This is a genomic window from Reinekea sp. G2M2-21 (assembly GCF_015687175.1).
Lineage (GTDB): Bacteria > Pseudomonadota > Gammaproteobacteria > Pseudomonadales > Natronospirillaceae > Reinekea.
On sequence record NZ_JADPQG010000002.1, the window covers coordinates 634,387 to 692,057 of the forward strand.

Consider the following 57,671-nt stretch of genomic DNA (forward strand, 5'->3'; position numbering starts at 1 on the left):
ATGACCAGAGACACGCCCATTGCTTGCCAACGGGCACCGGCCAGTTCAGGGCGGTTGGCCGTCGCACTTGGTGGTAGCTGGTCGCCCATCACATGGGAGAAACCGACCCCCCCCTTTTCCAGTAGCGCCCCGTTTTCGATGATGCGGGAGCGACCACCGCCACCACCAGGTCGTTGCCAGCTTTCTTCCTTGAACGTTGCCTGACCGTCGGCGGTTTCCAGGCCGGTGCAGATGGCGTCTTGCAACCCCAATAAATACTGTTTGACGGGGTCTATATCGAATTGAAAGTCTGACATCGGAAGTCCTGTGGATAATTTATAAACGGAAGTGTTGGCCGGTGAGTAAATCGGTAATCTGACTGGCCTGTCCCGGTGTTTGTACACGCCCGCCGACAACGAAGTCGACTTCATCGGCCATTTGTTGCTGTACCTGCAGACGGTTATGCAAGGCAGGGCGACCTGATCGGTTGGCGCTGGTCGACACCAATGGAAAGGGCAATGCTGCACATAATGCAGCGGCGACAGGATGCGCAGTCACCCGTACCGCGATCGTCGGTCGTCCGCCAGTGACCCAGTCGGGCAGTGAGCCGTTATGCGGTATCACCCAGGTGTTTGGCCCAGGCCAGGAGGCTTCCAGTGTCTGCCACTGGCTATCCGACAGCGCTGCCAGATAGGGCCGGATCTGTGCGACATTGTGGGCAATAATGATTAAGCCTTTGTCGACCGGCCGTTTTTTGATCGCCAAAATGCGGCCAACCGCGTCGGCGTTAAAGGGGTCGCATCCCAACCCGAAGACGCCTTCGGTGGGATAGGCAATAACACCGCCGTCCATCACAATGGAGGCGGCAACACGAGAAGATTGAGAATACTTCATAAACGACATTATGGTTGTTGAATGTTGGCAAGGTTAGCGAGTGTGGCTCGTTCAGGCAATGTCGCAAAGTGTATAGCCACCTGGTTGCTGTTCAATCAAACCGCTTAGCTCCAGTTCCAAAATCGGTTCCAGCAGTTGATGCACAGCCAGATTGAGCTGATGAGCCAGACTGTCCAACGGCAATTGATCGCATTGCAGTACCTTCACTATCTGTTGCTGCACGGGTGTTAATTCCGGAGCGCTGTTGTTAGTTCGATTCGCGTGGGCATCTGCGCGCCAGTTCAGGTGCTGTAATAAGTCGTCAGCGCTGGTCAGGATGTAAGCGCCGTCGCGGATGAGCTGATGGCAGCCAGCGCAATTGGGATTGCCGATATCCCCGGGCATGGCAAAAATATCCTTGCCCTGGTCAAGCGCATGCGCGGCGGTTATCAACGAGCCGCTTTGTGTGGCCGCTTCGATGACCACGACAATATCCGATAGCGCGCTGATTAATCGGTTGCGTCGGGGGAAGTGTCCGGGTTTGGGTTGGGTGCCCAGCGGGTATTCAGACAGTAGTAGTCCTTGCTGACGAATATCGGAAAATAGAGTTCGGTTTATTTTCGGGTAGATCACATCCACACCGCAGCCTAAAACCGCGATTGTCGTTCCCTGCTGATCGACCGCGGCCTGATGGCAGGCCGCATCCACGCCTTTGGCACCGCCGCTGGTCAGGGTAACCCCTGCAAGTGCCAAGTCTCGGCTGATGGCTTTTGTATGTCGCAACGCGTTGTGGCTGGCATGTCGGCTGCCCACGATGCCCACCTGGGTATTGCTGAGCAGGGTCGGATCGCCAACGCCCCAAAGAATTAACGGCGCGTCTTCGATGTAGGTCAGCTTTTCCGGGTAGTGGTCATCCATCGGTAAGATCAGGTGATGTTGATCGGCTTCGGCCCAGCGGCACTGCTCCACGGCTCGTCGGTGGATAGGGTGTTGCTCGCCCAGCAGATTCATTTCCCGTATGGTTTGTTTGATCGAATCTGGCAGTGGCCAGCGATCCGGATGCAAAAACAGCGCCTGAGGAGAGTCGATAAGGTTCAATAGCTGATGGCTGCGCTTCAGGCCAAGATTGGGAATCAATACCCAACGTAACCAGGCGAGGAGGTCGGTCTGCATGTCATGTCCTTCATGTCACTAATGAGGTGACCTGATTCCTTCAGGTCGCGTTAGACTATACAAACTGCGAGGGAAAAACGTGAGCGTTTTGCTCGTACGTTGATTGATTTTGTGATCAGCACAACAAAAAAGGGAGCCGAAGCTCCCTTTCTATTGTGTTTCTCAGCCTTTAGAAGCCAGGGTTCACGACGGAATCACCGACTTTCATTGGCAGCTTTGCAGTCAGAACCAGTGCGTAGGACATTTTCTCGAACGTGCGGAACACAATCACCAGGCCGCCTTCTTCGCTGGGTAACTGCAGGCGTTGATTGGTGACCGGGTCGCGGACTTTATCGCCAGCGCGGTCAACACGGAAGATATTACCTGCTTCAACGCCTTCGCGATCACCGACATTCAGCAGCACCACATCGAATTGGCCGATAAACTGAACACCTCGGGCAACGTCGATGATGACGCCGTCAACACCGGCGGGTGGCTCACTTGGGTAGAATATGGCGGACAGCAAAGTCTCGTCGGACGGCAGAATCCGGTCTTCCACCGCGATCTGCTGCGTTGAACGTTCGATCATGAAGGTGGCGATATCACCCTGCAGCTCTTCGATACGGCTAGTGCCGAGTTCGATCGCTTCATAACCCAATCGTTCTTTGGTAAATGGATCGTGGTATTTCTTACCAATTCGATAAATCTGGTAAACCGGGGATTCCGATATGAATTCGCCACGAGCGTAGACCTTGTCGCCAGCACCTAACAATAAGCGACCTTCACTACCACTGACGATATACGGCGCAGATTTCAGTTCTTCTGTGGCTAATATGCGGTTGCCCGTTAAGAATCCTTCAACATATTCGCGGGGAATAGCAGGAATCGCTCCAAAAATGGGGGTGACACGAGCGGCTGGGCGCAGTTTCACCACACCGTTTTCATCGACTTGATCGGGCGTGATTTTCAGTGTGTTGGCGTTTTCGCCACGATCCAGAACCGTTAACCGTTGCTGCCCATCGACCATGATCAGCGCGATGATATCGCCCGGGTAGATCAAATGAGGGTTTTCGACTTGAGGGTTGTTGTACCAGATCTCTTGCCATTTCCACGGATCGTTGAGAAACATTTCAGCAATGTCCCACAGCGTGTCACCCTTGACGACGACATACCGGTCAGGCACGTTTTTATTGATGGTTAATTCGTCGGCCACGGCGAGTCCCATGGTCGCACAGCAGATAATAATAGCTGCGATGATTTTCCTCATGGCCAGATTCCCTATACAATTTGGCTTTGTAGGCACTAAGCTTAGTCAGTACTCTTGAAATAGATTGATCTGTTCAGCGCTGTTTTCAAAGCATGGCTGGCGTTACCGGGTTAAACCGAGGCAGAACGCAGTGGCATTTGAAACCCTGAATAGACAGATCCAAGTGACAAGAGTGAACACTTTTAGTTTAGCAGTCAATCGCTTAGCGCAACACCTTAAAGCCAAATCTAAATAGATAAATTCGGAAAATGTTAACTGTGTAACATTCCAATGAGCGTCGGTTAAGGTGTGTTTTTTTAATAAATGTTGGTGAATCAATAAGTTATGGCAATACTCGATATACTGGAATACCCCGACCCGCGTTTGCGCACCGTTGCCAAACCGGTCGAAAAAGTCGACGACGAAATTCGTAAATTGGCCGAAGACATGCTGGAAACCATGTATGAGGCGCCTGGAATCGGTCTGGCGGCCAGTCAGATCGACCGCCATATTCGTCTGATCGTGGTTGATGTGTCTGAAGATCAGAATGAGCCACATGTTTTGATCAACCCGGAATACGATGTTCTGGGTGAGGTCGTGGAGTATCAGGAAGGTTGCCTGTCAGTCCCAGGATTTTATGAAAAAGTCGATCGCTCCGACCGCATTCATGTTCGTGCGTTGAATAAAGACGGCGAGGCGATTGAATTTGAGGCAACGGATCTGTTTGCCATCTGTATTCAGCATGAGATCGACCACCTCGACGGAAAACTGTTTGTCGATTACCTGTCTGGCCTGAAGCGCACCCGAATCAAAAAGAAGTTGGAAAAGCAGCATAAAATGGCGGCGCGATAAACAATGTCATTGAACATCGTATTTGCCGGAACCCCGGACTTTGCCGCTGAACACCTGCGTTCATTGCTGGGTAGTGAGCACAAGGTGATTGCTGTTTACAGTCAACCGGATCGTCCAGCAGGCCGCGGCCGCAAACTGACGGCGTCGCCCGTAAAGGCACTGGCGCAGGCGCATGACATTCCGGTTTTTCAACCGCTGAACTTCAAATCTGACGAAGCTGTGGCGGAACTGCAGGCGTTAAACGCCGATTTGATGGTCGTTGTTGCGTATGGCCTGATTTTGCCGCAAGTGGTGCTTGATACGCCACGCCTCGGTTGCGTAAACGTGCATGCCTCCTTGTTGCCCCGTTGGCGTGGTGCAGCGCCTATTCATAGGGCCTTGTTGGCTGGCGACACGGAAACGGGCGTGACCATCATGCAAATGGATGCGGGTCTGGATACCGGTGACATGTTGGTGACGGCCACCTGTCCGATTCATCAGGACGATACTAGCGAAAAACTGCACGACCGACTCATCGAGGTGGGAGGCCCGGCTTTGTTGCAGGCTCTGGACCAGCTTGAGCAGGGCACCGCCCGGCCAGTTAAACAGGATGATAGCCTGGCAAACTACGCTCACAAGCTGGATAAGGCTGAAGGGTTAATTGACTGGCAGCTTTCAGCCCAAGAGATTGACCGTCAGGTCCGTGGCTTAACCCCCTGGCCAGGTGCCTATACGCAATGGCAAGGCGACAACGTGCGCGTGCATCACGCACAGGTGTCGGAAGCCAGCACGACTGCTGAGCCGGGTAGCATTGTCGGTATGAGTCAACAGGGGTTTGAAGTGGCCACCGCAGACGGTGTTTTGTTAGTGACTACATTACAATTGCCGGGTAAAAAAGCCATGGCCGTTGCCGATATTCTCAATGCTCGCCGCGATCAGTTTGAAGCCCACCCTACTTTTGGATAAACCATGAAAAATGTACGTCTGGCTGCGGCTGAAATTCTGCTGAATGTGGTCGATGAAGGCCGTTCTCTGAGTGACGAATTACCCCGGGCCTTAGCCGACATCGAGCCCGATCAGCAAGCTTTTCTGCAGCAGTTGGTTTACGGCAGCACCCGTTACTATTTCGCTCTGGACGAGTTGATTCAGGCCATGGTTGCCAAACCGATCAAGGCCAAAGAACGGCTTGTGCACATGTTACTGGCCGTAGGTTTGTATCAGTTGTGGCATTTGGACGTTGCGGAGCATGCGGCGATTAATGAAACCGTTGAAGCAACGTTGGCCGCCAAACGAACCTGGGCAAAGAATTTGGTGAATGCCAGTTTAAGGCGATTTCAGCGTGAGCGAGACGCCCTGCTGGCGGATCTGCGCCGCACGGAATCCTTCCCTGGGTGGCTCAATAAGCGACTGCGACAGGCGTGGCCTGAACACTATTCTGACATATGCCGCCAGTCGAATGTCCAGGGGCCGATGACATTGCGCGTGAACGCAAAGCACCTGAGCCGAGAGGCTTGGTTGGCGAAAGCTGACGCAGAAGGGATTGTTGCACAGGCAACAGCTCATTCGGCGGTTGGTGCCACCTTGGTTTCACCTGCCCCGGTTTTTGCGCTCCCTGGCTTTGAACAGGGGGACGTTTCCGTTCAGGATGAAGCGGCGCAAATGTGCGCTCGGTTGCTGAATGTGAAGGACGGCGAACGGGTGTTGGATGCCTGTGCCGCGCCGGGCGGGAAGACTGGCCACCTGCTTGAAAGCGCCAACATTGATATGACAGCGTTGGACGTCGATGAAAAACGCTTGAGCCGGGTTGCTGAAAACCTGACCCGGATTCAGCAATCGGCGAAACTGGTCGCCGCAGATGCTGCCGAACTGGACAGCTGGTGGGACGGTGAGCCATTCGACGCCATTTTGTTAGATGCACCCTGTTCCGGAACCGGTGTGATTCGCCGTCACCCGGATATTAAATTGTTACGCAAGTCCGCTGACATCAAGCAGCTCTCACAAGTGCAGAAAAAACTGTTATCGCAACTGTGGCAGACATTGAAACCCGGCGGTCGATTGCTCTACGCGACCTGTTCAATTCTGCCTGACGAAAACAGTGAACAGATCGAGAATTTTCTGGCACATCACAGTGACGTTATCGCATTGGAGGTTGACCTACCGCCCGATGTCGACACTGAGCATGGGATTCAATGGCTACCGCAGGAAGGCGGACACGATGGCTTCTATTACGCTATGTTACGCAAGCAGGCTATATAATTAACCAATGAGTGTAAATTGCGCGTCGATAGCCTGATCTCTGATAGGAATCAATCTCTGATAGGCGTCAGATTTATACCAGGCTAGCGCAGAGTCTCGCGACTCAAATGAGATAACGGTCCTCATGCCATATTGCGATGAACCGCTCAGCAATAGGGCTTCTCCCTTTACCACTAACTCAGCTTTGTGTTCTGCCAGTAATGGTGCCACAGCTGTGGCGTACTGTTGCATTTTTTCTGGATTTTTTAAGTTAAATGAAACAATCAGTAAGGCGCTCATAGTGGGTCTCCTCTTTAAGTTGCGTTCAGGTTATGTTGTTGTGTTAATCTGTACAATAAGCAAATATTGAACTTACTGTTTAGTAAATATGAAAAGTCCAAAAGAACTGTCTCGTTTGTTAATCTTTGCCAGAGTCGCAGATAAAGGCTCATTTACTTTGGCTGCGGAAGCATTAGGAATGACCAAATCCGCTGTCAGCCAACAAGTAGCGCTACTCGAAAGCCGTATAGGACAGCAGTTGCTGCATCGCACCACGAGAGGGTTGTCGCTGACTGCTTTGGGCGAGCGTCTGCACAAGCGCAGCCGAATGTTGCAGGATCAGGTTGCGTTGATTATCGATGACATACATACAGCGCAAACCGCGCCAAAAGGTCGTTTTAGCATCGGTTATCCGCATAGCATAGAACTGTCAGCGGTGCTGCCAGCAGTGACGCAATTGGGCGTTGAGTTCCCAGCATTGGAGCTTGTTTTGGAAGCCAATGATCGCAGTGTTGATCTGGTCGAACATCAGCTTGATGTAGCGATTCGTTTTGGAGAGCTAAAGGACAGCAGCTATCGGGCCCTACCGTTAGGACAAGTGAAAGAGATATTTGCTGCTTCTCCTCTGTACATTAGTAAACACGGGGCGATAAATGCACTGGCTGATCTGGAGCGTCATCGCTGGATAACCACCCCCTGGCAAAACAAAAAAGTTAATTTGACGACGTGCTTTGATGAACAGGTGTCCTTTTCGGTTTTGCCGAAACCCTATGTTCGATCGACAACGTTTCCAGCAGTGAAAGAATTGGTTTTGCGTGATATGGGTTTTGCTCTGTTACCGGATGTGATCGTTCAGCCCTATATAGAAGCCGGGGAGCTTGTGCACATTTTGCCCGAATTTGAAGGTCCAACCTGGCCTGTGTATTTGTTACATGCCTTTCAAAGCAATCGCCCAATGCATGTAATAAGGCTTCATCAGCTGTTACAGCAGTATTTAGCGTAAAAAGGTATGAAGATATCCGATTAGGCCGCAATGTTATTCGAAACCCCTTGAAACCGAGCACTATTCGTACTTGAATGTGCGCACACATCTCTCATCGCTGAATAGAGTAAGGTACGCTTTTTGAAAATCATTTTGCTTGGTGCTGGTCAGGTAGGTGGCACGCTAGCCGAGAACCTAGCGTCTGAAGAAAACGACATTACGGTTGTGGATACGGACAGCGCTCGTTTACGTGAGCTTCAGGACCGCATTGATATTCGGACCGTCGCGGGTCTGGCGTCGTTACCGGATGTGCTAGCGCGCGCCGGCGCCGAAGACGCGGACATGCTGATAGCGGTTACCAACAGCGATGAAGTCAACATGATCGCCTGCCAAGTGGCATTCTCATTGTTTCGAACCCCCACCAAGATTGCCCGGATTCGTGATCCTCAATACATCCGCGAAGGGGAAAAGCTGTTTTGCCAGGACGCTGTGCCGGTCGATGTTCTGATTTCTCCGGAGCGCTTGGTCACCAACTACATTCAGCGCCTGATTGAAACGCCGGGAGCCCTGCAGGTACTTGATTTTGCTGACGGTAAATTGCAGTTGGTCGCAGTTAAGGCCATTCACGGTGGTTTGTTGGTCGGTCAGGAGCTGCGATTCCTGAAGCACCATATGCCCTCTATCGATACTCGGGTTGCTGCCATTTTCCGCAAAGACCGTGCGATTATTCCTCAGGGCTCCACGGTTATTGAGGCCGATGATGAAATATTCTTCATCGCTGAAGCGAGCGATATCCGTGCGGTCATGAGTGAATTGCGCCGCAAAGAAAGCGCCTACAAACGCATCATTATTGCCGGTGGGGGTAACATCGGTTACCGGTTGGCGCGAGACATTGAAAACCGCTACTCGGTTAAAGTTATCGAGCACAACGAAGATCGTTGTAACTGGCTCAGCAATCATTTGAAGCACGCTATTGTGCTGCGCGGTGATGCTTCGGATCAGGAATTGCTGCTTGACGAAAACATTGAGGATTGCGATGTGTTTGCGGCACTGACCAACGATGACGAAGCTAACATTATGGCATCCATGCTGGCGAAGCGACTGGGCGCCCGCAAAGTGATGACGTTAATAAACAACACCGCTTACGTCGACCTGGTGCAGGGTGGCGATATCGATATTGCGATTTCACCATCTCAATCAACCATTGGCAGTTTGCTGACGCATGTTCGCCGCGGCGATATCGTGAACGTCTATTCATTGCGCCGTGGCGCAGCGGAAGCGATTGAAGCAGTTGCCCATGGGGATGCCAAATCATCTAAGGTGGTTGGTCGAGCAGTCGAAGATATTGATCTACCCGAAGGGTGTTCTATCGGTGCGATCGTCCGTAACGATGAGGTAATAATTGCGCACGATCACACCGTAATCGAATCCGATGACCACGTGATTTTATTTCTGGTCGATAAACGCAGAACCGCTGATGTCGAAAAATTGTTCCAGGTTGGCTTTTCGTTTTTCTAAACCAAGGATAGGTTCCGCACCATGCAGTTTCGCTTAACAATCAAAGTGCTCGGCATCTTGCTGATGGTTTTCAGCTTAACCATGCTGCCCTCAGTGTTCGTTTCTTTGGTGCACGATGACAGCGCGCATAATGCTTTTATTATTGGCTTCCTGATTGTTATTACCGCCGGATTTGCCATGTGGCTACCAGTACGAAACTGGCATCGGGATCTGCGAACGCGGGATGGTTTTATTATTACCGTCATGTTTTGGCTCGTACTGGGTGTTGCCGGTTCTATTCCCCTTTATTTGGCACCCTCCGTAACCTTAAGCTATACCGATGCATTCTTCGAGTCGCTCAGTGGCTTGACCACCACCGGCGCAACGGTTATCACCGGTATCGACGACCTCCCGCAAAGCGTACTGTTTTATCGCCAACAACTGCAATGGTTAGGGGGGATGGGGATTATCGTACTGGCGGTAGCGGTTTTGCCGATGTTGGGTATTGGTGGCATGCAGTTGTATCGCACCGAAACACCAGGACCGATGAAGGATTCCAAGTTAACGCCAAGAATTGCCGAAACGGCAAAGGCGCTTTGGTATATCTACCTGACCTTAACAATTGTCTGTGCTTTTGCCTACTGGTTGGCGGGGATGTCTTTGTTCGATGCGGTCGCGCACAGTTTCTCCACTATTGCGATCGGTGGTTTTTCAACGCACGACGCCTCTATTGGTTATTTCGACAGCGCAACAATAGAAATGATTGCGGTGGTTTTTATGTTGTTGTCTTCTGCGAATTTCGGACTGCATTATGTGGCGTGGAACTCGAAGTCGATACGGCAGTATCTGGCAGACCCGGAATACACCTTTTTCTTGATGATCGCCGTGTTTTTATGCTTGATCACGGTCTTTGTATTGTGGATCACACAAACTTACGAGCCGACGGCGGCGATTCGCTACGGCATTTTTGAAACCGTCAGTTTGTTAACCACCACGGGCTTTGGTACTGCGGATTTCTCGACTTGGCCCTTATTTGCGCCTTTTTTATTATTCATGGCGTCGTTTATTGGTGGGTGCGCGGGTTCGACCGCCGGAGGCATGAAAGTTATCCGCGTCATTATTATTCTGAAGCAGGGCATGCGTGAGGTAAAACGCCTGATTCACCCGAATGGTGTATTTGGAGTCAAGGTCGGTAATCGACGGGTAAGTGATAAGGTCGTCGAATCGGTCTGGGGTTTTTTCAGCGTTTATATCATGGCTTATGCCTTCATTTTCTTTGGCTTGCTGGCGACCGGTCTGGATTTTGAAACGACATGGTCCGCCGTCGGTTCTTCTTTGAATAACCTTGGTCCCGGTTTGGGTGATGTTGCCCAACACTATGGGGACATACCGGCAACGGCTAAATGGCTCCTGTGCTTCGCTATGCTGCTGGGTCGATTGGAAATCTTCACACTGTTGGTGCTGCTGACACCTCAATACTGGCGCTCCTGATTCATGCGCATGAGTGTTTGTCTCTGCTTTGTGTTAGTGGGAATCCATTTCCAACCTGTTTGGGCGAATGACGAGTTAACTGACTTGTTAACATCCTTTAGCCAAGCAGGCCCCGACGGTGAAACCTGCTTCCGTTTGCCGGGTTTGGTATTGGAAATGGGCTCAGACAAGCCATTGGATAATTTTCCGGTTTGCTTTGTGAAATCTAATGGCATTTTCTTGGGTGACTTCTACACCCGAATACCCCCCGCGCATCACTATCTCAATAATAGCCATAGCTTGGTTCAGGGCTCTACTATTTGTACTGGAGGTAGCATTGGTAGAAATTTTCACGTGAGAGGACCACTGAATGTTGGGCGAGAAAATAGTTTCTATGTGGCCATTCACACCAATTGTGATGCGCATGGCTGCGAATACGAGCTGGTTTACTATTCAGAAATAGACCAGAAAACCTGTACCGATCTCAGTAATAGGATGATCAATGAATGGCAATGGTGCAAAGAACTTAAATACATACTTTGGCTTCCTTAATTTGTACCGGTATTTAATATCCTTTTTCCATGAGGCGTTCAATCTACGTTTTTTCCTTCCTTGGATTATTCTTTTATCGAGCGCGATTTGGTGGCGGTATAAGTCGGGAGTCAATCTGGAGTTCTGGTGGGCTTCATATCCTCTGTTATTTCGCGCATCTTTTTATACCTTGCCTTTTGTGCTTACGTGTTTTTTGTATGCGTGGAGTACGAAGACAATAAGTCGACTTATGAGATGGGATTTTTTACTGCTATCGTGTTCGATTTGCTTCGTACTGTGGGCGAATCAATATTGGTTACTTTACAAAGGCTGGTGGGCTACTGCGCCCAAACCTGTCTTTGTTTGGTTAAGTAAAACCAGTTATAACGTGCATGTTTCGTTTTTCTTCTTCGCCATTCCTTTGATTTACTATTTAGTTAGTAGGAGTATAAGAACAAACGCGAAGGGTTTTTATGGACTATTGAGCAAGAGGTTTGATTTTCGACCCTATCTGGTACTTCTGATTATCAGTGTCCCTTTTATTTTCTGGGCATCTTTTAAACCTGAATTTCAAAAGCTGTATCCCCGCTATTTGCCGAGCACCGCAGAGTCCTACTGGAGCATATCTCCATGGATTACAGTTCTTGTTTATCAGCTATCATATGCTTTGCAGTTTCTGACGTTGGAACTATTTTATCGCGGTTTTATGGTTTTCAGCGTGGGCCGATATCTAAAACAAGGCGCCGTTTGGCCAATGGTTAGTGTTTATTGTTTTTTACACTTTACTAAACCTATGCCTGAGGCCCTAGGCGCTGTTTTTGGTGGCGTGTTATTGGGAATTATCGCCTATCATAGCCGTTCAATATGGGGTGGCGTTCTAGTGCATCTGGGCATAGCGATTCTTATGGAGATATTTGCCTATCTCGCCATATTCGTATGGTAGACCATCAAAGTTCAGAAATTGAACTGCTGCACCAGCTCTTTCAAGATTTTCTTCTCCTGTTCAACAATTCGCTCATCAAATTCGTAGGGATAGTGGGCCGCGCACGCCGCTGCGATATCGATGCAGAAATTGAGAATTTCTTCGGCCCGACTTCGTGAAAAAGTCAGATCGGAATGCCCCTTTAAGCGTTGCGCGCACAGCGCGTTGAGATCGTCCAGCATCTGCTGTGAGGGTTCGGCATGAATGAATCGATTCATGAAGTCATTCGTCGCTTCAACGCTGATGGGCAAAACACCTTCATTACGGCTCGATAAAACCGCCAGGTGGTTCATAGCAAACCGCTTCAGAATGTCGATCTCGGCTTCTTGATTGCTGCCATCCGCCCAGATCATCTTAATCAGCGGGATCAGTTCCAGAAGATAAACATGTTGATCCTGTAATTGATATTGGCGCAAAAACTGACTGACTTGATTCATCGCGGTGTCCTTTGAGTATGCTGGGCAAGCATATCATGAAATCGGCTATTCAGAGACCTGGTGCGCCTGAATGGTTTGTTCAATCAGATCGATCCATTGCGCTTGGTTGCGGGCTGGAATAAGGACCCGATCGCGCATCGTTTTTCCGGTGCCCGGGTCATACGGCACTCCTGATTTCTGATTGATAAGCGCGTTTACCCGCTCTGGGCAGGTTAGTATCAGCAAATCACCTTTCAGAAACATCGCAAACATCTTCTCTTTGCCCTTGATGCACATCTTGATACCTTGTGCGCCTTTGCCTTCGTTTATGGATACCCGTTTATCGTTGTGAAAGTGTGTTTTGAGGGGTTGATAGATATCCATCGCTGTACTCCCTATCCTGAGTTGACTTGCCGATATTGTTGACCAAACTGTAGCAGATATCAGTAGAGGGACTGAAAATGGCAAAGGCTGACAATAAAACGAAACCGACGGATCTGGATGTTGGGGAATTCATTGCCTCGATAGTTAACCCGCAACGCCAGTCGGACTGCAAGAAACTCATTGAAATGATGCGGATTGAGAGCGGTTGCGAGCCAGTAATGTGGGGCAGTATTGTGGGTTTTGGTGAGTACCATTACCGCTACGAAAGTGGTCGTGAAGGTGATTTTATGCGTACCGGTTTTGCTAACCGGAAATCCGCATTGACTGTGTACATCATGGCGGGTTTCGATACCTACCCGGATTTGATGGCCAAGCTCGGGAAGTTTAAAACCGGAAAATCCTGTTTGTATATCAAATCGTTGGACGATGTCGATACCGATGTCTTACGTCGCTTGGTCCGGGAATCACTGGATTTTATGGCGGCTACATACGGAGCAGAGAAGGCAGCGCGAGAAGCTGCCTTGGAGTAAATCTAGAACTTTAAGCCAATCGCAAGCCCCAGGTTGGTGATCGGAACTGGCGCGAACAAACCCGAGAGGTCGACGGAGTTACCCAAAGTATCTGAGTAGGTTGTTAGTTCGGCTTCGGTATATTCGTAGCGAACTTCCATATAAAACGTATTGTCGTTATCAGGAGATTTAGGTGTCGCCATCCAGCGCAGTGCCAGGTTATAACCAACATCACTTTGAAGCTTCTGAATACCGTGATTGTCATTCACGGTTTTTTTATAAAATGGGTTCAACGGATAAAATACACCGCCAACAACAGACAATTCCGGTGTTACTTCGACCATAAGGTTTGCATAGAGGGGGAAATACGTGAAAGTATCCCGATAACTGACTTGCCCTTCTACTTCTTCAATGACCCCATGCTGAACACCTCCGCGAAGTTGCGCTTTTACAGGACCTAAGATGCGTTGACTTTGACCTGCATATACACCTATACCCCCTCCAGCCATTAAGTCTTGCGTTGAGCCATCGTCGTATAAATATTGAAAAATGGGCTCATCGTCCATCCCGAAAGCGCCATAGATGTCGATTTCCAGCGCATTCGCGCTCGCCACTGCGCCAATTGCCATAACGCTGGCAATAATCTGTTTTGTAGTTGTTTTCACGGGTACTGCATTCCTGGTTAGTTCACGGATAGGGTTAAACGCTGACCTTAATGGATGCTCGTCAATTTGCCAAACAGTTTCTCTGGCCAAAAGCTGACGCTGAGCAAGGACTGAACCGATGCCCTTTTTCCGGTTCCTTCGCTGGCGCTTCCCAACCAAACCCGACCTTGCGGTTATTTCAGCCAGTCGCAAAAACCCCTCATGACCCACAGGGCGCAGCTGTGTATAATGCTCAGCCTTTTCGAATAGTAACTTGCAGGCATAGACCTGCTTACCGCAAACGGTTAAATGGAAGATTCTCGTGACCACGACAACACCGGACATCAAAACATTTCAGGGGTTGATTCTCACCCTGCAACAATATTGGGCCGATCAGGGCTGTGTCATTCTGCAACCACTGGACATGGAAGTGGGCGCCGGTACCTCACACCCAGCGACCTTCCTGCGCGCACTGGGGCCTGAAACCTGGAATGCCGCTTACGTCCAGCCTTCGCGTCGACCGACCGACGGCCGCTATGGTGAAAACCCCAACCGTTTGCAACATTACTACCAGTATCAGGTCGTGTTGAAGCCGAATCCGGATAATATTCAAGAGCTGTATCTCGGGTCTCTGGCGGCGATTGGTGTCGACCTCGAAACCAACGATATCCGTTTTGTCGAAGATAACTGGGAAAACCCAACATTGGGTGCCTGGGGTCTGGGTTGGGAAGTCTGGATGAATGGTATGGAAGTCACCCAGTTTACCTATTTCCAACAGGTTGGCGGACTTGAATGCTACCCAGTTACCGGTGAAATTACCTATGGCCTGGAACGACTGGCCATGTACATTCAAGGTGTCGACAGCGTCTATGACCTGATTTGGACCATCGGTCCGGATGGTACGCCGGTCACCTATGGCGATGTTTTTCATCAAAATGAGGTGGAACAATCGACTTATAACTTTGAGCACGCCAATGTACCAGAGCTGTTTCATCAGTTCGACTACCACGCAGCGGAAGCCCAAAAACTGATCGACGCCGAACTGCCGTTGCCTGCTTATGAACAGATTCTGAAATCTGCCCACACCTTTAACCTGCTGGACGCTCGTAAGGCCATTTCCGTCACTGAGCGTCAACGTTATATCCTGCAAATTCGCACGCTGTCGCGCCTGGTCGCCAAATCCTATTACGACTCGCGCTTGCGGCTCGGATTCCCGCAGGCATCGCAGGCATTGCGTGAAGAAGTGATCGCGAAAGAACAGGCAGCCGCCGCGAAGGGAGAGAAGAAATAATGTCACACGCCGATTTTATAGTTGAATTGGGCACGGAAGAATTGCCTCCAAAAGCGTTGCGCAATCTGCAGAATGCCTTTGCCGATGGCATTATCGAACGATTACACAAAGCCGGTTTGTCCTTTGCCAGCAGTGAACGCTTTGCCGCACCGCGTCGGTTGGCCTTAACGCTGTCACAATTACAATTGACTCAACCAGATGAGCAGATTGAACGTCGGGGTCCTTCAGCCAAGGCACCGGCAAAAGCGATTGAAGGCTTTGCTAACTCCTGCGGCGTCAGCGTCGATCAGTTGGAAGAAGTGGAAACCGATAAAGGCGCCTGGCTGTTTTATCGCGGTGTTGCACCGGGTAAAGCCACCAAGGATATTCTGCCAATGATTGTGCAGGAAACGTTGGACGCGCTGCCGATCGCTAAACGGATGCGTTGGGGCGCACGCCGTGATGAGTTTGTTCGGCCGGTAAAATGGTTATTGATGTTGCTTGGGGATGAGGTGGTTCCCGCGGAAGTCTATGGTGTTACCTCAGCGAATGTGACCCGTGGGCACCGCTTCCATGCACCCAAAGATATTGAGGTGCCGAATGCGGCCGCGTATCAGGAGCTGCTGCGCACCGAAGGTAAGGTGATGGCCTCGTACGATGAGCGCCGGGAACTGATCGAAACCAGTGCGAAACAGGCGGCTGCCGACAAGGGCGTGGTCGCAGTGATTGACGAAGACCTGCTCGACGAAGTCACCTCGCTGAACGAATGGCCGGTGGCCTTGGTGGGCCAATTTGAAGAACGCTTCCTGGCGGTTCCGGCCGAAGCGTTGATGTCGTCAATGGAAGAGCACCAGAAATATTTCCCGACGGTAGATGCCAACGGCGCGATTCAACCTTACTTCGTGTTTATTTCAAACATCGAATCCAAAGATCCTCAAGTGGTTATCGATGGTAACGAAAAAGTGATCCGTCCGCGTTTGTCGGATGCGGCTTTCTTCTGGGAAACCGATAAGAAAACGCCTCTGGCCGACCGTGTTGAAAAACTTAAAACGGTTAAGTTTCAGGAACAGCTGGGCAGCATTTACGACAAAGTTGAACGTATTCAGAAAGTGGCAGGTCACATTGCCGCTCAAATCGATGCGTCGGTGAGTGAAGCAGAGCGCGCCGCGTTTCTGGCCAAGGCAGATTTGGTCACTGACATGGTGTTTGAATTTACCGATCTGCAGGGTATTGCCGGGCGCTATTACGCGTTGGCCGATGGAGAACCAGAAGCTGTCGCGGAAGCCATCATGGAGCAATACAAGCCTGCCGGTGCCAGCGACACCTTACCGGAATCGCGTGAAGGTATGGCTGTCGCACTGGCAGATCGCTTGGACAACCTCTCGGGTCTGTTCGGAATCGGTCAACCGCCGACAGGAACAAAAGATCCGTTCGCGTTGCGTCGCGCGGCCTTGGGCGTTTTGCGGATCCTGGTTGAACGTGAGTTGGATGTCGACCTGGCCGATCTGGTGGCCTTTGCTGCGGCGCAGCATGCGGACTTACCAAAGCAGGATACGGTGGTTGCTGATGTCGTCAGTTACGCGCTGGACCGTTTCAGTGCCTGGTACGCGGACGCCGGTATTCGCACGGAAATTTTCCAGGCTGTACGCGCCCTGAACCCGACCAAGCCATATGACATTGACCGCCGTGTTAAAGCGGTTGCTCATTTCAGCAAGCTGGAACAGGCTGAAGCACTGGCGGCAGCGAACAAACGTGTTTCCAATATTCTGTCGAAAGTTGACGGTGAGATTAACGCAGATGTTGACAGCAATTTGTTCAGCGAAGCGGCAGAACGTGATTTGTTAGCAGCGCTTGACGCAGTGGCTAATACAGTGACGGATGCCGTTGCCAATGCCGATTACACCGCTGCTTTGACACAATTGTCGGGCTTACGGGAGGTCGTTGATACTTTCTTCGATAAGGTCATGGTTATGGCGGACGATGAGGCTGTCCGAGCTAACCGTCTGGCACTGCTGGCGAAATTGCGTGGCCTGTTTATGTTGGTCGCGGACATTTCTGTGCTGTAACGGACGGAACCTTGTCTGGAAATGGGGCCTGCCTTTGTTGCTTGTCCCTATAAAAAATGTCGCCAAGTGCGACATTTTTTTTGAGTATTTCTTAACGGAACAGCAGCAAGCCAAATGGAATTGGTTGAGCTACTCACGTTCGTTGAGTCTGATTTAAACGAACGTAGGTTCTATGCGTTACAGCTTAAATTCGATTGGGGCGAGGTCCTTTTCTTTCATCGGCTCGATGTCCTCGTCGGGCAACATGACATCCTGACTGTTACGCAGGAAGGGGTTTTCAACCGGATCCTTGGCCGTAAACAGCAGGCTACTGTCTGTTGGTGCTGTTGATTCTGTCGGAGTTCTAGGTTCTTGTGGTTGTTCCGGTACCGGTTGTGGTTTCGCCACGGACTTTTGTTGACGCTGCAGTTGCGTGATCATCTTCGCGCACTGTTCCGCTTGCCCGGCCATGGCCGGTATATCCTGCAGCGCTTGGTGCATAAGCTGGTAGGCCGGAATGAGATTGTCGTAATCCGGTGCCAACTTATGCAAACCGTTGATCAGTTGAATCGTCGACATGGCGTCGCCCGCGCGATGACAGGCATTGGCAATGGCAAAGCGCAGATGCGCGTGAGCGGGCATGTATCGGGGCAGTCGCTGTTTGATTTTCTTATAATCGCTGGCGATGCGATCGGTCTGCGCACTCTCCAGCAAGTGATGAAAATACGGGTCGGCAAAGGTTTGTAATTCTTTTCGGTTTTCGGTTCGATACAGAACATCGAAACAACGTAACCAAAGCGGTCTGGCCCGCTTATTGGCGGCAATGCCTTCGCGGAGCAATTCGGCAGCGCGTTGATAATGGCCTTGTTTAAGCTGAATATTTACGTGGGCCAGGATTACATCTTCCGGCTCAGCTTTCATTAACATCGCGTCATCATCGCCGGTGGAATACCCCAACTTCCCTTGATACTGAAACAGCATGTAGCCCATCAGATGAAACGCCACGACCGCGTAATAGTTAGCAATGGATGTTTCTAAAATGGTCGCTACTGCAGCCAGTTCTTGGTTGACCAAGCTTGAGAGTATGCCGACTGAGGTCATCATGATAAACAGGAAAATAAGCAACACAAAATAAGGTACGCCCACGGTAAACATGATACGCACATAGTTAAACGGATTGACTGACTCGATGATGCTGTTGGTGTGGGCAAAGGACATTAAAATAGCCGGTAAGCCTAAAAACAAAACGATGACACCGATTGTGGCGACAAAGGGCGGCACGTAACTGACCAGCGCGTTCAAGCCGATAAAGATGACGATAACCATTAGAAACAGCTTAAGCAGAATGCCCAAAGAGCCGGACCAGGCGTCCGCCAGCGGTGGCGCTTCCATTTCCCCTTCACTGGTTCGGGTCAGACATAAAAAGGCATAATTGACGGTAAGTCCGGCGATCAGCAGTTGTGGAATGAACGCCAACAACCCCTGTAACGGAAGCGCTGTGAGAATGGCAGAAGCAATGCTTAGCCCAAATACCATCATCAGTGCTTGGCTGTTCAGTGGGTATTTAAACGCTTTTTCGAGTCTGCGCCAGAACGGATCGACGTTATCAGTCGTGACCTGGTATTCGACATGACCGCCGCAAATGAAACAATGCGCTTCACCGCCCACCGAATGGTCGACACAACGATCACAGTAGCCGTCTTGACAGTGTCCACAACTGAACACTGATGGTGTGATCGGGTGAAATTTACATGACTCCATGGTGACCCTCCTGTGTCAATCGCTGTGCCAGTTCCTGATATTTCCGGGAGCGAGCGTGATCATGTTTCTGCGCAAAACGGGTCGCGAGTTTATTGGCCAGCAATAGTAACTGAGAAGGCTTGTGCTTCTGTTCGAACAAATGTTCCAGTATCTGTTCAGCACCCGATAAATTAACCAGGGTCGTAAACTGAAACGCCAGATTCAGTTGATCATCCTTGGTCAGCATTTTAAACGCGTGAACTTCTTCCAACCATTGTTCGTGGATTTGCTGTAATTCCTTCGGACTCAGATTTTTCAGCGTCATCAACTGCCGGAAAGCCAACATGAAGGGCTTGTCTTTGTGAATCTTTTTCAGGTTGTATTGCAACATCGCCAGTTGAAAATCCAGTCCTTCTTTTTCGATCAGGGCAGCCAACTGTTTGCTGGCAAAATCGAAACGAAGTGCTTCAATAGCCTGATAAATATCGGCCAAGGCTTTATCACGAGAAGAATAGGACTGGTCCTGTTCAATGTAGTCATCGTTCAGAATGTTTCGGTTCCACATCAGTGCAATCCCGATCAGCACACTGCCGCCGACAAAGCCACCGGCGTGCGCCATAAAGGCGACATTGGAATCTTCCATCGTGTAATAGGAATAAATTTCCTTACCGATATAAAAGGGCAGAATGAGCAGCGCAGGCGCCCGAAAATAACCAACAAAGAAAAAGGCCCAATAGAAAAATTCGATTTTTTTCAGTCGAAAGACCGCCAGGTACATCGCCATTACACCGGAAATAGCACCGGAAGCACCGACCAACGGCACGTCACTGCCCAGATTCATGACCACCTGCGCCATACCGGCACAGATGCCACCGATTAGATAAAAGACCAAAAAGCGCAGATGACCAATGGCGGCTTCCACGGCAAAGCCAAACACAATGAGGAAAATCATGTTGCCGAAGATATGACCCACACCACCGTGTAAGAATTGATGCGTCAGTAAGGTGGTGATGGAAACGTCTGTTGCTTTTAAGCCAAGAGCGTTAGCGCTCATGGAGTCGAACGTTGTCTGTATGTCTGTCCGCCGGGTTAGCCAGGCGTCGTATTCGTCGAAGCTGAATTCATTGCGTGCGTTACGTTTGACGTATTGGAAGTAGTCCGCGTCCATGAGCATATATTGCGCGACGGTCCAGTTGTCTTCTTCGTCGCGATAGTATTCAACGTCCGCCAGATCTTCCTGACGGTTCTCTTTGTGCAGGTAGGCTTGGTAAAGCGGCCATTCTTTGTCGATATAACCCAGTTCGATAAAGGGTTCCACGGCCGCGTAAGCTTTTTCACCATCTTTGGATTGGTAAAGCGCAAACACCAAAACATTGAGCAGGACGATAGCGATTAATACAACCGGCGCGTGCTGCCAGTCAAACCGCTTCTCGGTAGGCACTATTAACATCGATATTCCTTAACTGCGGTGTGCTCGCAACCTTGCGAACACGCGTAAATTCAAGACGGAGTCTTATACCCAGAAGAGCGGACAGTGTAACCAGCCTGTGCGGGATAACAAAGTGGAAATTGTGCAGAATTAAGGGAGGTGATTGCTCACCTCCCTTGTGCAGCCCGTAGGCTGCCCCGAGCATCCGTACTCAGGTTTTCGGTGTGTTTACCCGCGTGCTGTTTTCGAACGCACTTAGGCTCGGATAAACCAAAGTTGGTAACCAGTGTCGAAGAGGTTTCGGTTTGGTCTTTGCAAATAGTTATCAACAATCATGCCAACGGTGCATGACCCGTGAATCTCTGGCCTTATTGGTTTGGGTATTGGATGATGCGTAAAATAGTTCGACGATAGCATCGCAATCCGTCGGGAATGCCGTCGAAAAGCTTAACAGTCTAGTGCAAAACAATGTGCAGATTGAACGCCGATACACAAAGTAACCGGAGGCAGGTTTGAATTATCTGGAATTTTTAGCCGTACTCGATCAGTGGGCGCACGCAAACCCCGATATACGCGGTGTCGCTATTGTCGGCTCCTACGCGCGGCAAGCGCAACATGCCGATTCGGATGTTGATGTCACTCTGCTGACCGGGGCAGTCGAGCGCTATGCCGAAGATACGCAGTGGCTCAAAACTCTGTTTCCGGACGCAACAAACTTGCGTGTCGAGCATTGGGGGCCGGTTATCGCGTTGCGCTTCTGGCTACTAGATCTGGAGATTGAGTTTAACCTGACCCCTCTGCACTGGAGCAATGTTCCTGTGGATCCGGGGACGGCGAATGTGGTTAATGGTGGCCTGACGATTGTGAAAGACACCGATGGCGCCCTGCAACGGCTTGTCGACGCGGTAGCGGATGGCGATGTGGTGAATATCCGAACGCATCAGTCAGGCGATGAAAAGGCTATTGCCGAACTGTTTCATCGCGCTGTGCATGCGATCCCCGACTCAGTTTATAGTGCTGCGCAAAAACAGGCCTGGTCGGCGGAAATCGACGTTGAGCGATGGCGACAACGTATCGCACAAAGCCGACCCTTTGTTGCGGAGTATCAAGACAGGTTGGTTGGCTTCATCGAATTGGATACGACCGGTCATATTGACTGTTTTTATGTCGACCCTAAGGCTCAGCAACTGGGTATCGGCGGCCAGCTATACCAACAGGTGGTGAATGAAGCGCGAGGTTTCGGCCTGACTGAACTGACCGTAGATGCCAGTCTGGTCGCGCAACCCTTCTTTATACGGCGCGGCTTTCAGGTTATCCAGGAAAAGGCAGTGGATCTGAATGGGGTTACGCTGAACAACGTGTCCATGCGGCGTTTGCTGTAATTCACCGTCGTTGCCTTTCGCACGATGGACTGAGACCGGACGCTCAGGTCCGGTTGAGTAAGTCAGCATGTTACTCCGGGATGATGTCCATGCGCAGATGATGAACCGAGATGTCACCATTATTTTGCGCAATAACGGTTTTACTGTCTCTAACCCAACGCAATTGGAATGTTGCGCTTTCCGCGATGCGCGATGTCCTGACTTGGTTCGCATTTTCGTTTAACAGTGTGTGTAATGCAGTTTCAATTAACGCAATACCATCGTTTGGCTCGTTGGCAATTGCTACATGGACGTTACTGTCGGTCGCCATGTTGGTCTCCCGTGGCTCTGTGACCCACATATTGTTTCCCGATCGTAGCACGCGTTGACCTTGTACCCAGCGACTCATTCGTAAGTTTGCAATGGAAAGTGGCTGATCCGCAGACGAATAGAGTTGAACGTTGCTGAGGTCAATAGCCCAGGCAACACCGTTGTCGATGTCCAAAAAAGACCGATCGCCCGACTGAGACAACCTGATTTGGCTGCGAGGTTCTAAGGCGATGATGTTTGTATGTCCGTTCTCAACGGCGAATCGGATTGCCGAAAGCAGGGCCGGTTGTTCACGGTTGGAAACCGTCAGCAGGCTGTCTGTAACCGAAAGAAGTGTACCGGCTGCGCTTATGCCGCCGCGGGCTAACGCCTCTGATTCCGTTTGATTCCAGACAAGTTGCGTGGCGTCATTGATGGCCAGAGTATCAGTGAGTCCGCTGAACAGTGCAGCGGCGCGTCCCACAGAGAGAATGCGCAGTTGTTTTTGTTCTATCCGTTGCGCGATAGCCAACCATTCAAGTGTCGGTCGACGGCTACCAGGTTCCACTTCGGGCAGCCAGGTATTCAGCAAACGCATAACGTCACCGTTGTCGATGATCAGTACGTCTGCTTGGGCAATCGCCTTCAGATTTGCAGAGGCGTCATCGCATTGCTGTTCTGCCGTTCGCGTGCGGTTGGGATATTCTGCGAGATCAGATAATTGACCTCCTTCGCGAATAAACCAGCTGGCGTATTGATCACATTGATGTCGCAAACGGGCTTTGGCCAGTCCAGGGTCCACAGCAAGCCAATAGGCGTTAACTGACATAGCAGTGAACAGAGAATCGAGGTCGGTTGCCTGCGCAAAGCTCGACGGCGCACCACCGGTGACATACACAACCGAGCTGCCACCGGGTAAATATCTTTCCAGCGCGTTAATTGCGTCACGTTGCGCCGTGTTCTGCGGCTCAAACAGCCTGGTCTTACCGGGTGTGACAGCAGGTTGTAACAATTGGACCATGAGCTCTTGCGCTAACGCGTCGCCCAAATGCAGAAGCAGACCATGGCCGTTTGTGTAAGCTGGCTCAATGGGCAAAAACTGTTGCGCTGTTTCATCCCATTGACCGTAGACCTCACCAAACTGTTCAACAAAAGAATTCAACGATGGAAAAACGACGCGTTGCCCTGGCATACCCTGTAACCGACGAATAACCGCGAGTACAAGGTTGCGAACATTGGTTGCCAGATAGTCGTTTGGGTCTATACCCCAGTCGGCATCCTCTGCTTGATCAAGTATTGTTAGCGTGGCGTCTTCAATGACCCATTGATCATTGTCCTGCAGCATAGTGTTGAGCCAGTTTCGTGTCGTTGGCGTCAGCGTTTCGTGGTATAAACGCCAACCGTCCAGTGTGACCGCCGCAGACGTCATGTGCTTGCCTGCGAAGGCGTTGAGTAACTGCGACCAACTGTATTTTGTCGCGTCGTCTTCCTCGTACAAGGTCAGCAACAATTGTTGTAACGCCTGGTAGTCATCCGGCGCCAGGTTCTGAATAATGGGCGATGCGTTAATCCGGGACAGGGCATCAGTGTCGACGGCGAACAACGGCGTTTGCTGTCCGTAAACCAAGTCGCTGAGAACATCGAGCTGTGCGGCGGTCAGTCTCAACCACAGTTCAGAACCAACTTCCGACGTTTGTATTTCCGTGACGAAAGCAACCCAATCCGAAAAAACGAATTCCGGTCGGTCTTCAGGTATCAGGTTGGTCAAAAACGTAACCAGTTGCGAACGAATGGCGGGATTCGGCCAGCGATCTGAATAACGCTCATCCAACAGGGTGTTTTGAATCCGCGATGAACTCAGCACCACCGTACCGCGGGGGAAGCGAAGTATATCAGACTCCGGTAGCGTCCAGTTTGGCGCAGACTGACACGAATTTTCCGCGGTAGAACTGCAAAATTTTGGCCATTCACTGATAACCAACATTGTTTCTTGAGGCGGAACTGATTCTGGATCAGTCTCGTCACTTACCGGTTCTGAAGCACTGGTGTTTTGAAGTGGTTTTTCCTCATTCAGACTTGAGACATTACAGCCGGTCATCAGCGCAAACGCTAACAGGGTGGCTACTACACAAAATTCTCGGTTCATCGGGCGTTAACCCCCCATTTGCATGAGTGCGTATTCTTCAAGCATGACATCAAGTAACTGATGGGTTTGGCTGCCATCCGGTAACGTGAGCAACAAATCAACGTACTCGTTAACATTGTCATCGTTCAAATACGGCAAAATGGATTGCGCGACAACGGGTGAAACGTTCACACTGCCGGTTTGCAGGCTGTTTTGCAGTACGTCATCTATGTCAGGCTGATAACCGTCGATGGGTTGGTGACTGAGCAAAACCATCGCTGTTTCGGTAATTTTTGCGTCGTGCGACGTTTCAATCACGGTTAACAGCGGGTATATCATCTCGGGATGGGCGTCAATGTCCGCCAGAATGGACAATGCCATGGCCTGTACGTGACCATCCTGTGCCGCGAGTGCATCTAACGCGTATTGACGGCCATCGGCCCCGGATATCTGACCGTCCATTATTGCGCTATGCAATGCGCTCAAGGCAGCCCGATAGTGTTGACCGGCTTGTATATCTTCCATGCGCGGATCATCGTTGGAAAAGTGGCAGCCGGACGGCTGTTCATAACAGCGACGGGCATCTGCCAGAGCGTTTATGACATTTTGCTCGTTTGCGGCTAAGGTCTCAGGTGCTGGCTGTGTTACTTCGTTTGCCCCTTGTGTGGTGACGATTTCAGAGTCGTCAGTCATTTCGTGCAATGGAATCAAGTCGCGATCCGCAGTTGACTGTGGTGACGGCTGATGCAAAACCAACCAACCGACTGTACCGGTGGCCGCCAGGGCCACCAATACGCTGAGAGTTACCAATAGTGATTTCATCCTTTACCTCAGCTCAGTTAAAACGGTGCATCCAGATACCGCCGCGGTCGATTGCCCGCTCGAAAGCAGCTTTGCTGTAATGCACAGCTCTGCCTCCGGTACGGGTGGTGACGTAACCGCCTTTATAGCGTTCATTCCAGCGTCCATTTGGGTCGTGCACAATGTAGTTGGAGCCGTCGAAACCAATGACTTCAACGATGTGGCCAGCGCCGGTAAACCAGCCGTGCACGACCGTCGGTATACCGGCTTGTGCTCGAGCACGCAGTGCCGATACGGTGCCACCGTATGTAATGGAGTCGCGTAGTCCGCTGCCGACCCGTTTTGCTTCAGAGTCGAATATCCGTTTCAAACCTTCCATGGTGAATTGCAGATAGTATTTTTTATAGATGTAATCCGGTGTGCGTTTACCGAGTTTTTCTTTGCTGGTGATGCCATAAAAATCCAGCGCCATACTGATGGACGTGATGTTACAGGCACGCCATCCTTCGCTGGCGTTATAGTTCTGGTTGTAATACGGAAAACTCGAACTGACCGGCGGCTCCAGACTGGCATCGGCATCTACCCATGCATAAAACGCTGCACTCCAGCGTTGCAGGTAACACCCGTCCCCGCCTTGTTTAGCGACGCACTCTTTAACTAAAATTTCAGAGAACGGACCGTAAACATTGACGGGTTTATTGTCCTGGTACTCCACACATCGATTGCTCATGTGTTCAACCCGTCTCGTGCCGGTCGGGCAGCTGTTGGTTCCGCGTAAACCGCGAACGTAGTTGATTGACCAACGGGGAATGCTAACCGTGTGTCCGTTGACATCGACTGCGATCCCTTCAGTACAGGCGGGGCCTCCATCCGAGTTCACACAACCGTCGACCATTGCCTGTGGAAAGGGACCGTAACCGTGAGTTGCAGAGGCACAGAAGCCGAGCGTTTTATCCCAAGTGCTGCCCACTGGGCATAACGGGTAACCACTTTGTTGAGGAGGTTCTGGGTCGGTGGGCTCATCTGGCTGATCGGGTGTATTCAAGTCACTGGCGTTGATGACCGCAGAGTAAACGCTCGGTGCCCATCGATTCAGGTAGCAGGCATCGCCCATACCCATTTGCCAGCACGTTTCGACCATCGCACTGCTGAACGGTCCGAAAACATTTTGCGCGGTATTGTTGACTTCATCAACACAATGGAATCCATAACTGGCGGAAGGCGTCGCGCCAAACGGACAAACAGCTTGATAGTTGATCGTGTCCTGAGCCAACTTGCGATGGAAATTGCGATTCCAGCGTTGGATAAAATGAGTGACACCGTCAATGACGACTTCAAACTCATCGTCACATGAACGGGCTTCTTGCGAACTGGACATGGAGCTTTTGCAGCGTTCGGTTAATTGTGCCGGAAAGGGTCCGTACGTGTTCAGTTCATCGACACAGGCATTGACTGTCGCATCGTACCAGGCTCCGTTTGGACAAACCGCTGCTATTGTGGTGTTGTCTTGTGGTGCGCTGACGACAGAAGCCCAATTTTCAACAGTGCCATTTCCGAGCACGAAGCCACCGTAGATGTAACCATCGACTCCCTTGTACTCGACCTGGTAATAGAGTTTGTTTTCGCTGTCGAACACCAAAACGTCTTTGACTAACACGATGGCATCTTTCGGAATACGCGTCAGTACCTGACCGGTCTGTGGTGCTGTGCGCAGATTAACGCCGACATCATTGTTTATTTGTATCCATTGCCCATGCCGTCCTAACTCCAACGATGTGGCAGTGTCCGATGCGCTGGTGGTTAACCAGTCCTGAAAATCCCGATGATCACCGCCCCAGATAAAGCCAACCTGATTGTCGAATTGAACGCGGTAAAAGCGATTGAAATTTTCGGTATTGGTCACCGCAAAATCCAGAATCTGCAGCTGGCTGTCAGCGGGAATATCGAGGAGTTTTAAACCACCAGGTGTGGCTCTGAGTACATTATTTTTGGTAAGAGTGACCACATCCGTTACCGCAAACAAACCGTTCACTGTGGACTGACACACATCGTGCGAGCTGAGTACTTTGCGATCATACAGCCCGACATCGGCCGGCGTCCGCTGGATGACACTGCTGGCATCATAAGGTGCAATGCCAGCCAGACAAGTCGCGTGCTTGTCGGATTCGATACAGTACATGGTATCGTCTTTCAAAACGCAGGCTTCACCTGTGGTCAGCTTGATTAATGCATTATTGAGATCCTCTCCGCTATCGGATTCGCTGCAATTGTTCCCGCCGTTGATCAGGCAAGGGACATCCAAACTGGCGTTTCGATTCAGATCGGCGACATAGTCTTCCCAATCGCGGGCGTTCCATTTCTGTAAGAAACCAATATCGTTACGCGCCCAAGTGTCCTTTGGGTTGGTCCAACGGCATATTTTTGAAGGACCGCCGTTGTAGGCTGAATAGGCAGCGCGTGCCCGGCTTTTCCAATCACTCGCCGACGAGACACAGGCTTGCGATGGTGCTCGCTGCCAGGCGGCATAGTATTCATCGAGGGAGTAGGTAATATTTTCGACCAGATTCCAGCCCTTACCTTCCTGTAACGCTGGATAGTGCCAACGATCGTCAACCTGCATAAGCCCATGACCATGGCCGTAGTCGCCGCGCATCATTTTAAGCCGTCCATCGCTGGCTTTTCGGTAATGAGACCAATAGCTTTCCTGATGCGAAATTGCATAGGCGGCTTTGATCCAAGCATTGGTTTCCGCAGTTGATGCATTGGGTTTGCGTATTTTCAGATAGTAAACGGCGGTGTCGCGCACGAGCGGCAACATCTCTTGCATAAATCGTCGTTGTTCGGCCGTTTTCGATGAAACCTGATCGTTAAAAATAACGGGTTGATAGCGTTGCTGCGCCGCGGTTGCGTTGGCAAATGCCGAAACATCACAACCGTAAGGGGCGCGACCAAAGGTCCAACTGCCACTGACTGAGTTGTAACATTTCCAATTTGCAGCGGTATCGCGATAGGCTGCCTCAACGTTTACTGAAATGACTGCGGTCAGTGCGACGAGCAGGTACCAACGCCAACGTATCCTCTTCCAATTTAGCATAGTGAATTCCTTTATTTGTTTTGTTGAATCTCAATGAGGTCCCGCATTATTTTTTTGTGATTCCACAGCGAAGCCAGTGGGTTAGCTGCATGGGTGTGGACATCTATGGCGAAACCTTGACTCAGGCTTTGATCGCAGGTCATTGTGCGTTTCCGTAGGGGGCGGGCTAGGTTCAAAAAGGACAAGTGTGTGTTCGCTGGCGTCAGCGAATTGGTTTTCAGACGCGCATCACCTATTGGGAATTTGCGCTTTCAGGCTTCACGGAGAATTCGTTATACTGGCTTGGCAATGGAAATATGCCGTCCGCTAAACACGTGCCTAAGAATTTTTTTGCGTCCTTGAAATGAGTCAAGGAGAGAGTGTTCTCTCATGAACAGCGGAGTTTTCAGCCGGAGTATCGAGCGCATCGAGCAACCTGACGCTGTATGCAAGACAAAGGAATGGTCAAAATGAATCGTGATTTAACAAGTTTTTTAGCCCAACTGAATCATCACCACAAGTTGGCGCTACCTGAAATCCTTCTGCAAAAAAGTCAAAATCAAAAACATTGTCAATTTGATCTGGATAGCATCTATCATTTGATCGATACGATCATTGAACGCGCACCCTCGAATATAGGCTTAAAGTCCAGCGAACTGATTCAGCCAAATTCTTTTTACGGACTGGGGTACTTGTTCATGAGTGCCCGTAATCTATTGGATGCCTGTCAGAAAATTGCGCAGTTCCCTAATTTTTATCATCGCTTGGCGACGTTGAGCGTTTGTGTTGATGGTCGCCATGTGCACGTGCGGGTGTCGAATCGTGCCACCCAAGCCTTAACCAATGCGGTGATCAATGAGGCGATGCTGTCTATTCTGTATCGATACACGGACTGGTTGGGCATTGAAAACATGCAGCACACGCGCTTTGAATTTACCCACCAGAAATTGTGCCACCCGAGTGATTACCAGACTCATTTGCATCAGATTCCGGAGTTTTGTGCGCGACGCAACAGCATGATTGTGCCACTAAGTGCAGCGACCCGTGAATTTCACAGTTATGAACCGCAATACCATGAAGCCTTGCTTTATCGCCTGAAAGCCGAACATCAGATGTTGAACGATACGTTACCCATGCGTGTGCAGCGGATCATTCGCGAAGAACTGGCGGTTTCATCGGTTACTCGGGCAGAGGTTGCGCGGCAGTTGGGTATGAGCGAAAAAACGCTTGAACGGCGCTTGAGTGAGTCTGATCTGAGTTTCAGTGCTGTGTTGCAGCGTACCCGTGAGACGCTTGCTGATATGTATCTGAAAACGCCCGGTATGTCCATCGACGAGATTGCGCGGAAGCTTGGATACAGCGATCGCAGTGCCTTTACCAAAGCCTATAAACGTTGGACAGGCAACACACCCAGTGTTACGCACATCTCAACCTCTGTCGACACCGGTCATTTCGGACTCGCGTCGGTTTTCTAACCCAGATAGCCCGGAGTTGGCCTGTTGATATTTGAACCATGACCATTGACCATGGCGTTCTTTGCCGACCAAGGTAATACTGCGCACGGTTCAACATCAGCACAAGGATTTCGTATGACACGTTTTTTAGGCCACAGCCTGGTTTGGCTGCTGTGTGTAGCAGCATACGCAAATGCCGAAACCGGCACATGGATGGCGATTGACCAACCACTCTACCGGTTGATTTATCCGGCGGATATTCAGAGTGAAGCAGAACGGGTCGCTCGAAAGCTGGATCTGTACCTGGATCAGCATCAACAGGAAATGCCGCTTAAACAGCCGCTGCGTAAAATCCCCATCGTGTTGTACAGTCAATCGCACACGGCAAACGGCAACGTTGGTTTATTGCCGTATCGATCCCGTTGGTATAACAAGCCGGAACCCTTTGCGAGGCTGGAATGGTTCGATGCGCTGGCGGTGCACGAAGGCCGACACATTGTGCAGTTTAATCAGGCGTACGATAACGGTGTTGGTCAGGTGCTCAGTGTGCTGTTCGGCGAAGGTGGAACCGCTGGTTTCGCACTGCTGTTTGTCCCTACATGGTATCTCGAAGGCGACGCGGTGGTGGCTGAAACCACTATGACCGATGGCGGCCGGGGGCGTGTGGCGGCATTTGACCTGTGGTTCCGTACGTCGGTATTAAGTGATCAGGATCGCAGTTACGATCAAGCAATGCTCGGTACCGGTTTCGATGACGTTCCTTATTTAAGCCCTTACGTCTTGGGTTACTTTCTGACCTCGTATCTGCGTACTGAATACGATCCGCTGATTTTTGATCAGGTGGTGAATCAATTAACTGATCTCGACAGTTTCAACTTCGACGCCAGCATCAGGAAGCAAACCGGTAAAGATCTGAACCAACATTATCAGGACATGATTGCGCAGCTGAAGGCTCGTTGGCAGCAACAGCAAAATCAACTTAACCTGAGCGATGTTTCCCCATTGAGCTCGTTTTATGGCGACCATTGGCAAAGTCTGTACCCGGTGTTTGCGCGAGACAATGAAGTGATCGCCGTTCGTGTGGACGTGGAACAGGGCAACAAACTGGTGTCCATCCACGACGGGCATCCGCATGAAATCACCGATGTCCCCGCGACAGTGGCCAGCGCCTTTTACAGCGGCTCCAAAACACAGGGGCTCACCAGTGACGGACACAAAACCTGCTGGGTAGCCGATCTGGTACATCCCACCAAACCGTTTCAGGAAAGCGGCGACCTGTTTTGTTATACCGTTGATCAAGGTTTGCAACGGTTAACCTCGGCAGACAAACTCACAGAAGTTGAACTTCATGGCGATGGCTTTATTGCGCATCGTTTTAGCGCGCAGCGCGACAGTGAGCTCGTTTGGTTTGATAGCACAGGGTACGAGCAAAAATCGTTGCCCTTGCCCAAGCACAGCATCGCGTATGATATACGGATAGACCAATACGGTACTGTGTTTATGTTGAGTAACAGTGAGGCCGACGGCATCTACAAACTCAGTGCAGACGGTAACCATATCGTGCAACTGAGAACGCCAGATGACGAAACGCTGCGGTCACCATTACTGACGGAGCATTGGCTGCTGTACACCTCGGACAGAACCGGTATTGACCAGATCATGGCCATGTCGCTGAGCGATGGATTGGTCTACCAGATCAGCGCGCGACCGTATGGCAGTTATTATTTAAGTTGGGATGCGTCCGCTCAGGCATTGGTGTTTGCCGACTACACCGCACAGGGTCAGCAACTGGTCAGCTTGGGTTTTGAAGACCCGATTACACCGCCGCCATCTTGGCTGCCGCAGAATAGTGTGCCGCGCACAACGCCGGTGGCGACACCGTTAATTGGTCTCAGCTCGCCGCCTATTCTCGCGGCAACTACCTATAGCCCTGAACCTTACAAACCATTGCAGGCATTGTGGAACCCACATACTTGGGGTGCGCTATACGATGGCACGCAGTTAAGTGGTTACCTGTATTCCAATGATGTGATGGAAAAATTGTCGTTGTCGTTAAGTGCGGGGTACCACTTAGATGCTAACGATTGGTTTGGCTCAACCACTGCAAACTATCGATTGGACTCAGGTCCGTTTCTTAATGCAATGCTGGCACGTAGCATCACCGACGAGCTGAACAGTGACTTGGCCATGGGGTTAAGTGTGTCACAGCCGGTGGTGACGCAACGCGGCGCCTTTACCCAATTGCTGCTTGGCGAAACCGGCGTAAAGCGCGACCTGAACACGGACCCGGCCGCGTTTATACAACTCGATTATCAGCTCAGTAAAGACCGAGCCTTTCAAAGCATAAGCACACCGTTCGGTTTTCATCAGGGGTTAGAATTGAATTTGACTGCAGATCTGGATGTGAATGCCTTGCTGATCAGTGACCTGGCTGTCCAGGGTTTATCGAACCGCCAGGCATTGCTGTTTAACCACCAGTGGCAATGGTTGGACAACGGTGAAAGCCTCATGGAGGCATCACCGGTGCTACCGACGCTGACCAACACCGGGTTGACTTCGCGCACACGCGCCGACTATCGGGTGAACCTGGGGCCTATGGGGTGGTCTTTTGGGTCACCGCTGTATTGGCGAAACACGGAACTATCACTAACCGGAGAAACGCAACTCGCTGATGCACAGTGGCAGAGTGCGCTGGGTGTTACCGTACAGCCGTCGTTCAATGTTTTGCGTAACAGCAATCTGATCGTGAATCCGTCCTTATCTCTGTACTATTTGCCCGACACAGACACGACGACGATCAAGTTTGGGATACGTCTGGCCGACTTTTAATGGATTCCGAAAACCTTATGGAGAATGACCGGTGATCACCGTCAAGCAGGTCAAAAAGTCATTTGCACTGGCCAAAAAAGACGCTAAAAAAGCAAACGCAACACAGGTGTTGGCGGTGCAAGATGTGAGTTTCTCATGCCAACCGGGCGAGGTGCTGGCACTGCTGGGCAGTAATGGTGCCGGTAAAACCACGGCGCTGCGGCTATTGTCTACCGCGTTGGAACCCGACGCGGGGGAAATCTGGATTAACGACATTCCCGTGCATCAGTACCCGCGTCGTGCACGACAGTGTATTGGTTTTATTTCTAACGGTACGCCGCTGTACCGCCGGTTGACGGTGCGTGAAAATCTGGCGTTCTTTGGTGCCCTTTACCAGCTTGAAGGGGCTGCGTTAACGCAGCGAATTGAACAGCTGGCCGTGGAGTTAAAATTTGCCCACTATCTCGACCAAAAAGTGGATCAACTCTCAACCGGCATGACGCAAAAAGCCTCGATTGCCCGCAGCATTATGCACGATCCTGAATTGCTGATACTGGACGAGCCGACAACCGGCTTGGATGTGGAAGCCGCGCAACACATTTTAAATTTTATTGGTAAACAGAAAGCCGCAGGCAAAGCCGTCGTTTTTTCTACTCACCATATGAATGAAGTAGAGCTGCTGGCCGACCATCTTTGCCTCATCGATCAAGGCCGTAACTGCTTTAATGGTTCCGTAACCGACGCCAAACAACAGACCGGCCACAGCAACATGACGCAAACGTTCTTAGCGCTGATTGGCAAGGAGCTCCTGTGATCGGTACCCTATTTTTCAAAGAACTCCGCGAAATGCTGCGAGACCGAAAGCATCTGCTGGTGACCATATTGTTGCCGATTCTTGTAACCCCGTTGATGATGTTTGGTGTCGGAGCGCTGCAGGCCAGCGCCCAACAGGAGCGTGATCAGGAAGTCCTGCGTTACACACTGATCGAAAATATTACTTTGCCGGGTTTGCGCGACCAGCTTGCGGAAAATCCGCGATTGGACGAGGTGGCTCTGGAAACCATCGGCAACACGCAAGAGGCCATCACCCAGGGCGAATTGGATTTCGCGATTCAGATTTCTCGCGATAATGACCAATACCAGGTGGACGTTGATTACAAAGACACGGCCATCGGGCAATCGAAACTGGCACGCATTCGTGCCATTCTCGACACGCTGGCGGACGACATCATCGCTGACCGATTGAATCACATTGGCGTTGAACAGAACAAGGTAGACGCCTTCTTAGCGCCGATTGTGCTGCGGGATAACAACCTTGCTTCCCGACAGGAGAACATCGGACAGGCGCTGGGTAGCTTTCTGCCTTTTTTGATTGTGATCTGGATGATCAGCAGCGCTATCGCGATTTCGTCCGATCTGGTGGCCGGTGAAAAAGAACGCGGCACATTAGAAACCCTGATCATCAGCCCGGTTCCATTGATGGATATGGTGGTTGGAAAGTGGCTTGTGATTACGCTGGCCGCCTGGTTTGCGGGCATGCTGACGTTAGTCAGCTTATGGGGTGCAACTGCCGTCATCGGCCTGGTTATCAACAACAGTGACTTTAATGAACTGCTGTCTGTGTTTTCATTCCTGACAGTCATGGTGGCTGCCGTCGTCATGGCACCCACCGCCGGATTTGTATCCGCCGTGTTCTTTGTCAGTGCCAGTTTTGCTCAAAGCTTCAAAGAAGCACAAAGCTACGCCAGTGGTTTGATGCTGTTGTTTTTCATTCCTATGTTCGCCACGATCAGTGGTGCACTGGAGCTGAGTGGCCCAACATCACTGGTACCGATCATGAACACCAGCCTGGCGTTCACCGAGTTACTCAAAGGAACTTTGGCATTCGGCTACGTTATTCCCATCGTGGTATCAAACGCCTTGGTCATCTTTGCTGTGCTGGTGGGCGCCGTTGCCTTGTATCGTTCTGAGCGAGTGTTAGCCAGGCAGTGATTTTTGTGCAGGCTTAACCGGGTGGGTCGGCTGTTTCTTTTTTTAAACGATTGCCGCGCAAACCACCATTGGCCAATTTATTGAATGTGATATATAGGAGGCGTGAATGGCGCTCGACAACTCGGCATGGCTGGAGCTATCCAAAGAGCAGATCCAGGCACGAAAACAAGAATGGCAATGTATCAAAAAGTCACTAAAAGAAACGGAACTTTTGTTTCGTGGCAAGCCTTATTTAAGCGTACACAAGAAGCTCTTTATGACGGGAGCAATACCTGAAGGAATTGAACAACAAATCCAAAAAGGCAGGCCTGAAGGAGAGGAGAATTTTGGTCATGCCTTTGTCTTCTATTATCTTTGGTATCATCCATCAACAGACCCTAAAGTGTTAAACGATTTATTATTTGAAATACAATGGAGTGGAATTGGTGATGCTGTTGCTAAAAGCCCGTTAAACCAAAATATCGCAAACCCAGCCCGGTTGTGTCCGGATTACGGCTACCTTGGGCCAAAGGCCGAACTGCTAACCTATCTGTTCAATCGTGTTTTGTGGCCCAACAAGTTCATTCGCGGAGGGGTAGAGTATGAATTTAGGGCGCACCCCAAGGCGGTAATGCTGGCAGTGTCATTCCTGGGTAAACAAATTGGTTTTAAAAAGTATGCGGGCTACTCCTTTAGCAACTTTGCTGCCATGTTCTCGTGCCCGCGCTTTGTCAGTGAGGCTTATCTGTATCGGCTCGCCAATGCCGGAGACCCTGAAATTAACCGTGATGGTCATTTGAAAGCAGGATACACAGCAGCGCTCGAATTTTATAAAACAAGAAACGAATATACGAAGATCAAGGCTAATCGATTCATTCGCTATAGGATGCTCGAAGGGTGGTTGAATAAAACCTATGCACCAGAATTATTGGCGTTTATCGATAATATCGCCAGTGAAATCGGCTACGAACCGGCATGGGAGGCTTTGGCGGCTGAGTACGATGATCAGTTTGTTGTGCCAACATTTGATATCGATTAATTGACAGGTTTAAAGACGCGATTCAGTTGTTTAATGTTTATGGCAATAAAGCTTGCTTGGCCAATAAATTGTGTTGTCGAGAGATAGCCGAAATATCGACTGTCCCAAGATTGCCGTCTATTGTCACCCTCAACCCAAATTCCATGCATATCAACTCGTTGCACCCGTTTCACCGCGTTACCAGCAGGAGTGACGAATACCCAGATTTCTTGGGTATCGGGAAGTCGGCTATTTAAGTGCACTACGATTAAATCGCCTGGTATTAACGTGGGTGCCATTGAGTCGCTCGGAACAATGAATAAATCCACTTTTAGTAACGCTTGTCGAAAAGAATAGATTCCGCCAGCGACTGCAAAAGAAAAGATTAGGAATAAGCCAAACGTTGGTAGGGGCATTTTGTCGGGCAGGCCTAAAGTGTTGCGGCAAAAGTAAATAGTACTGGTACCAATAGCCGACATGAAAAGCCACCAGGCTAACCAATATGTCGATTCAAAAAAGTACGGTGTTCTGGAAAAGCAGATAAACAACAGTGTGGCTGCGACCGAATAAATAATTGCGATTTTCAATTTTCCTAAAGCGGCGAAACCTGCACCAGGAATAAGGAGTTGCAATATTAATATGACTGCTATATTCATTGAAATAAGGTATCTCTATTAACCACTCTATAATGGGAGACAGTGTAATGGAAAAATCCAAGCACGGCGTTATTGAAAGCGCACAATCCATGTTGAATGCACTGGAAAATATTGAAAACATAGGGTTTGCTAACTTTCTAAAGGACTTCATGCACAAAGGTGACCTTAAAGCGATGGGGTGTATTGACGCGGTGGTTGAAAAGAACTTCATGGATGAGTTTGACGTGCTTGTGACTGCGCTGAAAAAAATCACTTTGGAAGATATTCAAGAATATAGACGAGATGGTGTGTATGGCATCCGTTTGGGTGAATTTTCCCGACTTGAATTTTGGTACAGTAAGAAAGAATGTAAATTTCGTTTCCGTGGTTTGATGAGTAATTTTCTATCATCATACGTACATTATTATCTGGGGTAGTCAGAAATAACGTGCAGCAATAACTCCTTTGTCACACCTTCGTCGTAAGTCAACTGAACGAATTATTGTTTTCTTTTCTTATTGCAGGAACTCGAACCAGTTTGGGTTGTGTGGCTTTGCCGCCACTTGTCTCATTTTAGTCTTTCTGACTGAACGTTTTGATAAATACGGGAAAGCACTTTGAGGGTTGCTAAAGGAATATAGACGAGATGATCCAATGGAAGTGTCAGATGGTGCTGTTAATACAGTCAACGAGAGCGACTTTATAGGTAAAATTGAAATAGAAATTTTAGGAGAATCTGATGATGGGCTATAGGATTTTTGTTCTGAGCTTGTTGTATTGTACTGCAGTGGCTAGTGACTTCGGTCCTATTCAAACAAATTGGACATTGAATGAGAAAACAAACGTTGCTTATGTTTCAGGAAGTAGAATAAATCCATTCGATTATGATTTTAGTGCCCGAGGAATTCAGGTGTTGGATTTTCTGAATAAGGAAATTAGATCGATTGCGGGACCATTTGAAAATGCAGCTTATACGGATCTGAATTTAAATATCAGAAACGAATTATTGGCGCTCCGAATAGCTGATTTAGATTATAATGATATGGCAGCACTTTATGCAGTCAACACAGAAACAGAGGAATTCATTGAAATATACCTTTCAAATCGTGAATTCGTTGCAAACTATGTCTGGAGTCCGGATGGGAATAACATAGCTTTTATTATTGCAGAAGGCTTTGATGCAATTGATGATAAAAGTAGGTATGAAGCACCGTATCGAGCTAAAGGCGTGGGTATCTACTCGGTTGGCAATAGTGATGTGAAAATATTTGATGTACCAGCGTATTCTTTGTATTGGGCAGCTCATGATAACAACCTCTATATTGATAGAAAGCCTTTTCGTGAAAATGACATAGTTACTCTTGATATTGGTAGTGGGGATGTAAATCCAACAATCTATAAAGACCTTTTTATTTCTCCATCGGGAGATTACTATTTTCTGACAGTAGAAGAGGGGACTGACACTGTTATCTACTCCAAGGATAACGTATATCAAGCAACACTTATGCGTAAGGACGGATACTCTTTCCGGAATGCGAGATGGCTTGATGGTGATTTATTAAGTTTCGGTGGATTATCTAGTACCTATTCTCTATACGATGTTAGAGCTAAAGCTGTCGTTTATCATGATGATGACCGCACAATAACAAGTAATGGAGGTAAAAGGATGATTGAATTGCCCGGTTATCGGCCAATTGCTTTTGGTAAGAGGAATTTAGTTATAGTATCCGAAATTGGTTTTTTACTGGTAGACAGCGAAAGTCTTGAAGTTAAAGAAAACTTAGAGAATACATTATTTAAGCATGAAGGTTTCTGTGCTAGTTTTACCAAGATTTCTTGTACTGTAAAAAAGTGGGCTCAAAGAAACGAGCGGAACTAAAATGGACAGGCAGTGCAACGAGTTCAATCGTCAGAAGACCGGAGGTGAAGAACTTCGGACTTAAATTGCCAGGCACCTTAAGAGTTCCTTATGAGTCACGCGCGCTCAAGCCATTTGCAGGCAATTCCAGGTTATACATGCTCCAGGGTTGCCCCTTTAAGCTCGAAGACTATCTGGCATTGCGCGTTTGGACCGGGGGTATTGTAAGAGACGACAACCGTAAATCAATTGGACGGGCTTTCTAAGAGGTTTCTTCATATGTGGAATAGTCTGCTCGATGTTTTCTTGGGCTTCAGCGAATTACCCTGCATCGACAAAGACCGTTCCACAACTGTCAACGAGTTCGCCATTCACTGGGTACGCTGAAACAGCCTGTGCAGTCAGTTTCGACTATATTTCCCTTTTTCCTTTATCAACGGTGTTTTTGGCCAGGTGGAGGTATTCGTTTTGGGATAAGTGTGTTACTGATCAACCCCTATAAGATTACCGGTCTAATTGAGGTATTTATCTGCCACATCAAATCCAATTAATTCAGAAACATCATCCAACAATCCCAAATAGTCTGGATGCGTAATTTTTAACTCAAAAGGAATTTTTATAAACTTAGGCGGTTTCAAATTTGAAGTGCAACTCAATAGCCGGATCTGAGAGTGAGTTAGGGTAACCTCGCCGCTTTTCGTTCCGGCCAGAACGAGAAGCATGAATAGTAGCTACACTCAACTCACAGAAATCGAACGTTATCATATGTGGATTGGACTTTTACTGGGAAATACCCAGACCGAGTTCGCCCAATGCTTGGAAGTCCATAAATCGACGATTAGTCGAGAGATTAAACGAAACAGTGGGAAACCTAAGCAGGCACACAAACTGACTATAGAACGTCGACAAACGAACAATGCCGCTAAACTGGATTATGACCTTTGGAAAGCCGTGGAACCCTTGATACGAAAGCATTTACCTCAATGTGTATAAAGATCAGCGCACGGAAAGATACCTTGTCAAACACTTGCGGTGTCAGAAGCAGCGGAAAAAGCGATATGGCAAGATTGATCGTCGGGGCCAGCTAAAAGATCAACGTTCCATAGAGGAGCGCCCATCCATTGTCGATGGTCGAGTTCGTATTGGTAACAGGGAAGTCGATACTGTGACCGGCCATCAAACAGGTGCTTGACTTTAGTCGCAAACCGAAAGAAAAAGTCGATATACATTGATCGTTCTGGCGAAGTATAAAAGCTCTGAGAGCGTTACGACGACCATCCTAAAGATGTTGAAGGGTCACCATGAGAAAAAGCAAACTATCACCTATGACAACGGAAAAAAATTTGCTGGTCATAAGGAGATAAAGGAACAGACTGGATCAACAGCGTATTTTGCTCATCCCTATCATTCTTGGGAGCGTGGCCTTAATGAAAATACCAACGGACTGATACACAATACTTCCCAAAAGGGAGTGACTTTAATAAGCGAGCATCACGCTCAAATTAGAGCAGTGAAAAAAGCTCAACCAACGCTCAGGAAGATGCTTGGATTATGAGACACCAGAAAGCATCTACAAAGGGTTTTAACTAACCTTTTGAGCTTGGAAATTGAAAGTGCGTGACGACGAACTATGACAGTTTTTGGCCTTTTAAGTAGGAAGGCGTTACTTAACTGGACAGAAATTTTAACAATTAGAAACGATGCTAGCCAGGCAATAGTGTGTTCCGTTGGTCCTACTCTTTCTACTCCATTTTTGCCTGATAAGCTGACCTGAATAAAGATGACAAGACGCTTATAGAAACGTTCTGCAAAAAAAGACGGCAAACGCCGTCTTTCCATGTCAAACCGACAATGCTTACTTTTTCTCTGGCAGCAGTTCCAAATCCGCCATCTTTAACCAGCCGTGGAAATCAGCCACGTTGGCGGGCAGTACCACGCGAGTGTGTGCGTCCGCCAAAGAACCCACTTTGTTAAACAGCTTTTCAGCCAACTGTAGGCGGATTGATTCTTCACCGCCCTGTTCGTGAATTGCAGCGCCAATTTTGGTGATCGACTCAGCCGTGGCTTTGGCGATGGTCAAAATTTCCTGCGCTTTACCTTCAGCTTCGTTAATCAGCTGTTGCTTGTCACCTTCGGAGACGTTGATGGTCTCGGTCATTTCACCTTCGGAAACATTAATGCGCGATTGTTTATCGCCCAAGCTCTTGGCCAGAATGGCTCGACGGTCTCGTTCTGCAGTGACCTGACGTTCCATCGCTTCATTCACTGAGACAGGCGGCAGAATGTTTTTAATTTCAAAGCGCAGTACGCGAATACCCCAAGCCTGACCGGCTGCATTCAGCACCTCAACGACTTTCGCGCTGACCAGGTCGCGCTCTTCGAACGTTCGTTCCAGTTCCAGTGTGCCGATGACCGAACGTGTGGTGGTTCGCGCCAATTGAACGGCGGCATCAACATAGTCGACAATACCGTAAGACGCCTTGCTCGGATCGATAACCGCCATGTAGATCACGCCATCTACCTGCAGGTTGATTTCGTCCATGGAGAAACAATATTGCGGTGGTACATCAATAGTCATTTCTTTCAGGTTGACGCGGTCCGCCACTTTATCGATGAAGGGAACAATGGCGTGAAAGCCGGGCTCCATGGTTTTCAGATACTTACCAAAACGCTCAACGATGAACGCACTTTTTGTCGGTACAAAATACAACGAACGAAACAGTGCCACGATGAACAGCAGAAAAATAATGCTCCACACCACAAGCACAAAGACATCACCAAAATCATTAATTCCAAACATAAATTGTGCTCCTTAATTCTTAAATGTCTTGGACACCTGATCGACACCTTCAAAGATGCCTTTCACGCGAGCCATTTCACTGGGCAGAACAGAAATATCAGAGCCATCGAGAATTTTACCTAGCTCGTCGACGAACTGATCGACCAAACGCATTTTGATGGCCTTGTTGCCACCCGGTTTGTTGATGGCTTCTGCGACCATGGCGATACCCTGTGCCTGTGCTTCTGCAAGCAGGGAAATTTCCTGTGCTTTACCTTCAGCGATGTTGATTCGGCGTTGACGTTCACCCACGGAATGGTTGATCGCTTCCTGACGTTCACCTTCGGACATGTTGATTTTGGCTTCTTTCTGCGCGGTGGCCAAGGTGATGTCTGCGCGACGGTCACGTTCAGCGACCATCTGTTTTTCCAGCGTGGTCACAACGTGCGCGGACGGCGCGATATTGGCAACCTCATACCGGTACATCTTAATACCCCAGCTTTCAGAGGCGCGATCGATCTCGCGAACGATGGTTTCGTTTAGAGTTTCACGTTCAGAGAATATCTGCCCGAGTGACAACTTACCCACTTCCGAACGCATGGTTGTTTGCGCCAGATTGATCGCCGCATTGCGATAGTCGCCAATACCATAGCTGGCCAGTTTCGGGTCCATGACTTTCAGGTATACCAGCCCGTCGATCTCCACCTGAATATTGTCTTTGGTAATACAGTGTTGCGCCGGAATGTCATAAACCTGTTCGCGAATTTCGTGCCGGTAGGCAATGCGGTCGAAAAACGGAATGATGATATGCAGACCCGGATCGAAGACCGCGCGGAATTTGCCAAGTCGTTCGACAACGTAAGATTCCCGCATCGGTACGACCACGAAAAAAACTTTAAACAGAAACAGTGCAATGAGCACCAATATTGTAAAGAGCACCATAGTGTCGTCCTTTAGTTCAGTGATTTTACGATCCAGCAGTTGCCGTCTCGGCCGCTGATAACAGCCTGATGACCTGCCTCAATTTCGATATCAGCCTGTGCTTCCCAGCTGACGTCCAAATACTTTATGCGTCCACGCCGGTAGGGCGTGATCGGTTCGATAACGTCGACAATACGACCGATGGCATCTTTCGTTTCGTCGGTATTTTCCACTAACGATTGTGATGGAAACAGTTTCATCAAACCGGTCCTTAGTACCAGAATAAAAAAGATTGATGACACAAAAAACGTCATCATGATATCGACCGGACCGGATAGGTGACCCAGATAAATCAGGATGCCGGTTAAAATAGCTGCGCCACCAATAAAGCCGAGCACGGCACCGGGTATTACCAGTTCCAGCAGAACTAACGCAACACCGAGCCCAATCCAAATAAGGGGTAAAGTTTCCATAGTCTCTCCTTAAACATCATCGCGGTAGGCTGTTGCTACCTGTTCTTCGATAAAGCGAAATGCGCTCATCGGCAATTCAATATGTTCCGCAACCTGATGAATGTAGTCGCGCGCTTTGTAGTGCACCTTGCCATCGCTGCGTGATACCAGATGCAACGTCCAGACGAGAAAGTGTTTGTAGGCATTGCGTGGCAAGCTTTTCGCCATAGATTTGCCAAAAAACGGTTTCTGAAAGGCACGGGCGATACTTTTTTTGTCGGATTCCGACAGTTCCACCTGAGCTTGTGCAATCAGTGTGTCGCGCAGTTTTATTTCGCTGTCCCGGATTTCTCCGTCACTGCTGATCAACGAATTAATGTAGCGATACAGGTCCAGAACGAAATGTTGCTGTTGAGTTTCGGTGAGATTGGCCAGCAGCAATTCCATGAGCGGTTTCTTACCGAGCTGACCAACACCAATCTCGGCAACAATAACCGGGTCTTGAGCGATGAAATTGGCCAGCGGGTGAATGCCGCTGTCGATAATACCCAGGGCCGCTAAACTGCTGACAGCCTTCTGAGGTTGTTCGGTTCCGGTGGTGGTTGCTGCCGAGTCGTTTTGAATCAACGCGTCCAGTGGCGCGTGATAGCAGTCCATCAATTGCACGGCGAGCACAAATGGCAGTTTTAGCCGGCCTTTTTCAATGTCGTACAGTGTATTGGTGCGCAAAGCCAACTGTGTCTCGACTTGCTTTTGTGACAACCCAGCGCGCTTGCGTAAGCGGACGAGGTTATCTAATACCTGGCGTTCCAACGTTTCCATGATGTCTCCAGTGTGCCGGTTCATTGCTGTCAAAGACGCAGTAATAGAATTAATGCGTACATGGCCAATACCAAGCTACTACCGATAATGAGCTGTTTGGTCGGGTTCGTCATTGCCATAACTCACACTCCCTATACCCTTGGTTAATGTTTGAGCATGACGAGACCTTACTCCCAATATTCAACGTATACAACTATTTTTTTGCAGCTAATTTGAAATTAATTTTGTGAATAGGTCGATAGTCATGAAACACAGGAGGAATTGTCAGTTTAAAAGGTGGCACGAAAGAGCTGTGAGTGTGAAGTTGCTAGATTGGAAGAGTCGTTGTCTTCAGCCCTCATCGCAATGCGAACTTGGACTCAGAAAACGTAATGTTTGCAAACGGGCAATTCTGCCCGTTTCATTCATCTCAGCGATTGATTAACTGCGCCCGTTCCGGTCCAACGGACACATAGCGAATAGGTGTGCCGATCAGCTCTTCAATGCTGAGTACGTAGTTTTTGGCTGCCTGAGGTAGGTGCGCAAACTCACGCACTGTGCTGATGTCTTCGGTCCAGCCGGGTAAATCGCGGTAAACCGGAGTGACGTGCAAAAGATCCTCGGTCATGGGGTATTTACTCAAGGTGACACCATCTAATTCATAGTGCGTGCAGATTTTCAATGTGTCGATCCCCGACAGGCAGTCCAGTTTTGTCAGCGCTACTTCATCCGCTTTCTGCAAGGCAACGCCATAGCGGGTCGCTACCGCATCGAAATGGCCAATGTCTCGTGCTCGTCCGGTCGTTGCGCCGTATTCCAACGCACTTTCACGCAAAGCGGTCATATCGGTCATTGCTGTGGGGAAGGGGCCTTGACCCACAGAAGAGGAAAAACTTTTCACCACCGCGGTGACCGTCGGGGTCGTGCGCCAAAACAGCCCACTGCCCACTTCGGCCGCTGCGGCTAATACCGAGGACGAGGTGGTGTAGGGATAATTACCGAAGTGAAGATCGCGCAGGCTGCCCAGTTGAGCTTCCAGCAAGAGGTTTTTCCCTGCGATGGATAAATGGGACACATTGCCGATCAGCGGCGCGACTTGTTCGGCCTGTGCCGATAGCAAAGTCAGTAACTGATGAAAATCCGGGTGCTCAAAGTCGCCATACAAACCTTTCATCATCGGAATTTTCCAATCGTACCAACGCTGCAGATGATTGCGCAGAGTATCAGGGTTGGTCAGCATGCCGACCTGTAGGGCTTTTTTAGCGTAACGATCAGCATAGGCGTAAGCGATACCGTTCTTTGTCGACCCAAAGGCTGCGTTGCCCAGCCGCTGTTCTTCAAGTTCATCTTCCAGTTTGTGTATAGGCAGGACCAAGGTTGCCCGGTCCGACACCATGACCTGTGGGAAAATTTGCTGTGTCTGCAGCGATTGTAGCTCGTCGAGTAAGCCGGCCAGATTAATAACCATCCCCGGGCCAAGAATATTCAACGCAGCAGGGTTAAATACCCCACTGGGCAGCAGGTGCAGTTTGAATTCTCCAAGTTCGTTAATGACGGTATGCCCGGCGTTATTTCCGCCCTGATAACGAACGACGATATCCGCCTGCTGTGCAAAATAATCGACCATTCGGCCTTTTCCTTCGTCGCCCCAATTGGCTCCAACGACAATACGGATTTGTGGGTTCTGTGGCATAAAAAAACGCTCTTCGGTTGTGTTATCCGGTCATACACTATGCTCAAATAGAAAATTAGAGAATTTTATTGTTTTTATTATTTTCATAAGAGATTTTAATAATGGATTTAGGCTTGTTACAAACATTCGTGACCGTTGCAGCGACCCGGAATATCAGTCGAGCGGCAGAGCAAGTGCATTTGTCGCAACCGGCAGTGAGCCTGCAAATCAAGCAGCTGGAAGCGACTGTGGGTACTGCGCTGTTTGCCCGGCATCCACTACGGTTGACCGATGCTGGTGAGCATCTGTTGGTCAACGCGCAGCAGATACTGGCGCAATGGCAGCAAACGCTCGAATTCGTCCAGGCAGAGCAGTCACTGGTAGCTGGCAAACTGACCATTGCCTGCAGTGATACCTTGATGCGGTTCACGTTGCTCGACAAGATTGCATTGTTCAACCAGCAATTTCCGCAAGTCCACATGTCTATTCTGAACCGCACCACCCACGGCGCACAGCAAGCCGTGCTGATGGGCGAGGCCGACTTGGCTATTGCCCTGTACGAACAGGATCATGCCAAGCTGATTCATCGGCCATTGCTGGAGTATCAGGAAGTCGCCGCCGTAAATCCGCAACATGCTCTGGCAGCTCAAAATACTGTTACGGCACATCGGCTGGTACAGGAAAACCTGTTGTTGCTGGAAGAGCGTACTTTGTCACGTAAGCTGATCATGGATTGGTTTGCCAGTAAGCAGTTGAGGCCGGAAAAAACCATGTCACTCGGCAGTGTCGATGCTCAGGTCGTGTTGGCCAGGTTGCAGCTGGGTGTTGCGATTATTCCGGAGTTCGCCCTGCCGGAAGACCTTGTCAGAGTTGGTATCCGCGGCTTGCGTAAGCGTAAGATGGTCATCTTCTATCAGCGGCTAAAACCGGCAGCTCAGGCTTGGTTCCGGTTGATCGAGCCTCGGGGTTGATTCATTTCTTGGGTTCGATAGAACCGACGTAGCAGGGTTTCGCTAATGAAAGGGGGAGCAAGTAATACGCCGGGGAATAGAACTTGCTGAAACCTAAGTCGGTTTGTAACAAAGGCATTTGCGTCATTTAGTGACATGGTTTCATTGGTAGATTTTCGCCGTCAAGGGTCGCACCGGTCCGACAAATCCGGCTCGCCGTTTAACAATTCCAGCCGTCGCTACAAACGACTATCCACTCTCCGAAACAGCAAATTCTATTCAACCCGATCAGGTGTAAATAACCCTTCCGTCGTATCTGCTTTGGCTGGCTTAATTGACACGTCGCAACGGATTCAAGGGCATGGATGCTCAAGCGACCATTCGAAGTAAGAGACAATTAAGGAAGAACACCAAAGCGGGCGACAAAAGGGGGTTCAAGGGGATCTCCCCTTGAAAAGTAAAAAACTCCGAGAGCTTTATTCTTCAAGAACCGAAACTGAATCGTCAGATCACGTTGAAAGCTAACAACAGTTAAAAGCCAATGTGAGCCTTAAACGAGTGCTCCTTGTATTTACAGTCAGTCACTAAAAAACAGAAATACATGCCAATAACAGACATCGAATTATTCAAACATGTCACGGTAAGCCTTTTCGATTCGCTCCCGGGCCCATTCGTAGTCTGGATTCAAATAGCTGTAAACATACAACTGAAGGCTTTGTTCGGGGCAGACATAAATCTGTTCCAGAATGGCTGGATCAACCCCTGCCAGTTGCTCGGGTATCCAAAACGACACGTCGGCACGTTTGGTGATGACCATTTTCAGCGCATTCTCAATACCTGGGCTTACTTCTACACGACTAAATTGTGGGTACAGCACTTGCTCGAACGTCAGTACCCCGATGACACCGGCAATGGATTGGGATGCACGATCTGTTTTCGGCGTTTGGCATAATTCTTTTCGGTTGGTGGCCACCAGCATGTTTGCCTTGAATGATCCCACAGCCGGTTGTAACTGAATCAGTTGTTGCAAGGCGGGCTCGGCGGTTTCAATGCGTAACATATCCAGCGCCGCATCGCCGGATGCGACCATCTGCAGTCCTCTGCGTGCCGGTAAAACCATAATGTCGGGCGTGAAACCGCTGTTAATCAGTGCGCTGGTAACCCGAATCCGTTCTTCCGTCAAAACATCTGCGGCCACCGTCGAAATGGTAACCCGCAGTGGTTCGGCCTGTACTATTGTCGCCATGTTGGTTGAAAACAGAACGACACAGGCGCCCACCAGAATAGCTGACCATCGATTTTGAGACATGAGCGCAACACAAAAAGTGAGTTCAGAAAAAAGTGTAGTTTAAGACTGGAAATTTAACCCCATTTAAGGGGCAACACCGAAACGGGCGCACGGACTGTGGAACCCGTCTTATCGAAGCGCAACACGAAGGAAGCCATCCATGATGACAACACTGACCGTGCTCAGCAGTTGGCCACGGCTGATTGTTCAGGTATTACAGCAGGAAGGAGAGGATGTCGACGCTCTGTTGAGCAACGCCGGGATCGACCGGACCACGCTGGATGATCCCAATTCTCAGGTATCCACCCTGGAGGTGATCCGGCTCTGGCAAGCAGGTGTTGACCGATTGGGGCATGACCTGCCGTTGCGGGTTGCACGCAACGTACACGCGGGTACTTTTCACGCCCTGGGTTTTGCCATGGCTACCAGCCAGACTGGATTCGATGCGCTGAAACGGCTCGAGCAGTACTACCCGATGATTACGTCATCCATTTCTCTGCGACTGTTGGAGGACGGCGACGAAGTCACTATCCGTCTGGAATCGTCGGAGCTGATCAATACCCTGCGCAAACAGTTTTCCGTGGAAGCTCTGGCTCTAAGTGTGGCGCAGTTACGTGAATCCGGCGCGCTGGCATTACTGAGTTTGTGCCGCAGTTTCTTTGGAGTGCAGTTCACCGCTGAACGGATCTATTTGAATCGTAAACTGGGGCATCTGTTCGATGCCTATCAAGCGCATGTGCAATGTGAGTTGATCGATGACGCCGATTTCGTTCAGGTTTGCTTTCGTAAAGAGCAGTTGCTGAAACCTTTACCGTCGGCGAATCCGACACTGGCTGAATTACACGACCGTATCGTGCAGTCTTATCTGAATGTTTTAAAAGACGATGTCAGTGCCTTGGTGGTGTCTGCCATTATCCGCCAACTGCCGCGGGGAAACACTACCCAAGAGTCCGTTGCCAGGGCGTTGAATATGTCGTCACGCACGCTGCAACGGAAACTGGCAGACAACGGCAAAAGCTTCCGGCAGTTGTTGGTGAATACCCGTAAAGAATTGGCTTTGCAATATTTACGGCAGGCGTCTATTCCGGTACTCGAAGTCGGTTACCAACTTGGCTTTACCGAACCGGCAAACTTTACCCGTGCGTTTAAGCAATGGACGGGGCAGCCGCCTGCGCTTTACCGACAACAAGCACTCGCAGCAAAAGACCCAGACTCAACCAAATAAACGCGTTACGCCACCCAACGGTATAGTCAGGCGTGTGGTGCATAAAGGCGACATCAATCATCGCGTTTATGCCCCAGGTTGATGGGATCCAGGGTGCCAGTGTTTGCACCCAGGGCGCCATCGCAAAGCTCGGCCAACTGGCCCCGGCCATCAGCAAGAAGGGGACTGCCAGAGGCAGCAGCCAGATAATGGCCGACTCCTGCTCGCGAAAACCAATACTGAGCACCATGCCGAAACCGATCACAGCCAGTAAGAAGGGCGTCACGACCGACAGCATTTGCAGGCCACTGCCTTCAATAAAAACACCTTGCCATGGGAGAATCATCCGGTAAAAAAAGACGATCAGCGCAAGACCACTGAGCAGGTAAATGCTGACGTGAGCCAACCACACCATAACCGGTTGCCCCAGCGGTCGCTGCATTTCAAAGCGATAACCCCAATGCATTCCGAGTGCAATCATAATGACCTGTTGCACAATCACCAGAAAGACCGCCGGTACCAAATACTGCATGTAACTGGCGTTGTCGTTAAACAGTTGCGTGATGTCCAGTTTGATCGGGTCCGCCAGTTGTGCAGCGGTAATGCCATTACCTTCTAATGTCAGAAAGGCCTGTTCTGAATAGCTTTCGTTTAAGGCTTGCAGTGTTTGTGCGATGGCGCGCATCGCCGTGCTGTAAACCAAAAAATTGTCTGCCTTGCCGCCATAAGCCATCACGACCTGTTGTTGATGAGCAATGCGCGTGTCAGCGAGATTGGGGATGTGTAGAAAAGCTTGCGCGTCCGTCTGCTGTTGCCAGACGGCTTGATCAGGCTCTCCGGGATAGACCGCAATCACCTGCAATTTCGGGTGAGCGTCGAACTGCGCTATCCAGTCACGGCTGGTCGCCGATTGTTGATCATCCCAAACGATCAGTGGAATGTTATCCACCACGGCGTGCTGGTACGGTAGCGGGTAAAAGAATGCGTACAGAATCGGCGCACCGAGCAGAATCAACAATGCGCCACGATGTCGGTTTAGCCAGGAAATTTCTTGGATTAACGTGTTCATAGTTCGTGCCCTGTTAATGCTGATGCCAGAGTTCTTGTCGGGAAACTTTACTGCGCAGCAACATCATGCCGAGCACGCCAAAGCAAAGTGCAAAAACCGCTACAATAGACAGCTGCGGCCACACATCAAACAGATTTTGCTGCCAATGCAGGATGGCGTTCTGGCAACGCACCAAAATTCCGATGGGTAAAAACGCCAGCCACAATTGAGAAACCCAATTCATATTGAACGTGGGAAAGGTGACGCCGATAAACGCGAAAGCCGGGGTGGTGTAAAACGCAGCCAAACTCAATGCCTGCCGGTAATTGGCCGTGAGCGCCACCACCAACAATCCTGCCGTATGGTAGCAAAACTGTGTTAGCCAACTGGCGACGAGCAGGCTCGGCAGTGAAGCATAACCACCGGCGTTATTCTCCGCGAAAATGGCGACGTCAATCAGACCAATCCATAACGCCAATACCACCGCTGGTATCAACAGCTTTGATGTCAAGGCGAGCGACAAGTGATTGCCACTAGCGCGGTACCACTGTTCAATGGTGCCATCTTTGAATTCTTTGCCGAGTGCGATCACGGTTACCACCATTACCAGAACGTGCCACAGGTGTGGCAGCATGGTGGCCAGCAAAAAAGTTCGATAATTCAAATAGCTGTTGCCCAAAACACTGCGCGCGCTTTTGATCGGCAACACATTCGCCAGGGCCTGTTCTTTCATTTGGCCACCGACCATCAGCGCGCTGGCGCTGTCGCGTAGACTGCTTTCAATCACCTGACGCAGTACCTGGCTGCTGATGGTGTTACCCAACATGAAATTCTGTTGGTTCACGAAAACGTTAATACTCACCTGTTCACCGGCGATCAGCTGTCGCTGGTAGTCTGCTGGGATAATCAGGTACCCGAATGTGGTTTTATCCTGAGCTCGTTGCAAAGCGCGGTGCGCATCCGGTAATTGGTCTGCAATACTGATCGATGAGCTGGCGTCCAAGCGAAATTGCAAATCGCGTGAAGCCGCGGAACGATCCAGGTCGACAATATCGAGCGCCACATTGTTCACTGACGGAGTCGATATCACGCCATTGACGGTAACAAACGCAAGCAAAGGCAGCAAAAAAAGGGACGCCCAATAGGTCGGTTGCGTCAGAATACGCCTCCATTCCCGTTGGACGCCCAGCCAAAAAACGCTCATGAATGTGACTCAGCCAGATTAATGACTGCGGACATTCCTGCGCGCCAGTTCTGCAAGGGAATCTGTGGTCTTGCGTGAACTTCAAACGTTTTTAAATCGTATTCGCCGGGTTTGGTAGCCCGCCAGTTTGCGTAGTCACCCATGGCCGAGACAAAGTCCACGGTGAAGCGTTCAGTAACATCTAACGCAGGCAGGTAGGCGTTAAATGAGGCACCTTTGTTGAAGTCAGATAGTTGATCTTCACTGACATGGAAACGGATATAGGCATCGTCCAGATTCACCAGCGTCACCACAGGAAACCCTGCCGGTGAGATTTCGCCTTCGTGAATCAGAACAGATGTCACTTCCCCCGACTTGTTACTGCTGATACGGGTTTCCGCCATCGCGGCATCCACTTCGGCCAGCACGCCTTCGGCGGCGCGTAGGTCACTTTCAGCGGCGCTGATCAGCTCTTGATCGGTTCCGTTGGTCGCCATCTGGTAGCGCTGTGTTGCCGCCTGCATGGCAAAGTTTGCCGCGTTAGCCTGTGCCTTGGCTTCGTCTAATTTTTGCTCTGGTACCAGTCCGTCGTTGAATAAATTGGATAAACGGGTCAGAGACTTCTGTGCCAACTCTGACGCCGTCTGCGCTTGCAGCATATTGTCTTTAGCCATCGCCACTTCTTCATCTCGAGCACCGCGAACCGCGCGGTCTTTTAACGCACTTTTGGCTTCAATCAGTGCCAGTGCCTGTTCACGCTTGGCGATCAGTTCCGGGCTTTCCAGTGTGAAAATCAAATCGCCGGGTGCGACAGTTTGGCCTTCGCGAACTGAAATGGATTCAACGCGGCCGGGTATTTTAGCGCTGATGCGAATTTCAGGCGCTTCAACGGTCGCTTGTAATAGATGATCGGCACTGTTGCTCTGCAAAAAATAGCCATAACCGATAAAGGCGACCAACGCTGCTATGTACAGTGCCGTTATGATACTGGTGGTACGTTTCATGTGACTCTCTCGTTAATGCAAGAATTAAAACAGCTGAAAAAAGGAACTTTGCTGGGCGGTCAGCGCCGTGAGTTCAGCCAGCGCGGTGTAATAGTCATACAGCGCCTTTTGACTTTCCAACTGCAAACCGGTCAGCAACAACTGGGCGTCAATTTCATCGAGCGACGTGGCGATACCCTGGGCAAAGGCGGACTGCCGAAGACGCAGATTTTCCTCGGCCAGGGTGATGCTGGACTGCAGTGCCAGATAACTTTCTTCGGCGTACGCAATGGTCGTCTGTTTCTGTTCGATGAGAATGCGGATGTCTCTGGCCGCCTGCGACCGTTTCAGATCCGCGGCGTCTATGGACGCTTTATAGCGCGCACTGGATTTGAAGCGATTGCCTTGACCAAAGAGCTTCCATTGCACATGAATGCCCGCAGCCCACTCCGGATCCAATTGCGTAAGGTCATCCGTGGCTAATTCCACATTGGCAAACAATGCCACGGTGGGTAAGAATTCGGCGCGACTGGCCTGCAAGCCGGCTTGTGCCTTAGCCTGTTGTGCGTTGATTTGGGCGACACCCGGATGATTGCGAACAGCCCGCAGGGCCAGCGCATTGTCGTTTAAGTGCTGGTAAGAGCGGAAACTGAGAGACTGCTCCGGTAATGCGACCTGCGATGTGAACAACGCACGATACGCGCTGACCGCCAGCTCATGTTCGGCGTAGGCGTTGCGCCATTCTCTCCGTGCTTTGTCGCGCTCCACTTCTGCTTGCAAGCGTTCGGTGTAGGCAATAGATCCTTCTTCTTGCATGCGGATGGCGCGCTGCAGATGCTGCTCGAGGTTCTCGAAGGCCAGGCGGCGAATGTGTTCGTTTTCTGCGGTCAGATTCACGCTTAAGAAACGTCGAACAAATTGGGTAAACAATTCGTTCTGCGCCTGTTGTTTAGCCGCGCGCTGATGGGCAACGTCGGCTTCGCTGGCCGCGATGCCAGCGCTGATTTTACCGCCGGTATAGAGTGGCAAAGTCGTGGTGATTTGCGTATCCCAGAAAGTTTCGTCCTGAATTGGAAAATACACCGGTTGACCTTGCGGCATCAGGACACTGGTGTCGATCCACAGGCCCAGTTCATCATTGAGCATATTCCACTGGCTGCTGAACTCCACGCCGGGCAAGCGTTTGGCTTTTGCGTCTCCCACCTGCGCCTGAGCGGCATCGATGAGGAAGTTTTCGGCGGCCAGACCGGCGTGTTCATTGAGTAGTTGTTGCCAGGCTTCGTGAATGGAGACATCGGCCATGCTGGTACCCGCGCTCAGTAACAGCACGGAAAAGAATAAAGTTTTGGGGTGTTTCATGTTGCAAGTCAGTTCTAACCAGTGGACGGCACAGTCTACGGAGCGAACCGTAATCACCCTTATCCTGACGCGCCAAACGCTTATCATTTGCAACAAGTGACTTCTGGCGCGTTCTTGCAGGTGCCTAACGCTGTAAATGCTAGCGATGTTGGTTACTATGCCGGTTTGGATGAGATGCAAGCAGAGGCGACTATGATCGGGTTACCACGTGGAACAGTTCAGTTGCGGCCATACCGCCCTCATTGGGCCAATGACTATGACTCTGAGTGCCAACGGTTAACACAAGCCGGTGGCCGCGTAGATTTACGCATTGCCCACGTCGGCAGCACTGCGGTTCCAGGGTTGGCCGCCAAGCCGATTATCGACATCGCGATCGAAGTGGCCACGCTGGCTGACATTCAAGCCCTGGTAGCGCCCTTTACCGAGCTGGGCTACCAATACTTTGGCGAACGCCACATTAAAGGTGATTATTTTTTTGCCAAAGGTGCAGAGCACTGCCGGACGCATTATGTGCACGTTTCTTTACCGGACAGTCATCGCTTTGAGCATTACCTGATATTCTGTGATGCGCTTCGCAGTGACGTTGCTTTGAGAGAGAAGTATCAGCAGCGGAAGGAAATGTTGGCAGAACTGCATGCGGACGATCGCCGGACTTACACCGAGCAAAAAGGAGAATTAATTGAACGGGTACTTGCGCAATTCACGAACAGCACGAACCAATAAAAAACGACATTCGTGTTGGTGTTGATACTGGCGACACTGGGCTATCTGCTGCTGAATGCCGTTTTTATTCATTGGCCGTTCATACCGGGTCTGGTTACCCTGGTGTTTTGGGCCGGCGTTGGTCCGGCGCTGGCGAGCATAAGCGTTTGGGTCTTTACCAAACGTGCTTTTACGCAGCCCCGCTCGTGGATTGTTGTTTCAGGGGCGATGACTGTTTTGTTCATAACCGCAGGACGGATGTCTTTATATGTGATCGCCCAATTATGGGCGTCGGTGTGAGTCACAAACAGTACTGATTCGCTCGGTCCTGTTATCTCGCCGTTAAATTTTAAACTGACTCACCTGGCTGGCCAGATCACCGGCCAACCGCGCCAATTCGTCACTGGCGGTGGCGATCTGTGTGGCACTTTCGCCGGTTTCCGTGGACAGTTGGCTGATTTCATTGGCGCGGTCACTGATTTCATTGGAGACCGAACTCTGTTCTTCGGTGGCGGTGGCAATCTGCAGGCTCATGTCTGAAATCTGGTTGACCGCCACTTGAGATTGGTTAAGGACATCGGCCAGGTTTTTTATCTTGGAAACAATGATATCTGTCTGCTTAGCACCGTTGGTCATGGCGCTGACCGAGCTGTGCGCACCTGCTTGTAACTTGGTAATCATCTGCTCGATTTCACCGGCTGAATTCTGTGTACTCTGTGCCAGTGAGCGTACTTCATCAGCAACGACGGCAAAGCCTCGACCCTGATCTCCGGCGCGCGCCGCTTCAATAGCGGCGTTTAGCGCCAGCAGATTGGTTTGATCAGCGATGCCCTTAATAACGTCAAGAATACCGCCAATATCGCTGGCACCCTTTTCCAGTTGCTGAATCAGGTCGACGGCGTTTTTAATCTGCCGTTCCAGTTCCTGTACTTCCGTCACCGTGTCCCGCACGACGGTTGCACTGCTGTCCATCTGGTCGCTGGTGGTTTTCGCTGCGTTGGAGGCTTCCACCGTGTTCTGTGTCACCTCGGCAATGCTTGCGCTCATTTCGGTAATGGCGGAGGCCACTTGATCGGTGGCGAGTTGCTGTCGATTGACGGTTGCGGTGGTTTGTTCGGTAATGGCCGCCAGCTCTTCGGCAGCAGAGGCTTGCTGGTCTGCTGATGTGGCAATGTGATTCACCATGGTGTGTAATTTGGATACCATGCTCTTCATGGATTTTTGTAGTGTGCCGACTTCATCATGCTGCGTAATCGCAACATCAACGGTTAAGTCGCCGTCAGCGATGTCACTGGCGGATTGGGACACGGCCATGATCGGTAAACTAATGCTGCGGGCGATGACCATACCGATCAGAACGACGATAACAATGGTCACCGCAAACAAGCCAATCGCAATTTGCCACAGCGTTGTGATAGCAGCGAACGCTTCGGCTTCATCCATTTCCGCAATCAGCGCCCAGGTAAAGTCACCGATTTCGATTGGCGTAAAGGCTGACAGAACGGCCGTACCAACGGGATTGGAAATATGCGCAATTCCAGAATTGCCAGAAAACACCTGCCGGGTTGCTTCTGTCGCCACACCATTGTCTGACACGGAGCCGGTGAAGGAGGCAGCGACCGAGCGCGCTTTGGGGTCCAGAAAGGAGTCGGAACGCATACGATTGTCTGGGCCGACCAAGTAAGTCTCTCCAGACTCACCCATGCCATCGCGACGATGCATGATGGCGTTTATTTCTGTCAGTGGCAGTTGCATAGCCAGATAGCCCATCCGTTTACGGGTCAATGCATCCACCAGCGGTGTCATCATGAAAGCAGCGGGTTCATTATTAGACGGCGTGTAAGGTAGAAAATCGGCTATCGATACAACATCATCTGGTGCCGTCTGGGCTTTTTCGAAAACCTTGTAGAAGGACGTGTTTTTCAAGGTTTCACTGGTCAGTGATTGGCCTAAATCGGACTCGCGTGCCGCCGAAAAAACAACGTACCCATCCGTGTTAACCAGGAACAGATCGTACCAATGTGTTCTGTCGACAATAGACGTAAAACGCGGTTGGTAGATACTTTCCAATAGTTCCCACTGTCCATCCTTAATGCTGTTTCCGGCGGTTTTGAACGCTTTGTTTATTTTTGACATGGCCTGAACCGTTGCTGGGTCTTCTTTAATTACGTTCAGGGTGGTTAGTGTGTTTTCGATAAAGTCGTCGATCTGTTTGTGCTTAATTTCGCGGACGGCTTCTAATTGATTGAGGGACTGGATTTCCAGCGCGTCGCTGGCTTTGTTGAGGGTAATCCAAACCAAAATGATCATAGGGAGAATGGACAAAGACAAAAAAGCAACCAATAACTTTTGGAACAGCTTTTTGAAGTGGAACATAAGCGACCTCATTTCAAGAACATCAGAGAACAATCCGGGTGCCTACCAGGAGAGGGCTTTTTTGATATCGGCCTTGCCACTGAATAGTTGAGATAAAAGATGTCGTGCTTTTAGGTTCAGTAGAATTTGAAATATTCTGTTCATAATGAACTGATGTTTTCAGATCAATAAAAACCTGAAGTTACGTCACCAGAAATCCGACCAAAAAAAAGCCGGGCAAAGCCCGGCGAAGTAACACACGACTACCCCAAGATTTATCGTTCGGTTGCGGCTCTGGCCGCCAAAAACGCCTGCCAGAACTGCCCAGATTTTTTGACCGTACGTTGTTGCGTTGCGTAATCCACATGAACGATGCCAAACCGTTGTGAATAACCATAGGCCCATTCAAAATTATCCATGAGACTCCAGGCAAAATAACCTCGAATATCAGCGCCGTCAGCGAGTGCGTTATGCACGGCGAGCAAATGCTGTTGATAGTAATCGGTACGCATGTCGTCATTGACTTGCCCATCGACTTTTTCCGTATTGTCGGCAGCGCCATTCTCTGTGATGAAAATGGGGGGCAGATTCGGATAGTGAATCTTCATATCGGACATCAGGCGCGTGAGCGCATCCGGGTAGATTTCCCAGCCGATGTCTGTCTTGGGACTGGACTGTTCGACGACGTCTGGTTTGCCATTGTCCCCGGCTTTTATCACACAACGCGTATAGTAATTGACACCGATAAAATCGATCGGCCGCGCAATAATGGCAAGATCGCCAGGCATTTGCGTGGGCATAAACTCGGTGTGCGCGGCGACGACTTCAGGAGGGTACTCTGCCGTCATCAACGGGTGTAGAAACCAATCGCCGCCGTCCAATTCAGAAAAACGAGCGGCCTGTTTATCCGCTTCAGAGTCCGTCAATGGATAGGCCGGCGTGAAATTCAGAACGATGCCATGTTGTGCGTTGGACGCGTTGTTCCGCATGGATGGCAAGGCCAAACCGTGCGCCAATAACAGATGATGAGCCGCCTGATAGGCCAGTCGTTCATCTTGGTATCCCGGCGCATGACTGCCCCAGCGATAGCCAACAAATGCGGAGCACAGAGGTTCGTTAAAGGTGGCATAAGAGACAACTTTGTCGCCAAAGCGCTCCGTCACTTTGTTCGCATACGTCGCAAAGGCATAAGCCGTTTCGCGGTTAATCCAACCGCCTTTGTCTTCCAGATACTGCGGCAGATCCCAATGATAGAGCGTCAGGTAAGGTTGAATACCGCGCGCAATTAAGCCATCGATCAAGCGTTCATAAAACTGAAACCCAGCCTCGTTCCATTGTCCTGGCATAGGCTCTATGCGCGGCCAGGCAATTGAAAACCGATACGCGTCGACACCCAGCTCTTGAATCAGGTCCAGATCCTGTTCGAGGCGATTGTAGTGGTCACAAGCAACGGAACCATCATCACCATTGAGGACTTTTCCGGGCGTGGCACAGAAGCGATCCCATATGGATTCACAGCGGCCATCAGCGGTGTTCGCGCCTTCAATTTGAAACGATGCAGTCGCTACGCCGAAGACGAATGGCTTCTGTCGCAACGTGCTGTCACTGGGTAAAACAAACATGAATGACTGCCTTTGCTTTGTTTACGGTAGGTTGCTATTGCCCCGTCCGGTCCAAACCGGGCGGGACAATGTCGACGCAAGACGCGAGGGTTACTTCACCGCACCGGCGGTTAAGCCCGCGATCATCTGTTTGCTGGCGGTTAAATACAGCGCGACCAGCGGTAAAATAGAAATGGTCGTGCCGAGCATGACTGCGCCCCAAGGTGTATTCGGCACGCCCTGCACACCGCGCAACATTTGCGTGATAACCATTTTGTCTGGGCTGTTTAACACCACCAGCGGTTGCAGGAAGTTATTCCATAGGAAGACAAATTGCACGATGGCCAGTGTGGCCAGACCTGGCCGCAGCAGCGGTAACACAACACTCCAGTAGGTTCGCAATTCGCTCGCACCGTCGAGCTTAGACGCTTCCAGCAAATCTTTCGGGACTGACGCCACCACGTAT

51 protein-coding genes and 1 pseudogene (2 of these 52 only partly in view) are annotated in these 57,671 nt (G+C 50.1%); 25 read left to right on the forward strand and 27 right to left on the reverse strand.

The genetic code is table 11. The annotated features are described in order from the left end of the window. From hemF to IYN85_RS11480, 4 genes are all read right to left on the reverse strand, one after another. Window positions 1-296 carry the beginning of an oxygen-dependent coproporphyrinogen oxidase gene (gene hemF / locus IYN85_RS11465; protein ID WP_196159015.1) on the reverse strand. It extends 619 nt beyond the left edge of the window, so 296 of the gene's 915 nt are visible here — the first part of the coding sequence; it begins with the start codon at window positions 294-296; the stop codon falls past the left edge of the window. A 19-nt stretch (window positions 297-315) separates the two neighbouring features. Continuing rightward, the gene (locus IYN85_RS11470; RefSeq protein WP_196159016.1) at window positions 316-873 is read right to left on the reverse strand and encodes an L-threonylcarbamoyladenylate synthase; all 558 of its coding nucleotides are present in this window, start codon (window positions 871-873) and stop codon (window positions 316-318) included. 51 nt (window positions 874-924) lie between these two features. After that, window positions 925-2,025, reverse strand: a complete 1,101-nt coding sequence (gene dprA / locus IYN85_RS11475) for a DNA-processing protein DprA (RefSeq protein WP_196159017.1) — start codon at window positions 2,023-2,025, stop codon at window positions 925-927. A gap of 169 nt (window positions 2,026-2,194) precedes the next feature. After that, window positions 2,195-3,271: a LysM peptidoglycan-binding domain-containing protein gene (locus IYN85_RS11480; protein ID WP_196159018.1), complete on the reverse strand. Its 1,077-nt coding sequence runs from the start codon at window positions 3,269-3,271 to the stop codon at window positions 2,195-2,197. A 324-nt stretch (window positions 3,272-3,595) separates the two neighbouring features. On the opposite strand from IYN85_RS11480, the gene def reads away from it, so the two are divergent. The 3 genes from def to rsmB are packed head-to-tail and all read left to right on the forward strand — an operon-like array spanning window position 3,596 to window position 6,337. Then, entirely contained in the window at window positions 3,596-4,102 is a 507-nt protein-coding gene (def, locus tag IYN85_RS11485; protein ID WP_196159019.1) for a peptide deformylase, read from the forward strand. Between the two features lie 3 nt (window positions 4,103-4,105). After that, window positions 4,106-5,047, forward strand: coding sequence for a methionyl-tRNA formyltransferase (gene fmt, locus IYN85_RS11490; RefSeq protein ID WP_196159020.1), 942 nt, complete (start codon window positions 4,106-4,108; stop codon window positions 5,045-5,047). A 3-nt stretch (window positions 5,048-5,050) separates the two neighbouring features. After that, on the forward strand, window positions 5,051-6,337 hold the full coding sequence (rsmB, locus tag IYN85_RS11495; RefSeq protein ID WP_196159021.1) for a 16S rRNA (cytosine(967)-C(5))-methyltransferase RsmB: 1,287 nt from the start codon (window positions 5,051-5,053) through the stop codon (window positions 6,335-6,337). Here the strand turns inward: rsmB and IYN85_RS11500 are convergent, their stop codons facing one another. Next, window positions 6,338-6,616 carry a DUF1330 domain-containing protein gene (locus IYN85_RS11500; RefSeq protein WP_196159022.1) on the reverse strand — a complete coding sequence of 93 codons (279 nt, stop codon included), beginning with the start codon at window positions 6,614-6,616 and terminating at the stop codon, window positions 6,338-6,340. It lies immediately after the preceding gene. A gap of 88 nt (window positions 6,617-6,704) precedes the next feature. Between IYN85_RS11500 and IYN85_RS11505 the strand changes: the two genes are divergently transcribed. The 5 genes from IYN85_RS11505 to IYN85_RS11525 all read left to right on the forward strand — a co-directional run bounded on the left by IYN85_RS11505 (window position 6,705) and on the right by IYN85_RS11525 (window position 12,018). Then, window positions 6,705-7,598 (forward strand): LysR family transcriptional regulator, encoded by an 894-nt coding sequence (locus tag IYN85_RS11505; RefSeq protein WP_196159023.1) that lies wholly within the window; start codon window positions 6,705-6,707, stop codon window positions 7,596-7,598. Window positions 7,599-7,718: 120 nt separating this feature from the next. Next, window positions 7,719-9,095, forward strand: a complete 1,377-nt coding sequence (gene trkA, locus IYN85_RS11510; protein WP_196159024.1) for a Trk system potassium transporter TrkA — start codon at window positions 7,719-7,721, stop codon at window positions 9,093-9,095. A gap of 21 nt (window positions 9,096-9,116) precedes the next feature. Continuing rightward, on the forward strand, window positions 9,117-10,565 hold the full coding sequence (locus tag IYN85_RS11515; RefSeq protein ID WP_196159025.1) for a TrkH family potassium uptake protein: 1,449 nt from the start codon (window positions 9,117-9,119) through the stop codon (window positions 10,563-10,565). 9 nt (window positions 10,566-10,574) lie between these two features. Continuing rightward, on the forward strand, window positions 10,575-11,096 hold the full coding sequence (locus IYN85_RS11520; RefSeq protein ID WP_196159026.1) for a hypothetical protein: 522 nt from the start codon (window positions 10,575-10,577) through the stop codon (window positions 11,094-11,096). Window positions 11,097-11,325: 229 nt separating this feature from the next. Then, entirely contained in the window at window positions 11,326-12,018 is a 693-nt protein-coding gene (locus IYN85_RS11525) for a CPBP family intramembrane glutamic endopeptidase (protein ID WP_196159027.1), read from the forward strand. Between the two features lie 11 nt (window positions 12,019-12,029). Here IYN85_RS11525 and IYN85_RS11530 read toward each other — a convergent pair whose 3' ends face one another. Together IYN85_RS11530 and IYN85_RS11535 are read right to left on the reverse strand one after the other, a co-directional pair. Then, entirely contained in the window at window positions 12,030-12,494 is a 465-nt protein-coding gene (locus IYN85_RS11530; protein ID WP_196159028.1) for a hypothetical protein, read from the reverse strand. A 45-nt stretch (window positions 12,495-12,539) separates the two neighbouring features. Then, entirely contained in the window at window positions 12,540-12,857 is a 318-nt protein-coding gene (locus IYN85_RS11535; protein ID WP_196159029.1) for a hypothetical protein, read from the reverse strand. Window positions 12,858-12,934: 77 nt separating this feature from the next. Between IYN85_RS11535 and IYN85_RS11540 the strand changes: the two genes are divergently transcribed. Then, window positions 12,935-13,387, forward strand: coding sequence for a DUF1801 domain-containing protein (locus IYN85_RS11540; RefSeq protein WP_196159030.1), 453 nt, complete (start codon window positions 12,935-12,937; stop codon window positions 13,385-13,387). 2 nt (window positions 13,388-13,389) lie between these two features. On the opposite strand, the gene IYN85_RS11545 is transcribed toward IYN85_RS11540, so the two are convergent. Then, entirely contained in the window at window positions 13,390-14,031 is a 642-nt protein-coding gene (locus IYN85_RS11545; RefSeq protein ID WP_196159031.1) for a hypothetical protein, read from the reverse strand. A gap of 301 nt (window positions 14,032-14,332) precedes the next feature. Between IYN85_RS11545 and glyQ the strand changes: the two genes are divergently transcribed. After that, window positions 14,333-15,301 carry a glycine--tRNA ligase subunit alpha gene (gene glyQ, locus IYN85_RS11550; protein WP_196159032.1) on the forward strand — a complete coding sequence of 323 codons (969 nt, stop codon included), beginning with the start codon at window positions 14,333-14,335 and terminating at the stop codon, window positions 15,299-15,301. Continuing rightward, on the forward strand, window positions 15,301-17,346 hold the full coding sequence (glyS, locus tag IYN85_RS11555) for a glycine--tRNA ligase subunit beta (RefSeq protein WP_196159033.1): 2,046 nt from the start codon (window positions 15,301-15,303) through the stop codon (window positions 17,344-17,346). Before glyQ ends, glyS begins: the two co-directional genes overlap by 1 nt. 177 nt (window positions 17,347-17,523) lie before the next feature. Here the strand turns inward: glyS and IYN85_RS11560 are convergent, their stop codons facing one another. Together IYN85_RS11560 and IYN85_RS11565 are read right to left on the reverse strand one after the other, a co-directional pair. Then, complete coding sequence (locus IYN85_RS11560) at window positions 17,524-19,086, reverse strand: DUF4013 domain-containing protein (protein WP_196159034.1); 1,563 nt, start codon at window positions 19,084-19,086, stop codon at window positions 17,524-17,526. Continuing rightward, window positions 19,073-20,515 (reverse strand): rhomboid family intramembrane serine protease, encoded by a 1,443-nt coding sequence (locus IYN85_RS11565; RefSeq protein WP_196159035.1) that lies wholly within the window; start codon window positions 20,513-20,515, stop codon window positions 19,073-19,075. The genes IYN85_RS11560 and IYN85_RS11565 overlap by 14 nt, the downstream gene beginning before the upstream one ends. A 491-nt stretch (window positions 20,516-21,006) precedes the next feature. Here IYN85_RS11565 and IYN85_RS11570 point away from each other — a divergent pair, with 491 nt between their 5' ends. Beyond that, window positions 21,007-21,876 (forward strand): GNAT family N-acetyltransferase, encoded by an 870-nt coding sequence (locus tag IYN85_RS11570; protein ID WP_196159036.1) that lies wholly within the window; start codon window positions 21,007-21,009, stop codon window positions 21,874-21,876. Between the two features lie 70 nt (window positions 21,877-21,946). On the opposite strand, the gene IYN85_RS11575 is transcribed toward IYN85_RS11570, so the two are convergent. From IYN85_RS11575 to IYN85_RS11585, 3 genes are read right to left on the reverse strand one after another with little or no spacing between them, the layout of a single operon-like run. After that, window positions 21,947-24,310 carry a hypothetical protein gene (locus IYN85_RS11575; RefSeq protein ID WP_196159037.1) on the reverse strand — a complete coding sequence of 788 codons (2,364 nt, stop codon included), beginning with the start codon at window positions 24,308-24,310 and terminating at the stop codon, window positions 21,947-21,949. A gap of 6 nt (window positions 24,311-24,316) precedes the next feature. Then, on the reverse strand, window positions 24,317-25,111 hold the full coding sequence (locus tag IYN85_RS11580) for a hypothetical protein (protein ID WP_196159038.1): 795 nt from the start codon (window positions 25,109-25,111) through the stop codon (window positions 24,317-24,319). 13 nt (window positions 25,112-25,124) lie between these two features. Continuing rightward, window positions 25,125-28,184: a C39 family peptidase gene (locus IYN85_RS11585; RefSeq protein WP_196159039.1), complete on the reverse strand. Its 3,060-nt coding sequence runs from the start codon at window positions 28,182-28,184 to the stop codon at window positions 25,125-25,127. Window positions 28,185-28,633: 449 nt separating this feature from the next. Here IYN85_RS11585 and IYN85_RS11590 point away from each other — a divergent pair, with 449 nt between their 5' ends. The 5 genes from IYN85_RS11590 to IYN85_RS11610 all read left to right on the forward strand — a co-directional run bounded on the left by IYN85_RS11590 (window position 28,634) and on the right by IYN85_RS11610 (window position 35,435). After that, window positions 28,634-29,638 (forward strand): AraC family transcriptional regulator, encoded by a 1,005-nt coding sequence (locus IYN85_RS11590; protein WP_196159040.1) that lies wholly within the window; start codon window positions 28,634-28,636, stop codon window positions 29,636-29,638. Between the two features lie 114 nt (window positions 29,639-29,752). Next, window positions 29,753-32,446, forward strand: a complete 2,694-nt coding sequence (locus IYN85_RS11595) for a hypothetical protein (protein WP_196159041.1) — start codon at window positions 29,753-29,755, stop codon at window positions 32,444-32,446. A gap of 31 nt (window positions 32,447-32,477) precedes the next feature. Beyond that, window positions 32,478-33,239 carry an ATP-binding cassette domain-containing protein gene (locus IYN85_RS11600; protein WP_196159042.1) on the forward strand — a complete coding sequence of 254 codons (762 nt, stop codon included), beginning with the start codon at window positions 32,478-32,480 and terminating at the stop codon, window positions 33,237-33,239. Beyond that, window positions 33,236-34,417: an ABC transporter permease subunit gene (locus IYN85_RS11605; protein ID WP_196159043.1), complete on the forward strand. Its 1,182-nt coding sequence runs from the start codon at window positions 33,236-33,238 to the stop codon at window positions 34,415-34,417. Before IYN85_RS11600 ends, IYN85_RS11605 begins: the two co-directional genes overlap by 4 nt. A 106-nt stretch (window positions 34,418-34,523) precedes the next feature. Further along, window positions 34,524-35,435 (forward strand): hypothetical protein, encoded by a 912-nt coding sequence (locus IYN85_RS11610; protein ID WP_196159044.1) that lies wholly within the window; start codon window positions 34,524-34,526, stop codon window positions 35,433-35,435. Here the strand turns inward: IYN85_RS11610 and IYN85_RS11615 are convergent. Further along, on the reverse strand, window positions 35,432-36,070 hold the full coding sequence (locus IYN85_RS11615; RefSeq protein WP_196159045.1) for a S26 family signal peptidase: 639 nt from the start codon (window positions 36,068-36,070) through the stop codon (window positions 35,432-35,434). The genes IYN85_RS11610 and IYN85_RS11615 overlap by 4 nt on opposite strands. 47 nt (window positions 36,071-36,117) lie before the next feature. Here IYN85_RS11615 and IYN85_RS11620 point away from each other — a divergent pair, with 47 nt between their 5' ends. From IYN85_RS11620 to IYN85_RS11635, 4 genes and pseudogenes are all read left to right on the forward strand, one after another. Further along, window positions 36,118-36,486: a hypothetical protein gene (locus IYN85_RS11620; protein WP_196159046.1), complete on the forward strand. Its 369-nt coding sequence runs from the start codon at window positions 36,118-36,120 to the stop codon at window positions 36,484-36,486. Between the two features lie 302 nt (window positions 36,487-36,788). Beyond that, on the forward strand, window positions 36,789-37,928 hold the full coding sequence (locus tag IYN85_RS11625; protein ID WP_196159047.1) for a hypothetical protein: 1,140 nt from the start codon (window positions 36,789-36,791) through the stop codon (window positions 37,926-37,928). A gap of 699 nt (window positions 37,929-38,627) precedes the next feature. Next, window positions 38,628-38,900: a helix-turn-helix domain-containing protein gene (locus IYN85_RS26375; protein WP_196159048.1), complete on the forward strand. Its 273-nt coding sequence runs from the start codon at window positions 38,628-38,630 to the stop codon at window positions 38,898-38,900. A 223-nt stretch (window positions 38,901-39,123) separates the two neighbouring features. After that, window positions 39,124-39,462, forward strand: a pseudogene (locus IYN85_RS11635) (IS30 family transposase); the annotation flags it as partial. A gap of 300 nt (window positions 39,463-39,762) precedes the next feature. Here IYN85_RS11635 and IYN85_RS11640 read toward each other — a convergent pair. The 5 genes from IYN85_RS11640 to IYN85_RS11660 all read right to left on the reverse strand — a co-directional run bounded on the left by IYN85_RS11640 (window position 39,763) and on the right by IYN85_RS11660 (window position 44,553). Beyond that, on the reverse strand, window positions 39,763-40,707 hold the full coding sequence (locus tag IYN85_RS11640) for an SPFH domain-containing protein (protein WP_196159050.1): 945 nt from the start codon (window positions 40,705-40,707) through the stop codon (window positions 39,763-39,765). Between the two features lie 12 nt (window positions 40,708-40,719). Next, window positions 40,720-41,628, reverse strand: coding sequence for an SPFH domain-containing protein (locus tag IYN85_RS11645; RefSeq protein ID WP_196159051.1), 909 nt, complete (start codon window positions 41,626-41,628; stop codon window positions 40,720-40,722). An 11-nt stretch (window positions 41,629-41,639) separates the two neighbouring features. Next, window positions 41,640-42,080 carry an NfeD family protein gene (locus tag IYN85_RS11650; RefSeq protein ID WP_196159052.1) on the reverse strand — a complete coding sequence of 147 codons (441 nt, stop codon included), beginning with the start codon at window positions 42,078-42,080 and terminating at the stop codon, window positions 41,640-41,642. A gap of 9 nt (window positions 42,081-42,089) precedes the next feature. Continuing rightward, entirely contained in the window at window positions 42,090-42,881 is a 792-nt protein-coding gene (locus IYN85_RS11655) for a helix-turn-helix domain-containing protein (RefSeq protein WP_196159053.1), read from the reverse strand. A gap of 409 nt (window positions 42,882-43,290) precedes the next feature. Further along, window positions 43,291-44,553 (reverse strand): adenylosuccinate synthase, encoded by a 1,263-nt coding sequence (locus IYN85_RS11660; RefSeq protein WP_196159054.1) that lies wholly within the window; start codon window positions 44,551-44,553, stop codon window positions 43,291-43,293. Between the two features lie 113 nt (window positions 44,554-44,666). On the opposite strand from IYN85_RS11660, the gene IYN85_RS11665 reads away from it, so the two are divergent. After that, window positions 44,667-45,503 carry a LysR family transcriptional regulator gene (locus IYN85_RS11665; RefSeq protein WP_196159055.1) on the forward strand — a complete coding sequence of 279 codons (837 nt, stop codon included), beginning with the start codon at window positions 44,667-44,669 and terminating at the stop codon, window positions 45,501-45,503. 601 nt (window positions 45,504-46,104) lie between these two features. Here the strand turns inward: IYN85_RS11665 and IYN85_RS11670 are convergent. Next, on the reverse strand, window positions 46,105-46,791 hold the full coding sequence (locus IYN85_RS11670; RefSeq protein WP_196159056.1) for a hypothetical protein: 687 nt from the start codon (window positions 46,789-46,791) through the stop codon (window positions 46,105-46,107). A gap of 139 nt (window positions 46,792-46,930) precedes the next feature. Here IYN85_RS11670 and IYN85_RS11675 point away from each other — a divergent pair, with 139 nt between their 5' ends. Next, window positions 46,931-47,995, forward strand: a complete 1,065-nt coding sequence (locus IYN85_RS11675) for an AraC family transcriptional regulator (protein ID WP_196159057.1) — start codon at window positions 46,931-46,933, stop codon at window positions 47,993-47,995. On the opposite strand, the gene IYN85_RS11680 is transcribed toward IYN85_RS11675, so the two are convergent. From IYN85_RS11680 to IYN85_RS11695, 4 genes are read right to left on the reverse strand one after another with little or no spacing between them, the layout of a single operon-like run. Continuing rightward, the gene (locus tag IYN85_RS11680; RefSeq protein WP_196159058.1) at window positions 47,916-49,043 is read right to left on the reverse strand and encodes an ABC transporter permease; all 1,128 of its coding nucleotides are present in this window, start codon (window positions 49,041-49,043) and stop codon (window positions 47,916-47,918) included. The two genes, IYN85_RS11675 and IYN85_RS11680, sit on opposite strands and share 80 nt — an antisense overlap. A gap of 13 nt (window positions 49,044-49,056) precedes the next feature. Further along, on the reverse strand, window positions 49,057-50,226 hold the full coding sequence (locus tag IYN85_RS11685; protein ID WP_196159059.1) for an ABC transporter permease: 1,170 nt from the start codon (window positions 50,224-50,226) through the stop codon (window positions 49,057-49,059). Next, window positions 50,223-51,209: an HlyD family secretion protein gene (locus IYN85_RS11690; protein WP_196159060.1), complete on the reverse strand. Its 987-nt coding sequence runs from the start codon at window positions 51,207-51,209 to the stop codon at window positions 50,223-50,225. Before IYN85_RS11690 ends, IYN85_RS11685 begins: the two co-directional genes overlap by 4 nt. Window positions 51,210-51,233: 24 nt before the next feature. Then, entirely contained in the window at window positions 51,234-52,547 is a 1,314-nt protein-coding gene (locus IYN85_RS11695) for a TolC family protein (RefSeq protein ID WP_196159061.1), read from the reverse strand. A gap of 21 nt (window positions 52,548-52,568) precedes the next feature. On the opposite strand from IYN85_RS11695, the gene IYN85_RS11700 reads away from it, so the two are divergent. Together IYN85_RS11700 and IYN85_RS11705 are read left to right on the forward strand one after the other, a co-directional pair. After that, entirely contained in the window at window positions 52,569-53,270 is a 702-nt protein-coding gene (locus IYN85_RS11700) for a GrpB family protein (protein WP_196159062.1), read from the forward strand. A 12-nt stretch (window positions 53,271-53,282) separates the two neighbouring features. Next, window positions 53,283-53,549 (forward strand): hypothetical protein, encoded by a 267-nt coding sequence (locus IYN85_RS11705; RefSeq protein WP_196159063.1) that lies wholly within the window; start codon window positions 53,283-53,285, stop codon window positions 53,547-53,549. 42 nt (window positions 53,550-53,591) lie between these two features. Here IYN85_RS11705 and IYN85_RS11710 read toward each other — a convergent pair whose 3' ends face one another. The 3 genes from IYN85_RS11710 to IYN85_RS11720 form a co-directional block, all read right to left on the reverse strand. After that, a complete protein-coding gene (locus tag IYN85_RS11710) occupies window positions 53,592-55,625 on the reverse strand; it encodes a methyl-accepting chemotaxis protein (protein ID WP_196159064.1) in 2,034 nt (677 codons plus the stop codon). 254 nt (window positions 55,626-55,879) lie between these two features. Beyond that, window positions 55,880-57,226 carry a GH1 family beta-glucosidase gene (locus tag IYN85_RS11715; protein WP_196159065.1) on the reverse strand — a complete coding sequence of 449 codons (1,347 nt, stop codon included), beginning with the start codon at window positions 57,224-57,226 and terminating at the stop codon, window positions 55,880-55,882. A 90-nt stretch (window positions 57,227-57,316) separates the two neighbouring features. Further along, on the reverse strand, window positions 57,317-57,671 hold the end of the coding sequence (locus IYN85_RS11720; RefSeq protein ID WP_196159066.1) for a carbohydrate ABC transporter permease. It continues 500 nt past the right edge of the window; only the last 355 of its 855 coding nucleotides appear in the window; the start codon falls outside the window, past its right edge; the stop codon is at window positions 57,317-57,319.

Excerpts from the sequence above, each read along its gene's own strand:
- IYN85_RS11520 (WP_196159026.1), top strand. The coding sequence starts at position 10,575 with ATGAGTGTTTGTCTCTGCTTTGTGTTAGTGGGAATCCATTTCCAACCT.
- IYN85_RS11610 (WP_196159044.1), top strand. The coding sequence starts at position 34,524 with ATGGCGCTCGACAACTCGGCATGGCTGGAGCTATCCAAAGAGCAGATC.
- IYN85_RS11615 (WP_196159045.1), bottom strand. The coding sequence starts at position 36,070 with ATGAATATAGCAGTCATATTAATATTGCAACTCCTTATTCCTGGTGCA.
- IYN85_RS11560 (WP_196159034.1), bottom strand. The coding sequence starts at position 19,086 with ATGGAGTCATGTAAATTTCACCCGATCACACCATCAGTGTTCAGTTGT.
- IYN85_RS11620 (WP_196159046.1), top strand. The coding sequence starts at position 36,118 with ATGGAAAAATCCAAGCACGGCGTTATTGAAAGCGCACAATCCATGTTG.
- rsmB (WP_196159021.1), top strand. The coding sequence starts at position 5,051 with ATGAAAAATGTACGTCTGGCTGCGGCTGAAATTCTGCTGAATGTGGTC.
- IYN85_RS11695 (WP_196159061.1), bottom strand. The coding sequence starts at position 52,547 with ATGAAACACCCCAAAACTTTATTCTTTTCCGTGCTGTTACTGAGCGCG.
- IYN85_RS11595 (WP_196159041.1), top strand. The coding sequence starts at position 29,753 with ATGACACGTTTTTTAGGCCACAGCCTGGTTTGGCTGCTGTGTGTAGCA.
- IYN85_RS11580 (WP_196159038.1), bottom strand. The coding sequence starts at position 25,111 with ATGAAATCACTATTGGTAACTCTCAGCGTATTGGTGGCCCTGGCGGCC.
- IYN85_RS11640 (WP_196159050.1), bottom strand. The coding sequence starts at position 40,707 with ATGTTTGGAATTAATGATTTTGGTGATGTCTTTGTGCTTGTGGTGTGG.
- IYN85_RS11685 (WP_196159059.1), bottom strand. The coding sequence starts at position 50,226 with ATGAGCGTTTTTTGGCTGGGCGTCCAACGGGAATGGAGGCGTATTCTG.
- IYN85_RS11655 (WP_196159053.1), bottom strand. The coding sequence starts at position 42,881 with ATGGAAACGTTGGAACGCCAGGTATTAGATAACCTCGTCCGCTTACGC.
- IYN85_RS11500 (WP_196159022.1), bottom strand. The coding sequence starts at position 6,616 with ATGAGCGCCTTACTGATTGTTTCATTTAACTTAAAAAATCCAGAAAAA.
- IYN85_RS11515 (WP_196159025.1), top strand. The coding sequence starts at position 9,117 with ATGCAGTTTCGCTTAACAATCAAAGTGCTCGGCATCTTGCTGATGGTT.
- IYN85_RS11650 (WP_196159052.1), bottom strand. The coding sequence starts at position 42,080 with ATGGAAACTTTACCCCTTATTTGGATTGGGCTCGGTGTTGCGTTAGTT.
- IYN85_RS11470 (WP_196159016.1), bottom strand. The coding sequence starts at position 873 with ATGAAGTATTCTCAATCTTCTCGTGTTGCCGCCTCCATTGTGATGGAC.
- IYN85_RS11585 (WP_196159039.1), bottom strand. The coding sequence starts at position 28,184 with ATGCTAAATTGGAAGAGGATACGTTGGCGTTGGTACCTGCTCGTCGCA.
- IYN85_RS11660 (WP_196159054.1), bottom strand. The coding sequence starts at position 44,553 with ATGCCACAGAACCCACAAATCCGTATTGTCGTTGGAGCCAATTGGGGC.
- IYN85_RS11645 (WP_196159051.1), bottom strand. The coding sequence starts at position 41,628 with ATGGTGCTCTTTACAATATTGGTGCTCATTGCACTGTTTCTGTTTAAA.
- IYN85_RS11480 (WP_196159018.1), bottom strand. The coding sequence starts at position 3,271 with ATGAGGAAAATCATCGCAGCTATTATTATCTGCTGTGCGACCATGGGA.
- IYN85_RS11575 (WP_196159037.1), bottom strand. The coding sequence starts at position 24,310 with ATGAACCGAGAATTTTGTGTAGTAGCCACCCTGTTAGCGTTTGCGCTG.
- IYN85_RS11675 (WP_196159057.1), top strand. The coding sequence starts at position 46,931 with ATGATGACAACACTGACCGTGCTCAGCAGTTGGCCACGGCTGATTGTT.
- IYN85_RS11505 (WP_196159023.1), top strand. The coding sequence starts at position 6,705 with ATGAAAAGTCCAAAAGAACTGTCTCGTTTGTTAATCTTTGCCAGAGTC.
- IYN85_RS11540 (WP_196159030.1), top strand. The coding sequence starts at position 12,935 with ATGGCAAAGGCTGACAATAAAACGAAACCGACGGATCTGGATGTTGGG.
- glyS (WP_196159033.1), top strand. The coding sequence starts at position 15,301 with ATGTCACACGCCGATTTTATAGTTGAATTGGGCACGGAAGAATTGCCT.
- IYN85_RS11690 (WP_196159060.1), bottom strand. The coding sequence starts at position 51,209 with ATGAAACGTACCACCAGTATCATAACGGCACTGTACATAGCAGCGTTG.
- IYN85_RS11535 (WP_196159029.1), bottom strand. The coding sequence starts at position 12,857 with ATGGATATCTATCAACCCCTCAAAACACACTTTCACAACGATAAACGG.
- IYN85_RS11530 (WP_196159028.1), bottom strand. The coding sequence starts at position 12,494 with ATGAATCAAGTCAGTCAGTTTTTGCGCCAATATCAATTACAGGATCAA.
- IYN85_RS11715 (WP_196159065.1), bottom strand. The coding sequence starts at position 57,226 with ATGTTTGTTTTACCCAGTGACAGCACGTTGCGACAGAAGCCATTCGTC.
- IYN85_RS11525 (WP_196159027.1), top strand. The coding sequence starts at position 11,326 with ATGAGATGGGATTTTTTACTGCTATCGTGTTCGATTTGCTTCGTACTG.
- fmt (WP_196159020.1), top strand. The coding sequence starts at position 4,106 with ATGTCATTGAACATCGTATTTGCCGGAACCCCGGACTTTGCCGCTGAA.
- dprA (WP_196159017.1), bottom strand. The coding sequence starts at position 2,025 with ATGCAGACCGACCTCCTCGCCTGGTTACGTTGGGTATTGATTCCCAAT.
- IYN85_RS11710 (WP_196159064.1), bottom strand. The coding sequence starts at position 55,625 with ATGTTCCACTTCAAAAAGCTGTTCCAAAAGTTATTGGTTGCTTTTTTG.
- IYN85_RS11625 (WP_196159047.1), top strand. The coding sequence starts at position 36,789 with ATGATGGGCTATAGGATTTTTGTTCTGAGCTTGTTGTATTGTACTGCA.
- IYN85_RS11565 (WP_196159035.1), bottom strand. The coding sequence starts at position 20,515 with ATGTTAATAGTGCCTACCGAGAAGCGGTTTGACTGGCAGCACGCGCCG.
- IYN85_RS11680 (WP_196159058.1), bottom strand. The coding sequence starts at position 49,043 with ATGAACACGTTAATCCAAGAAATTTCCTGGCTAAACCGACATCGTGGC.
- IYN85_RS11670 (WP_196159056.1), bottom strand. The coding sequence starts at position 46,791 with ATGTCTCAAAATCGATGGTCAGCTATTCTGGTGGGCGCCTGTGTCGTT.
- IYN85_RS26375 (WP_196159048.1), top strand. The coding sequence starts at position 38,628 with ATGAATAGTAGCTACACTCAACTCACAGAAATCGAACGTTATCATATG.
- IYN85_RS11590 (WP_196159040.1), top strand. The coding sequence starts at position 28,634 with ATGAATCGTGATTTAACAAGTTTTTTAGCCCAACTGAATCATCACCAC.
- def (WP_196159019.1), top strand. The coding sequence starts at position 3,596 with ATGGCAATACTCGATATACTGGAATACCCCGACCCGCGTTTGCGCACC.